This is a genomic window from Pseudomonas sp. JAI120 (genome assembly GCF_014207255.1).
Lineage (GTDB): Bacteria > Pseudomonadota > Gammaproteobacteria > Pseudomonadales > Pseudomonadaceae > Aquipseudomonas.
This window is the reverse complement of sequence record NZ_JACHCZ010000001.1, coordinates 816,987-874,657: the sequence shown is the minus strand read 5'-3', so window position 1 is coordinate 874,657 and position 57,671 is coordinate 816,987. Positions and strand designations below refer to the sequence as shown.

The window sequence follows — 57,671 nt, the reverse complement described above, 5'->3', positions numbered from 1 at the left end:
CTGACACGCATCATCCAGCAGATCCAGCCCGACGAAATCTACAACCTCGGCGCCCAATCCCACGTGGCGGTGAGCTTCGATTCGCCGGAATACACTGCCGATGTGGATGCCCTGGGTGCCTTGCGCATCCTTGAGGCGATCCGCCTGCTGGGCCTGGAAAAGAAGACCCGTTTCTACCAGGCCTCGACCTCCGAGCTGTACGGGCTGGTGCAGGAAACCCCGCAGAAGGAAACCACGCCGTTCTACCCGCGTTCGCCCTATGCGGTGGCCAAGCTATACGCCTACTGGATCACCGTGAACTTCCGCGAAGCCTATGGGCTGTATGCGTGCAACGGCATCCTGTTCAACCACGAGTCGCCGCGTCGCGGTGAAACCTTCGTGACGCGCAAGATCACCCGTGCCCTGAGCAACATCGCCCTGGGCCTGGAACAGTGCCTGTACATGGGCAACATGGATGCACTGCGCGACTGGGGCCACGCCAAGGACTACGTGCGCATGCAGTGGATGATGCTGCAACAGGAACACCCCGAGGATTTTGTGATCGCCACTGGTGTGCAGTATTCGGTGCGCGACTTTATTCGCTGGTCGGCGGCGGAACTGGGGCTGCATTTGCGCTTTGTCGGCGAGGGCGTGGAAGAGGTGGCGGTGGTCGAGCAGATCGACGGCGACCTGGCGCCGGGCATCCTGGTGGGCGATGTGATTGTGCGCGTCGACCCGCGTTACTTCCGCCCGGCGGAAGTCGAGACGCTGTTGGGCGACCCGGCCAAGGCCAAGCGCCTGCTCGGCTGGGTGCCGGAAATCAGCGCCCAGGAAATGTGCGCCGAGATGGTCCGCGAAGACCTCAAGATCGCCCAGCGCCACGCCTTGTTGCGCTCCCATGGTCACGATGCACCGATTGCCGTGGAGAACTGAACATGGCTCGTGACTTTGATGCGCGGATTTTTGTGGCCGGCCATCGCGGCATGGTCGGCTCGGCCATCGTGCGGCGCCTGTGGGCCTTGGGCTACACGCAGTTGCTCACCGCCGGCCGTGATGAGCTGGACCTGCTCGACCCGGCGGCAGTGCAGGCGTACTTCGCCAGTCACCGTGTGGACCAGGTGTACCTGGCGGCCGCCAAGGTCGGCGGGATTCACGCCAACGCGACGTACCCGGCCGATTTCATCTACCAGAACCTGATGATCCAGGCCAACGTGATCCACGCCGCCCACAGCCATGGCGTGGAGAAGCTGCTGTTCCTGGGCTCGTCATGCATCTACCCGGTGCATGCACCGCAACCGATGATCGAAGCGGTGTTGTTGGACGGCGCGCTGGAACCCACCAACGAACCCTACGCGGTGGCCAAGATCGCCGGGATCAAGCTGTGCGAAAGCTACAACCGCCAGCATGGCCGCGATTACCGCAGCGTGATGCCGACCAACCTGTACGGGCCGGGCGACAACTACCATCCGCAGAACAGCCATGTGATCGCCGCCTTGCTGCGGCGCTTCCATGAAGCGACCCAGCGCGGCGATGAGGAAGTAGTGATCTGGGGCAGTGGCAAGCCGAGGCGCGAGTTCCTGCATGTGGATGATATGGCGGCAGCCAGTGTGCATGTGATGGAGCTTAGCCAGGAACGCTACCGCGAGCAGACCCTGCCGATGCGTTCGCATTTGAACGTCGGCACGGGGGTGGATTGCACCATCGCCGAACTGGCCCAGGCGCTGGTGCGGGTCACCGGCTTCAAGGGGCAGTTGCGCTTTGACGCCAGCAAGCCCGACGGCGCGCCGCGCAAGCTGCTGGATGTGAGCCGGATCAACGCCCTCGGCTGGGAAGCCTATGTGCCGCTGGAGGAGGGCCTGCGCGACGCCTACAACGCCTACCTCGCGGCCCTTGAACAGCCTCGGGGCCACTGATGAAGATCCTCCTGTACGGCATCAACTACAGCCCGGAGCTCACCGGCATCGGCAAGTACAGCGGTGAACAGGCACGCTGGCTGGCGGGCCAGGGGCATGACGTGCGGGTGGTGACGGCGCCGCCGTATTACCCGCAGTGGCAGGTGGGCGATGGGTATTCACCATGGCGCTTTCGCACCGAGCAGGATGAGGGTGTGACGGTGATTCGTTGCCCACTGTATGTGCCACGCCAGCCCACGGCGTTGACGCGCTTGCTGCACCTGATGAGCTTTTCCGCCAGTTCGTTTCTGGCGGTCATGGGGCAGTTGCGCTGGAAACCGGACCTGGTGATCCTGGTAGTGCCGACCCTGTTTTGTGCGCCCCAGGCACTGTTGTTGGCCAAGCTCAGTGGCGCGCGCTCGGTGCTGCACATCCAGGACTACGAGGTGGACGCGATGTTCGGCCTCGGCATTGGTGGCGGCTCCGTTATGCGTCGCCTGGCGTTTGAGCTTGAACGCTGGCTGTTGCGGCGCTTTGACCGGGTCTCGACGATTTCCAGCGGCATGCTCGACAAGGCTCGGGGCAAAGGCGTGAGCAGCAAGCGCCTGCTGTTCTTTCCCAATTGGTCGGAAACCGCCCGCTTTCGCCAGGTGCCTCGCAGCTGCGGGCTGCTGCAACGCCTGGGTGTGGCGCCGGGCCAAAAGGTGCTGTTGTACTCCGGCAATATCGGTGAGAAGCAGGGCCTGGAACTGATCCTCGACGCCGCCCAGGCCTATGCCGATCGCCCGGAGCTGGTGTTCCTGATCGTCGGCCAGGGCACCGGCAAGGCACGCTTGCTCGAGCGTGTACAGCGCGATGGCCTGCACAATGTGCTGTTTGCGCCGTTGCAGCCCTACGAGGATTTGCCGGCGCTGCTGGCCTCGGCCGATGTGCACCTGGTGATCCAGAAGCGCGGGGTGGCGGACGCAGTGCTGCCTTCCAAGTTGACCAATATCCTGGCGGTGGGCGGCCACGCCATCATCACCGCCGACCCCGACACCACCCTCGGGCGCCTGTGCGAGGAACACCCCGGCATTGCGGTGTTGACTGAACCGGAATCCGTCGCGGCGTTGAACACAGGGATCGAGCGGGCACTGGCATTGCCCGCGCGCAACGAGGTGGCGCTGAACTACGCCAAGGAGTTCCTCGACAAGGAACGCATTCTGCAACGCTTTCTGGCACAGGTCTGATGGGTATGTGGCTTGATTTACCGACCTTCAATACGGTCGTGGCGTCGACGCCGCTGGTGGCGATCGACCTGGTGGTGAGAAATACCCGTGGCGAGGTCCTGCTGGGCTTGCGCGTCAATCGGCCGGCGTACGGCTTCTGGTTCGTGCCCGGCGGGCGTATCCAGAAAAACGAAAACCTCGACAGCGCATTCCGGCGCATCACCCACGACGAACTGGGGCACACCTTCGAGCGCGCCGAGGCGCGGCTGCGGGGGGTGTTCGAGCACTTCTACGACGACAGCGTGTTTGCCAACGCCGGGGCCGGGCCGGACACCCATTATGTGGTGCTCAGCTATTGCCTGGACCTGGCGCAAGGCCAGACCCTGCAGCCGCCCACGGAGCAACACCAGCATTACCGCTGGTGGTCCGAGGATGAACTGCGCATCAGCCTGCGGGTGCATGAACACACTCGCGCCTATTTCTGACTCTCTCTCCCGAGGACGCTCTCATGTTGTTACCCGTGATCATGGCAGGCGGTTCGGGGTCGCGCCTGTGGCCGCTTTCGCGGCAACTGAACCCTAAGCAGTTCCTGCGCTTGACCGACGCGCACCTGTCGATGCTGCAGCAGACCATCACGCGGCTGGAAGGCGCCAACGTCGCGCTGCCGCAGTTGATCTGCAATGAACAGCACCGCTTCCTGGTGGCCGAGCAGTTGCGCCAGTTGGGCATGGAGCAGGCCAGCATCCTGTTGGAGCCGGTGGGGCGCAACACGGCGCCGGCCATCGCGCTGGCGGCGTGCAAGGCGCTTGCCGAGCAACAGGACCCGATCCTGCTGGTGCTGGCGGCGGACCATTTGATTGAAGACATCCCTGCGTTTCATGCCAGCCTGGAAGTGGCGTTGCCGCTGGCCCGTGACGGCAAGCTGGTGACTTTCGGTATCACGCCCACCAGCGCCCATACCGGCTACGGCTATATCGAACAAGGCGCGGCGGCGGGCGAGGGCGGTTATCGGGTCAAGCGCTTTGTCGAGAAACCCGACGCCGCCACCGCTGCGGCGTATGTGGCCAGCGGTGCGTATTACTGGAACAGCGGCATGTTCATGTTCCGCGCCAGCCGTTACCTGGAGGAACTGGAACGCTTCCAGCCGGCCATCCTCGAGGCCTGTCGCGTGGCCCTGGAAGGGGGCAGCCAGGATCAACCCTTCACCCGCGTGCATGCCGCGACCTTTGCCGCTTGCCCGGACGATTCCATCGATTACGCGGTGATGGAAAACACTCATGACGCGGTGATGGTGCCGTTGCAGGCCGGCTGGAGTGATATCGGCTCGTGGTCGGCGTTGTGGGAGGCCAGCGAAAAAGATGCCAGCGGCAATGTGATACGCGGCGATGGGCTGAGCCTGGACACCCGTGACACGTACGTTCACGCCGACAGTCGGCTGGTGGCCACGGTGGGGGTGCAGGACCTGATCATTGTCGAGACGAAGGATGCGGTGCTGGTGGCCCATAAGGACCAGGTGCAGCAGGTCAAGGGCATCGTCGACCTGCTCAAGCAGGCCGGGCGCCATGAGCATCTCAACCACCGCGAGGTGTATCGGCCATGGGGCATGTACGACTCGGTGGATAACGGCCAGCGCTATCAGGTCAAGCGCATCACGGTGAAGCCGGGGGCCAAGTTGTCGGTGCAGATGCACCACCACCGCGCCGAGCACTGGATTGTGGTCAGCGGTACGGCGCGGGTCACCAATGGCGAACAGACTTACCTGGTGTCGGAAAACCAGTCGACCTATATCCCCATCGGCCAGGTGCACGCCCTGGAAAACCCGGGGGTGATTCCGTTGGAGTTGATCGAGGTGCAGTCGGGCTCTTATTTGGGCGAGGACGATATTGTGCGCTTTGAAGATAAGTACGGCAGGGTCTGAGGTTTTCCGACAATTAATAACATTTAAAATAACGTTGATAGCCCTGATGCATTGAACGCCGGGCACTTCATCGGAAAAACGTTATTTTCAATTGGTACGCTTGGAAGTTGTCCGTCTGGTGTGCTGTTTAGTTGAGTGGCACTATCGGTTTGCCTGCTCACTGAAGATAAGGAGTCTGATATGAGAAAAGCACTGGCTGTTATGGTACTCAGTGTATTGAGTACTGCTGCATCGGCCGTCGAGTTGCCCTTGGGGCTGGATACAACGGTGGCGGGGACTGTGACGGTAGGGCAAACCCTGCTGGTCGGCAGCGCCCTTATCGCCGGTGTTGCCGCTGTTTCCAGCAGTGGCGGCAGCTCCAATGGCGGCACCACCACGGGTACCACCGGTACAACCGGTACAACCGGTACCGGCAACTAGTAGTCAATCTTCCGCTTTTAAGACCGCTTGGAATCCCCGCCCAAGTGGTCTTTTTTTCTTGTCGTTTATCGCGAGTGTCCTAGCACTATGATGCGTATTTTTTCTATGGCGGCTGTGGCCGCTGCATTGTTGCAAGGCTGCATGTTTTCACCGGGTCAATATATGGACACGGCGGCCATGACCCAGGAGGGCGATGCGCAAAATAGTCGGGTGGATTTAATTCCCATCACCCCGAAGTTATTGGCCATGGACGCAGCGACTCGCGTGCCTTATTCCATACCGGCGGAACTCTTGAGTTATAAACCCGGCCCGTACCTGATTGGCGCTAATGATGCGCTGTATATCACCGTATGGGACCACCCTGAACTGACCGCACCCTCGGGGCCGCAGCAGCAGATCGATGCCAACGGTCGACTGGTCAGCCCCGAAGGCAATCTGTTCTACCCCTATGTGGGCGAAGTGGTTGCCAAGGGCCGATCCATTGAAGCGTTGCGCAGTGAAATCACCGACAAGCTGCGTCAGTACATCGACAGCCCCCAGGTGGATATCAGCGTGTTGCGTTTCGCCAGCCAGAAAGTGGTGATCACCGGTGCAGTGATCAAGGCCGGGCCTGTGCCGATCACCACCATCGCAATGAACCTGACCGAGGCGCTCGGTGCCGCCGGAATCGATCCCATTAATGCCGACCTGTCGAACCTCACGCTCACCCGTGGCGGCAAGCGCTACACCCTCGACCTCGATACGCTCAACCTCGAGCCATCGCGGTTGAACGACATCTACCTCAAAGACGGCGACCAGCTGTACCTGGCCTACAACGACCGCAAGCGCATCTACGTGATGGGCGAGGTGATGCAGCCGCGCGCACTGAGTTTCAAGACCCGCAGCATGAACCTCTCCGACGTGCTGGGTTCGGTGGGCGGGGTTAACCAGAACACCTCCAACGCCGATGCCATCTACGTGATTCGTGGTGCGCAGAACATCGATGTGGAGCCGGCCAAGGTGTTCCAGCTGGAAGCCGGATCCCCGTCGGCCATGGCCCTGGCCACGCGCTTTGATGTGCAACCCCAGGATGTGGTGTTTGTCGGCCCCGCGAATATCACGCGCTGGAACCGCTTTATCAGCCAACTGGTGCCGTCCGCGTCGATCATCGGCATTGGTGCATCCACCCAGAACAACCTGAGCGAAGCCAGCAGCCGATAGGGTGGTACCTGCGTGAACAGTCTGAAAATCGGTACGTACGCGGGGTTGGCGTGGCTGTTGGCTGGCTGTAATCCGCTGATGACGGCCTCACTCGATACCTTCAAGGCAGCCGTGGGCGGGCCTGCACCGTTGCAGTTGAGCCAAGCACAGGTGGATGCGGTGCCGTTTCCCCAGATCAAGGTCACCACGGTGTCCAGTGAAGGGGTGATGGCGCTGATTCGCCAGCGCGGCGACTTGCAATTCTGGGTGGCCTCCGGCAAGCAGGTGTTGCTGGTGCGCGATGGCCTGGTGGTGCGCACGGTCGGTCTGGGTGCCGACCTGGATGGCACGCGCTGGCAGGGCCAGTCGCCGTTCCAGCAAGGGCTGCACCACGTGCCGGATGGCTATCGCAGCACGCGCCAGATCGACTTGGTCGGTGGCTATCGCCTGGGCGTGGTGGTCACCAGTCACATGAGGCGCAAAGGCATCGAGACCGTCGAGATTCTCGATAAACCCTATGCCTTGCTGCGCGTAGACGAAGACATCGAGTCCGAGGCGCTGGGCTTTCAGGCACGCAACCGTTACTGGGTCGATCCCGAAAACGGCTTTGTCGTGCAGAGCGAGCAGCACCTCACGCCCGCCCTGACCCTGACCATTACCCAACTGCAACCCACCCGCAAGGATGCCCGATGACTGGCCGACGATTAGGCGCGCTGCTGTTGTTGTGGGGATGCGCCAGTGCGTGCCACGCCGCAATGACGGTCAGCGGCCAGGTGCGCAATCCCGGCGCGATCACGCTGCACCCCGAGACCCGCTTGCTGGATGTGATCGGTGCGGCGCAACCGGATGCCCAGGGCTATTGGCTGGGCGCGGCGTGGCTGCACCAGCCGTTGCTGGAGCGCCAGGCACGGCTCAAGGCCGGTGTGCTGTTTGACCTGGACACGTTGCGCCGTGCGGCATTGGCGGCCGGGCGCGAAAGCCGGGCCCAGGTGGCGGTGCGCTTGTATGAGCAGGTGCAGGCGTTGCCGGTGACCGGCCGCCAGGTGGCGGTGCTGGACCCGGTGGCGGTGGAGGTGGGGTTTGCGCCGAACCCGCTGGTCAGCGACGGCGACCGCCTGGTTTATCCGCCACGGCCTGACAGCGTGCGTGTGTTCGGCGCCGTCGCCGGCGTCTGCACTCTGGCGTTCCAGCCACTGCAGCCGGCCCGCGATTACCTGCGCAGCTGCCCGTCATCGGCGCAGGCGGATGCCGATTACCTGTGGCTGATCCAGCCCGACGGCCGCATCACGCGCCTGGGCATTGCCCCCTGGAACCGCGAGGAGGGTGATCCGCCGGCGCCGGGCAGCACATTGCTGGTGCCTATCCGCAGTGATGACCTGGACCCGCCCACCCCCGACCTGAACCCGCAATTGGCCGAGTTTCTTGCCACTCAACCCCTGGCCGAGGTCACGCCTTGAAATTATGTATTGCAGCTGTGCTGCTGGTGCCCTGTGGCGTCGCGCACGGCGATCCCCGTTACACCCAAAGCGATTTTGGCGGCGTCGGGCTGCTGCAAACCCCTACCGCGCGCATGGCGCCCACTGGCGAACTCAGCGTGAATGCCAATCGCACCGAACCTTACAGTCGATATAGTTTTTCCGCGCAGCCCCTGGACTGGCTCGAAGGCACCTTTCGCTACACCGCGATTACCAACCGCCCGTATGGCGCCGAGTCGTTCAGCGGCGGCCAGAGTTACAAGGACAAGGCGGTCGATGCCAAGGTGCGCCTGTATCAGGAAAGCCATTGGCTGCCGGAGGTGGCGCTGGGGTTCATGGACCTGGGCGGCACCGGGCTGTTTTCCAGCGAGTACCTGGTGGCTAACAAACGCTATGGCGATCTGGATTTCAGTGCCGGCATCGCCTGGGGCTACCTGGGCAGTCGCGGTGATTTGGACAACCCGCTGGGCGCGCTGGATGATCGCTTCAAGGAGCGACCCAGCGCCGAGGGCTCCGGCAATTTTTCCAACGGTTATTTTCGCGGCCGGCCTTCCTTGTTCGGCGGTGTCGCCTACCAGACACCCTGGGCGCCACTGAGCCTCAAGCTCGAGGTGGAAGGTAACGACTACAAGAACGAGCCTCGGGACAACAGCTTTCGCCAGGACTCGCCGATCAACCTGGGCCTGGTCTACAAGGTGGCCGACGCCATCGACGTGAGTGCCGCCTGGGAGCGTGGCAACACCGCCATGTTCGGCATCACCCTGCACACCAATTTCGTCAGCCGCAAGGCACCGGTAAAAACCTACGACCCGCCGGCCCCCAAGCTGCCTGCCAAAGCACCGACCACGCCGATGGACCAAGTGGATTGGGCGGCCGTATCCCAGCGTCTGCACGATAATGCCGGCTACAACGTGCAGCGCATTACCCAGCGCGGGCCGGAACTGTTGGTGTACGGCGAACAGCAGCGCTACTTCTACAGCGCCAAGGCGGTGGGCCGCGCCAGTCGGATTCTGGATAACAGCGTGAATGACCAGATCGATTGGTTCACCCTGGTGAGCGAGCGCTACGCCATGCTGATCGAAGAAACCAGTGTGCCGCGCGAGACCTTTCGCGAGGTGGTCAACCACCGCGAGGACCTGCAGGACCTGCATCGCCAGGTCGAAGTCAATCGCGCCAGCAACCGTAGCCAGACAGTGCTCTACACCCAGACGCCCAAACCCTTCACCTACGGTGTGGGGCTGGGCTACAAGCAGAACGTCGGTGGGCCGGATGGCTTGCTCTACCAGGTGTCCGCCGACCTCGACGCCGAGTATCGTTTCACCCGCAATACTTGGTGGAGCGGCCTGCTCAGCGTCAACCTGCTGAACAACTACGACGGGTTTACCTACGATGCCCCCAGTGGTTTGCCGCGGGTACGAACTGACCTGCGCCGGTACATGACCACGTCCGATGTGACCCTGCCGACCTTTCAGCTCAACCATGCGGTGCAGTTGGACCAGGACCTCTACGGCATGGTCTACGGTGGCTTGCTTGAATCGATGTATGCCGGTGTCGGCAGTGAAGTGCTGTACCGCCCGATGGGCCAACGCTGGGCATTGGGTGCCGACCTGAACTACGTGCGCCAGCGCGGTTTCGAGCAGGATTTCAGCTTGCGCGATTACCGCACCGTCACCGGACATATCACCGGCTATACCGATCTGCCGTTCAACATTCAGGGCGCCTTGAGTGTCGGCCGCTACCTGGCCAGGGACTGGGGCGCGACCCTGGACCTGTCGCGCCAATTCACCAATGGCGTGCGCATAGGGGCATGGGTCACCCGGACCACCGCGTCGACAGAGCAATATGGCGAAGGCAGCTTCGACAAGGGCCTCTACCTGTCCATTCCCTTCGATGAGTTGATGAGCCTGTCGACCATGCGCCGCGCCAACCTGGTATGGGCGCCGCTGACCCGCGACGGCGGCGCACGCTTGAACCGCGCCTACTCACTGCATTCGATGACCGATGGGCGCGACAGTGAGCTGTTCTACAAGAACATCGACAAAATCACCGAATAGATGCACCCCTGTAGATACTGTCTTATCCAACACCGCGCAAATCCGTAGCAGCTTTCGAGCCCCCGGCGAGGCTGCGTTTGCGGCCTGCCAGGCACACCGCTGACGCAGCCTCGCTTGCGCTCGGCAGCTGCTACCCGTAGGGGATCAGTAGATGTCCTTGGACAGCAGCGTAAATGGCGTCTTCAACAGGATCTTGATGTCCAGCCACAGCGACCAGGTGTTGATGTAGCGCAGGTCGATGTCGACGCGCTGTTGCATCTTCTCCAGGGTCTCGGTCTCGCCCCGGCAGCCATTGACCTGAGCCAGGCCGGTGATGCCGGGTTTGATTCGATGGCGGGCCATGTAGGCGCGGATTTTTCCCGAGTAGTAATCGTTGTGTGCAATCGCATGGGGGCGCGGGCCGACCAGTGCCATGTGCCCTTGCAGCACGTTGAACAGCTGCGGCAATTCATCGATGGAGGTACGTCGGATAAACCGGCCCACCGGCGTAATGCGCGAATCGTTGCGACTGGCCTGGCGTACCTCATGGTCGTCATGCACACGCATGGAGCGGAATTTCCACACCTTGATCACCTCACCATTCCAGCCGTGGCGGTCCTGTTTGAAGATCACCGGGCCGGGGGAGGTGAGCTTGATCAGCAGGGCGACCAGCAACAGCAGTGGGCTCAGCGCGATGATAGCCAGCAGCGCCAGGCTCTTGTCCAGCAGCGACTTGCTCAGCGCAGCGGTGGGGCGGCTGGTCAGCGGGCTTTCGTTGAGGTAGATCGCCGGCAGCCCATCCACTTCGGCCACGCAATGGTTGAGCAGCAGCATGTTATTGAGGTCGGGCACCCAGATCACATCCACGCTGATCTCCAGCAGGTTGAGGTACAACGCCTCAATGTGGGTGGCGTCCTGCAATGAATGGGTGATGTAGAGCCGGCGGATGCCGTGTTGCCGGATCAATTGGGGTAATTGCTGCAGCTCGCCGAGTATCTGCGCTTGCGCATCTTCGGCCGCCTCGGCACGGCCGCCGACCAGACCTACCAGGGGCGAGCGTTTTTGCCGCGAGAGGGTTCTGGCCAGGTCCACGGCAAGCTTGCCGGTGCCCACGATCAATGACTTTTGGCGCTCGTGAAGTTGGCGGTGGTAATACCGGGACAGGCTGTGCAGCGGTATGTAACACAGTGCCAATAACGGGTAACTGACCGCTGCCCAGAGTAATAAAATTTCTACAGGGAACAGGGCGTTGGCATTACACGCTACACCCACGGCAAACAATATGCCCATGGTTAACAGCCAGCCCATGAACAAGCGTCCAAGGCCTACGGCATAATCATCTTTCTTGCTGTAGACACCGCACAAGGTATACGCCGGGAGAGAGGCTAATATCGTAAAGGCGGCCAGGACGCGGTAGTAATACTCCAGTTGGCCAGTCTTTAAGATGACCAGCGTGAATAACAGCGCAACAACTAAGCTCGATGCGAGTGTCCATTGCCCCCAGAACGTCAACCCCCTAGGGGTGAGGTTGCGATGCATTCTAGTGTTATTAAGCATAGTTCTGCTCCCGGTGATGAGCGCGCACGTGGTGGCAGGTGTTTAGGATTAACTGTTATAAACAACAGGCACGCGCAAGCGCGTGCCTGTTGATAGTAATGAACGGCATGGGGCAGTGGCTGACGACTTATAACAAGGTCAGAAGGGGGCAGGCGAATTGTATGTTATAAAAGGGCAGGTAGAAGCGTGTGGTAATAGGCAGGGTGCGTGCTAAGTGCTGGATTGTTTTTATTGTTTAACGGCGTGGCTGACTAAGCTCAAGCGGCTTTTTGATTTTTTGCGTCAGGCAATAACCACGGTTTCTTACCGCACGAAACAGGCGTTCACCGTCATTAACCCGCTTGAACTTTTCCTGCAGGCGACTCAGGCACATTTCCAATCCGCGGTATAAGTCAGGTTCACGACCTATATTGCGGATCAACTCTTCTTTGCTGACCACGCGTTCTTCATGGTGCAGCATCTTTTTAATCAACGCCGATTCAATAGTGGTCAATGAAATGCGCAGACCACCTTTGACCAGTGCTCGGTCATGTTGAGTGAGCAGCCAGAAATCCTGTGGATACAGTGGCGTTCGTCCGGCGCTGGTCTCCTGAGTACGCGTAGGGTTATTCGGCGCGCTGTCAGGGGCCTTGGTGGTTGGCATTCTGGATTCTTGCCGCTTGGCGTTAAACGATTGCGAGGGCAAGCTGAGGGTGTGGGTAATAATGTAGGTATTAAAGCGCGAGGTGATCCGTGTTTGAGAAAACGCCAGGTTTGTATCGGCGGGGTCCGTCGCCTCCGGGGCGTTTACGTCGTAATGGAAGAACTCTGCGTTGGGCGTGAAGTCCTGCAGTGCGATAGACGCAAGTGTTGGAGCGAAAGTGTGTTTCTTGAAAGAGCTCATAGGGGCCACCCATATCAGGAAGATGCAGTTGTTAGTTGTTAAAGGCAGTCAGCAGGGGAGTAATAGCCGCCCTGAAAGTATTCGAACGGCAAGTTTTTAGCCAGCACGGCGCTGTCGGAAAATTCCACCTGGTCGGCGATAAAGCGCACTCTGCTTGCACTCATCAGCTCCAGCATGCGGTCGTAGAGCCGGTCGAACAGATCCGAGCGGGTATTGAGGCTGAGCCGCAGGGCGGAATCCGGAAACGGCATCTTTATATAGTCGTAGAGCTCAAGGCCGATCAGCAGGTCCGCCGGCTTTGTATCGAGTCTGTAATTGTTATAGGCCAACGTGATACCGCTCTGGTCTTTCAACTTATACAACTGGCGCACCATCGCCCGGCGTTCCACCGGACCGGGCAGGGCGTCCAGGGGGTTGTCGAGACTGAGGGTGAAAGGTTGTTTGTGGTATTCCAATGCCCGCGTGACCTGAATGATCGCCTTGAGGATGTCGTCGTTCATCAGGGCCGATTGCCCCATGCGCAAAAGCGTATGACCCGTCGCCGGACTGACCGCCTTAAGCGTTGTGCGCGGTGGGTGGATATAGCGCAAGGCCTTAGTGCAGGCACTTTCAAGTTGTTCGAGGTCTACGCCACCCGTTACGCTGATTTCACTGCCCCACCAGGCATGACTGCGGTCAACGACAGCTTGCCTGATGATCTTGACAGGGGGGGTATGTAGGGAGGGCTCTTTTTCACTCTTCACGGCTCAACCCCTCCTGAGTGGGGTGGAAATGGCTGGCGCAAATAAGGCCCCGACTGAGTTTGTAACCATAACCGCGAATGTTTTGGATGATGTTTTCACCATAGTGCGCCTTGATCTTACTGCGCAAACGGCTGATGGACTTTTCCAGTGCGCGGGAGTCGTAGTACTTGGTATTAAGCCCCATGACACCGGCGATCTCATTATGGCTGAGCAGTCGGTTCTGAATAAGTGCTTCCAGTACTTTCATTTCGACGAAGGATATTTCCAGCTTTTTCCCATCGCCATACAGGCACATGCGATCTTGGTCGAGCACCAGGTCGCACTGATTGAGTCGAGCGCTCTCACTGAGAAAGGCATCAAACAAATTCAATTTTTTTTCAGGGGAAGTTTCGACCACCTTGATGCAGTAGTCGGCGCCGGCCAGGTAGTATTTTGTTTTGCTGAGGGTCGACGCAAAGGTGACGACGACGAATATCGTGCAGTCAGGGTTTTCAGTTCGCGCCTTTCTTATTATGTCCAGGCTTAGATTGCTGGCGGAGGGTGTATCAATTTCTATAATGATGGCACGGTAATGTACGTGGCTTTCCTGGGGGTCAATTAGTTGTCCGTAGCAACGTGTATCGACTTTTAAATTATTCGCTACAGTGCGAACTAAAAGCTCCCGAAAGTCCTCCGATTTCGATTGAGTCCGTGCAATGGCGAGGACGTTGGAAAAATGCATAACCTACTCCCTTTTCCGGCATGCAAGGCCGTCAGTTCAATCACTGCTAGCGTTTAGATACTAATCGAATTGATTACGCTAAAACGTGACAAATTTTAACATTTGCCACTTGTTTTTTACGTTCGCAGGGGGGAATAGGGGGATGTTCCACAGAGCTCGTACGGACTTACACATATGCTAGTGCAAACTCTTAATGCTCGATAAGTATTTTGGTTCCAACGATTTTTTTGACGGGCGCAGGTTTAAGCGTTGCCTGCTCAGGCCGGAAAAACGCCCGGCAGGGCGACCCGAAGGTTGGCGGATGCGCCTCGGCTTTGCACGGCACCAGAAACTCCATGACCACCTTTACCGACGGCGAACGGCGCATGTGGGGGCACACCGTGAGCCAAATATCACGCACAGGACCCTCGACGGCAGTGGGTGGCCAGGTCGCTTGCGGCAAACGCGATCTCACGGCCGCCGCGCAGTGGGTGCATCTGTTTTTGACGCGCCCCCGGTTGGCCGACCATATGGCCGACGGCGTGACCGTACAACAGCGTGCCAACGCGGTGTTTGCGGCGATGCTCGAAGGTACGTTGACGGTGGCTATCGAAGGGCATTACACCTTGGAAACGCTGCAGCAGGTGCATGAGCGCATCGAAGCGCGGCAACAGATCGGCAAGGCTGTGGTGTGGGTGGATCGCGAGCTGCATTAATCGAAGACGAAAAAAAACCGGCTGATCAGGCCGGTTTGGGGTGCCCCGCGAACAGTGCGGGATTAAGCGTGGTTGTCCAGCAGGCGGTCGGCACCGCCTTCGGCCAGGCCATGTTCCTGCAGGCGATCAGCGCCACCTTCGGCAACGCGGTTGCCTTGCAGGCGGTCGGCACCATCTTCGGCAACGCGGTTGCCTTGCAGGCGGTCGGCGCCATCTTCGGCAACGCGGTTGCCTTGCAGGCGGTCGGCACCACCTTCAACAATACCGCGTTGCTGCAAGCGATCAGCACCACCTTCGGCAACACGACGCTCCAGCAGGCGATCCGAGCCACCTTCGGCAACACGACGCTCCAGCAGGCGATCCGAGCCACCTTCAGCAACACGATTTTCGATCAGGCGATCCGCGCCGCCTTCAGCAACAACAGGGTGGGCAAATGCGTTTGCAGCGAGTACCGAGAAAGCGAGGCTAAGCAAGATTTGGCGTTTCATGATGGTGTGCTCCGAGTGTTTTAGTTGGGTGTTGCCTGGTATGGGTTTGATGTTACGCGTTGCATTTTTTAAGAGAACTTCATTGGGCTGATGGTGACTATCGATGCCAGCGATGGCCCGTTTCAAAGGGCCATCGCCGTGCTCGTCACGGCATCTGCGGCAATTCCTGGGGACGCAGGTCGAACACCAGCACCTCGGCATCCTGGCCCTGGCTCAGGCGGATTTGCCGCTCATCGCGCACTCGGGCACCGTCGCCTTCCTGCAAGCGCTGGCCATTGATGTCCACGCTGCCCCGAGCTACATGGATGTACACGTGGCGATCCGGTGGCAGGTCGAGGGTCGCGGCTTCGTCGCCGTTGAACAGCCCGGCGTACACCCTGGCGTCCTGGCGCACGGTCAGGGAGCCGTCGGTGCCGTCCGGCGAGATGATCAGTTGCAGGCGCCCTTGTTTCTGCGCCGCGCTGAAGTGCTCCTGTTGATAGCGCGGCTCGGCACCGGCCACGGCGGGTACGATCCAGATTTGCAGGAAGTGCACGCCGCGGGTCTGGCTGTGGTTGAACTCGCTGTGGGCCACGCCGCTGCCGGCGCTCATCAGTTGCACATCGCCGGGGCGGATCACCGAGCCGGTGCCCAGGGTGTCCTTGTGTTCCAGGGCGCCTTCAAGCACATAGGAGAAAATCTCCATGTCGCGGTGCGGGTGCTGGCCGAAGCCTTTGCCGGCCGCGACGCGGTCGTCGTTGATCACCAGCAGGTCGGAAAAACCCTGTTCATTGGGGTTCCAATAGTTGGCGAACGAGAAGGTATGGAACGACTTCAACCAACCGTGATTGGCGGCGCCGCGTTCGGAAGCTTTGCGAAGGGTCAGCATGGTCTTGTCCTCAAGTGAGCGCGGGCTGCGAGATGCAGGGCGCTTGCGTTGAGAAGAAGATTACTGGTAACTGAGATATTCATTAAGAAGCTGGAATCTGAATAACTGTCCCCTATATGTTGACAATAAAAAGGCGTGTCATAATATCCGCCGCTTTCTTCCCTCGATGGATTCTTCCCGTATGAAAACCGTGGCCATGGCGCTGTTCCCGGACTTCCTCCTGCTGGACATGGCCGGGCCGCTCGAAGTGTTTTCCATTGCCAACCGCTACCTGTCGGCGGCGGAGCATTACCAGATTCTCACCCTGGGTACCGAGCCCGGTCCCTTGCGCGCCTCCAATGGGGTGATGGTCCAGACTGACCTGCTGCTGGACCAGGACCAGGCGGCTTATGACCTGCTGCTGGTGCCCGGCGGCCCGGGTGCCTACAACGAATGCCACCCGTCGCTGCTGCCCTGGCTCAAGGCGGCGGCGCCACGGGCGCGGCGCTTCGGCTCGATCTGCACCGGAGCCTTTGTGCTGGGCCACGCCGGGCTGCTCGACGAACGCCGCGTGACCACCCACTGGCACTACACCGAGCGCCTGATCAAGGCCTTCCCCAAGGCCATCGTCGAGACGGATCGCATCTACCTGCAGGATGGGCGGTTGATTACCTCGGGCGGGGTCACCGCCGGTATCGATCTGGCGCTGTCGATCGTCGCCCAGGACCATGGCAAGCAAGTGGCGGTGGATGTGGCCAAGGTGCTGCTGGTGGTGATGAAACGCCAGGGCGGCCAGGCCCAGTTCAGTCCGATGACGGCGTCCGTGGCGCCCCAGGAAACCGCGATCACCCGCGTGCAGAACCATGTGCTCGCCCATCTGGACCAGCCCTTCACCATCGAGTCCATGGCCGAACTGGCTGGCATGAGCCCACGCCACTTTGCCCGGTTGTTCGCCAAGGACGTGCAGATGACGCCCATGGCCTTCCTGCAGGGCGCGCGCATCGACCGCGCCCGGCAACTGCTGGAAACCACCGACCTGCCGCTCAAGACCGTGGCGTTCCATGCAGGCTTCGGCAGCGTGCGGCACATGCGCTTTCTATTCAGTGAAAAACTCGGCTTGAACCCTACCCAATACCGCCAACAGTTCAGTTAACGACGGGATGTCCGTCTCGCGCACCCGATTGTCCGTATCGCTCCCTGTGCCAGCATTGCCCTGTTACAGGTAGCTGGCAAGATAACGTCGAGCCCATGGAAAAGGATGCGCGGATGCCCAAGACCGGGCGTTTCAGCGCGATTGCAGACATGAATGAGCCTCAGGCGATTGACGCGGATGGCACGGTGCGCTTCGGCACCTATGCGTTTCACCGGCAGCAGCGGTTGGTGAGCAAGGCGGGTTGGCCGGTGCCGTTGGGCGGTCGGGCGTTGGATGTCCTTGCGGTGCTGCTGGAGTCGCCAGGGCAATTCATCAGCAAGGCTACCTTGATCGAGCGGGTCTGGCCGTGCAGCGTGGTGGAAGAGAGCAATCTGCGGGTGCACATCGCCGCACTGCGCCGTGCCCTTGACGGGCAACGCTTCATTATTAACGACCCCCAGCGCGGCTACTGTTTCGCCGCATCCCTACATGGCCCGGCCGCAGCGGTGCTGCGCCGGCATAACCTCGCAACCCGGCTCAGCCCGCTGATCGGTCGCGATGAACTGCTGGGCGTGCTGGTGCGGCGTTTGTCCGGGCAGCGCCTGATGACCCTCACCGGTTGCGCCGGCGTGGGCAAGAGCGTCTTGGCCCAGGCCCTGGCCGAGCGTGTATTGCCGCGCTACCGCGACGGTGTGTGGTGGGTCGACTTGGCCACTGTGGAGACGCCGCTGATGATGCTGCGCCACCTGGTCACGGCCCTGCACCTGGAGCCCGCCGGCAGTGCCACTGAGTTGTGTCGCCAACTGGTCTCCCGGCATTTGCTGCTGGTGCTCGACGGCGCCGATCTGCTGCTCGGCGCCTGTCGACATCTTTTGCGGGTGCTGCGCGAAACCGCGCCCCAGGTCAGCGTGCTGGTCAGCAGTCGCGAAGCGTTGCAGGCCCCAGGCGAATGGGTGCTGCGCGTGCCCCCATTGGCCGTGCCGGCGCCGTCGGCGGTGGGCAGTATTGAACAGGCGATGGCGTTTCCCGCCGTGCAACTGTTCGTCGCACGAGCGTGTGCCGGTCAACAGGGCTTTGTGTTGCGCCAACAGGACCTGGCGCCGTTGCGGGACATCTGCCGGCGCCTCGACGGTATTCCCCTGGCCCTTGAACTGGCGGCCGCCCAGGTGGACGCGCTGGGCGTACGTGGTTTACAGGCGCAGTTGCACAGTGGATTGCAGGTACTGGCCCGGGGCCGCCGCACGGCGGTGGAGCGCCACCAATCCCTGGCCGCCGCCCTGGACTGGACCTACGAGCGCCTGAGCCTGCCGGAGCGCTGGCTGTTCCTGCAATTGAGCCTGTTCAAGATGGCCGTGACCGCGCCCACCCTGAATCAGCTGGTCGCCGGCACAGAGCTGGAACACGCCGACTTGTCGTATTTGCTCACGCGCCTGGTCGGTACCTCGCTGTTGAGCCTCGAACCCGGTCCGGGTTATCCGCGCTATCGCCTGCTCAACAGCGTGCGCAGCTATGGCCTGGCACTCCTGCGCAACCCGCAGCAGGTTGCGCGTTTGCAGCAGGGTTATGGGCATTACCTGGGGACGTTTTCAGGCCGGCCGTTTGTCCTGCAGCTCGTCGAGCAGGCAGCGTACGCGGACTAGGTCCTGGGTGGCGAAGCCTTCGGTAAATCGCGCGTAGACCGAACCCAGCAGGTCGCGGGCTGCCTGCACACGACCCTGCTTTTGCCACAGCCGTGCCAAGGAGTCTGCACAGCGCAGCTCCCAGGCCAGCGCGCGTTGCTGGTGTGCCAGGCCCAGGGCTTCGAGCAGCAGCGCCTCAGCCCCGTGGATGTCGGGCATGGACTCGGCGCGCACGCGCAGGATTTCCGCGCTGCACCAGCCGGCCGCACCGCACCGGGCGCGTTCGAACAAGGCGTCATCCACTGCCCGGGCGTTGAAGGTCACCAGGATGTCTTCGACCAGCCCCAATCCCTGTCTATCGTCGATCTGCGCCGTGCCTTCGTAGCACTGCGCCCAGGTGTGGAACAACTGCACCGAATGCTTTTGCGCCTGCTGCAGTAGCAGGTCCAACTGGTCGCGGGCTGCGACGGAGTCACCGTTGTAGTGGGCGATGACCACCCCGGCCAGGGCCAGGGTGTAGCAAATCGACGTGCCGTGATTGATCTGCAATGCCAGCGCCAGTGCCTGGCTTGCGGTGCGCCACGCGCGGTCGGGGAAACCGCGCAGCCACAGGATGCGTGCGAGGATGGTCAACGAGGCCACGCTCTGGTCGTATTGCACGCCAAAGCCGTGGGTAAACCGGTTGAGATGGCCGCTCTGGGCCATGCGCTGGATCACCTGTTCGGCATTCTGCTGCGCCAGCGCCTGGTGGCCGGCGAAGTGCTGCGCCAGCACCCTCAGGCGTTGGGCGCTGAGGGCCAGCAACGGCTCGGCCTGAGGCCCCAACCGGTCGAAATGCAGGCTTTGCTCCAGGGCCTCGCGGTAGTTGCCTCCGCACAGGCTGACCGTCATTTGCCCCGACACCGCGCGCAGTTGGCCGACCAGGTTGCTGTCGGCTTCGGCCAGGCGCCGTGCATGGGCAAAGGCTTCGATGGTCTGCGGCGTACCGCCCAGGGTGTGATAGGAAAAACTGCCGAAGGCCAACTGCAGGGCCATGTTCAAGTGCGGGCTCGGCGTGCTCGATTGCCCCAGCCGCGCCAGGGCCTTGCTCACGTACAGGCCGTGTTCGCGCAGCAGCGACAGCTCCTGCCACAACGGCATGGCGCTGACGGTGAGACGAATGCCCAGCAGGTGGACGCCCTGGTCGCCCAGGCCCCAGTCGAGGGCGGCACGAATGTCTTCGCGCAGCGGGGCATAGCGGTCGATCCAGGTTTGGGTGGCCGTCTGTTCCCAATCGTCCTGCGCCTGGTTCATCAGGACCAGGCAACGGTTGGCGTGGCGTTCACGCGTGGCGTCGAGTTCATTGGCGACGCTGAGTTTTTCCAGGGCGTAGGTGCGGGTGATGTCCAGCAGGCGATAGATCACCTCGTCATCCCCAGCCTCCACATTGAGCAAGGATTTCGCCACCAGTTGGGTGATCGAACCCAGTACCGCGGCCGGCGCAACCTGTTGCCCGGCGATCACCGCTGCGGCACTGGCCAGGCTGAAGCCACCCCGGAACACCGCGAGGCGACGCAGGCAGATTTGCTCGCAGCCGGTGAGCAGTTCAAAGCTCCAGTCCAGGGTGGCGCGCAAGGTTTGATGGCGGGGCAGGGCGCTGCGCCGGCCACGGGTGAGCAGGCGGAAGTTGTCTTCCATTTGCACCAGCAGGCCGGGTAGGCCGAAGCGCTCGATCTGCGCGGCCACCAACTCGATTGCCAGGGGGATGCCGTCCAGGCGTTGGCAGATGTCGATAGCCAGGGGCAGTTCGGCTTCGCTCAGTTCGAAGCTGTCCTGATGGGACATGGCCCGCTCGATCAGCAGTTGCAGGGCCGGATAGCCCAGGGCCTGGGCGCGGTTGCCGGTGGCGGGCGGGCAGGCCAGGGGCTCCAGGCGTTGCACCGACTCGCCCTCGGCGCGCAATGCCTCGCGGCTGGTGGTGAGGATGTGCAATTTGGGCGCGTGGCGCAGCAGGGTCTCGCTGATCAGCGCGATGTCGTCCAGCAGGTGTTCGCAGTTGTCGATCACCAGCAGCAATTGGTGCTCCTGCAGACGGCGGGCAAACACAGCCAGCGGTTCGTGCTCAGTGTGGGTGAGGTCGAGCAGCGCGGCGAGATTGGGCAGGATCATCGACGGTGCACTGAGAGGCGCCAGGTCCAACAGGCGAATACCGTCGCGGTAATGTCCGATCAACAATTCCGCCACGCGCAAGGCGACGGTGGTCTTGCCGATGCCGCCGGCGCCGGTCAGGGTGATAAAGCGTTGCTCGGGCAGCTGCTGCACCAGGCTGTCGATCAGGGCCTGGCGGCCGAGCATGCGCGTGCGTCGCAGCGGCAGGTTGTGGCCCGGGCGTTGGTGCGCGCCTTCGGTCGGTAGGCTCATCGGCTCGATGCTCAGTGGTGCTACAAAACTGTAGCCGCGCTGGGCCACCGTGACGATATAGCGCTGCCCGGCCTGGCCGTCGCCCAGGGCCTTGCGCAGCGCTGCCATATGCACCCGCAGGTTGCCGTCTTCCACCACGCTTTTGGGCCAGACCCGGGCGATCAGTTCCTGCTTGCTCACCACAGTGCCGGCCTGCTCCAACAGGATCAGCAGGATGTCCATTGCCCGCCGGCCCAAGCGCAACGGGCGACCGGCCTCCAGCACCAGGCGCTGGCGCGGGTGGATACGGTAAGGACCGAAATGCACGGCCTGGTCGCGTGGGGCACTCATGGGTGGCCATGCTCTGGGAAAAGTAAGCGGCCAGCATATTCCAGGTGCATGCAGACCACTAGGCAGCGATCTCTTGAGGCTTGTGACGCAGTTGGTGATTTCGCCAGGTCATCGGGTTGACGCCCTCGCTGCGCGTGAACATATGGCAGAAATGCGCCTGGTCGCAAAACCCGCACTCCAGGCTGATTTGCGTGAGGCTCAAGGAGGAACCGGTGATCAGTTCCTTGGCCCGCTGGATGCGCTGCTGGCGTATCCATTCCTGGGGCGACAGCCCGGTGGTGCACTTGAATGCGCGGGAAAAATGGCTGCGCGACAGGGCGCAGGCTTGGGCCAGGTCGGCGATCGCCAGGCTTTCGCCGAGGTTGGCGAGGATCAATTGCTTGGCGATCCGCTCGCGCCGGGGGCACAGGCCGCCGGTAGCGGATAAGCGAGGAGCACAGTACGCAGGTCGGGCCATGACGAATATCCGCAGTCGATGGGAGCGTTCCCGGTGAATGGATGCAGTGTAGACCGGCTCATTTTTGGCGCCGCACCGTCTGGCTGGCGAGTTAATCGTTGTTAATTTCGCCAGGTTCGGTCACGAAAAAGACAGCACAGGCATGCAATCCAGGCAGTGTTTTGCCTGCTTAGCTGGCAGCCTGCTAACCGTTTGGATACCGCCATGAACCGCAACGACCTGCGCCGCGTCGATATGAACCTGTTGGTGATTTTCGAAGCGCTGATGTTCGAGAAGAACCTGACCCGGGTCGCCGAAAAGCTCTTCATGGGCCAACCGGCGGTGAGCGCGGCCTTGGGGCGGCTGCGAGATTTGTTCGACGACCCGTTGCTGCTGCGCAACGGCCGGGGCATGGAGCCCACGCCACGCGCCGTGGCGATACTCAAGGAGCTGCAACCGGCCATGGACACCATTTCAGGCGCAGTCAGCCGCGCCAAGGACTTCGACCCCTCCACCAGCTGTGCGGTGTTCCGCATCGGCCTGTCCGACGACGCCGAGTTCGGCCTGTTCCCGCCGTTGCTCAGCCAACTGCGTGAAGAAGCCCCGGGCATCATCGTGGTGGTACGCCGCGCCAATTACCTGCTGATGTCCGCATTACTGGCCAGTGGCGAGATTTCGGTAGGCGTGAGCTACACCACCGAACTGCCGGCGAATGCCAAGCGCAAGAAACTGCGGGACATTCCCTGCAAGGTACTGCGCGGTGATGACGGCGTTGAACCGCTGACCCTCGACGACTATTGCGCGCGGCCCCATGCGATGGTGTCGTTCTCGGGAGACTTGAGCGGCAATATCGACCTGGACCTGGCGCGTATCGGCCGTGCCCGCCGGGTGGTGCTGGCGGTGCCGCAATTCAGTGGCTTGCGGGCGTTGCTGGCCGGTACACAGATTATTGCAACGGTGCCGGACTATGCGGCGTGTGCGTTGACCGAGGGCACGGCGCTGCGGGCAGAGGATCCGCCGTTTGCGATTGATGCGGCGGAGTTGTCGATGGTGTGGAGTGGGGTGCATGACAATGACCCGGCGGAGCGGTGGTTGAGGGGCAGGATTGCGCAGCATATGGCGGGAGGGGGGTGAGCTTGGCGGCTTCTGGGCCGACCGGAGTTGTGAGCCTGGTGTACTCGGTTAAATGTGCATACCCCCCCAACCCCGACTACCGGTCCTTGTAAGAAATTTCCCAAAAGAGTACAAATGTACTCCATGACAACCCTGACCCCCCGCCGCACCGCCATCCTGACCTTCATCCGCGACCGTATCGCGCAGCAAGGCCAACCCCCCAGCCTCGCCGAGATCGCCGAGGCGTTCGGCTTTGCCTCTCGCAGCGTCGCGCGTAAACACGTTGTGGCCCTGACCGAGGCCGGCTTCATCGAGGTCAATCCCAACCAGGCGCGTGGTATCCGTTTGCTCAACCAGCCCATGCGCCCGGAGTGGCTGGATGTCCCGGTGCTCGGCCGAGTGGCAGCAGGCCTGCCCATCGGCGCGGATGCCGAAGTGCACAGCCGCCTGCAACTCGACCCCGCTACTTTCGCGAAAACCCCGGATTACCTGTTGCGGGTGCAAGGTGATTCGATGATCGAAGACGGCATCCTCGACGGCGACCTGGTGGGCGTCCGCCGCAGTGCCGAAGCCGTGAACGGGCAGATTGTGGTGGCGCGCCTGGACGGCGAAGTCACCATCAAGCGTTTCGAACGCAGTGGCGAACGTGTGCGCCTGCTGCCGCGTAACCCCGCATATGAACCTATCGTGGTAGGCCCCGACCAGGACCTGGCCATCGAAGGGGTATTCTGCGGCCTGGTGAGGCAAGGCTGATGGGCGCCGTGATTGCACTGGACACGCTGTTCAATGGCGGTCGCGTCTGGAAAGGCCGGCCTGCCGCGCCCCCGGCCAGCGTACACCCCACGGGGCTGGCGGCGCTGGATGCGGTGCTGCCCACGGGCGGCTGGCCGGAGTCGGCCTTGAGCGAAATCCTCATGGCCAAGGAAGGCGTGGGCGAACTGCAACTGGTGCTGCCGACCCTCGCGCGATTATCGGCGGCGGGGGAGCGCATTGTGCTGGTGGCGCCGCCCTACACCCCGTACCCCCACGCCTGGCAGAACGCCGGGGTGGATTTGCGCCAGCTGTCGGTGGTCCAGGCCGAGGCGCGCGATGTGTTGTGGGCGGTGGAGCAGTGCCTGCGCTCCGGCAGTTGCGGCGCGGTGCTGTGCTGGCCGCGCAAGGCGGATGACCGCGCCTTGCGTCGCTTGCAGGTGGCCGCGGAAACCGGGCAGACCCTGGCGTTTGCCTGGCGCGCCTTGAGTGAAGCGATCAACGCTTCACCCGCCGCCCTGCGCCTGGCCGTCGAGGCCAAACCTGCCCAGGTGCGGGTGCTCAAGTGCCGGGGCGGTTTGGCTCACCCGGCGCCGATTGCACTGGCGGGGCACTGAGGTTGCCATGCGCTGGGTGTGTATTGTCTTCCCGCAATTGGCGCTGGACGGGGTGCAGCGCCTGCACCCCGAGCCCGACCAACCCCTGGCGCTGCTGGCCGGCACGCCGCAGCGGCGCGTGCTGCAAACCGTCAATGACGCCGCCCGCGCAGTGGGCCTGCGTCCCGGTCAATCGCTGACGGCCGCCCATGCCCTGGCCAAGACCTTTGCCAGCGCCGAATACGACCCCGTGCAAATCGAACGCTGGCAGCAATTCCTGGCGGCCTGGGCCTACCGCTTCAGCTCCCAGGTCAGCGTGTATTACCCGCGCGCCTTGTTGTTCGAGATCGAATCGAGCCTGGGCCTGTTCGGGCCTTGGCCACAGTTCGAGGCACGCTTGCGCCAGGAACTGACCGAGCTGGGCTTTCGTCACCGTATCGTCGCCGCGCCCAACCCGGCGGCGGCGCGGGTGCTGGCCAATCTCTACGATGGCTTGGCCGTGGCCGATGAGGATGGGTTGCTCCAGGCCCTGGCGCCATTGCCCATCGACCGCGCCGGCTTCGACCCGCAAGCGGCCACCGCGTTGTCGCGCATGGGCCTGCGTACCCTGGCCCAGGTACAGGCGTTGCCCCGGCACACCCTGGCGCGGCGCTTTGACGCCGGCCTGCTCAAGCACTTGGATGCGTTGACCGGGCAACGACCATTGGCCCTGGCGTTCTATCAGCCGCCGGACCAGTTCGATGTGCGCATCGAGTTGAATTTCGATGTGCAATCCCACCAGGCCTTGTTATTCCCCCTGCGGCGTTTGACCGGCGACCTCTCGGCCTTCCTCTGCGGTCGCGACAGTGGCGTGCAACGCTTCGACCTGCATCTGGAGCATGCCCAGGCGCCGGACAGCGTGATCACGGTCGGCCTGCTCAGCGCCGAGCGCGAACCGGCGATGCTGTTCGAACTGGCCCGTGGTCGCCTGGAGCAGGTACAGGTCACTTCACCGGTGCGCGGCTTTCGCCTGGTGGCCCAGGACCTGCCGGTGTTCGTGCCGCAACGCCAGGACCTGTTCGACGATCGCCCGCAACAGACCTTGCCGTGGGAGCAACTGCGCGAACGCCTGCGGGCCCGCCTGGGGGATGAGGCGGTGCAAGGCCTGCGCTTCCATGCCGACCATCGCCCCGAATGCGCCTGGCAAATGGCGGCGGATAAAAGCCCGTGCGTCACCTTGAACAAGGTCCAGCGTCCCGGCTGGCTGCTTAACGAACCGACCTTGCTGGCCGAGCAGGGCGTGCAGATCCTCATGGGGCCGGAGCGCATCGAATCCGGCTGGTGGGACGGCGCCGATATTCGCCGCGACTACTACCTGATCCGTACCCGCGCCGGCCAGCAAGGCTGGGCCTATCGCAGTGTGGGGCAAAGCGATGGGCTGTGGCTGCAAGGCTGGTTTGCATGAGTCCCCATAGGCTGCAACCGGCTCTCTGTAGGAGGCGGTGGACATGAGTTACGCCGAGCTGCATTGCCTGTCCAATTTCAGCTTCCAACGCGGTGCCTCCAGCGCGCTGGAGTTGTTCGAACGGGCCAAACGCCAGGGCTACAGCGCCCTGGCGATCACCGATGAATGCACTTTGTCGGGCATTGTGCGGGCCTGGCAGGCATCGAAGGCGGTGGGCTTGCCGCTGATTATCGGCAGCGAAGTGCGCATCGAGAACGGCCCGAAACTGGTGCTGCTGGTGCAGGACCTCAGCGGCTACCAGGCCCTGTGCCGCCTGATTACCCTGGCCCGCCGCCGCGCTGAAAAGGGCCGTTATCGCCTGCTGCAAGAGGACTTCGAACGCCCCCTCAACGGCCTCCTGGCGCTATGGATTGCCGAAGACAGCGACACCCAGGCCTCCATCCAGTGGCTGCGCCGTACCTTCGCCGAACGCCTGTGGCTGGCGGTGCACCTGCACTGCGGCCAGGACGATGCGCGGCATCTGGAGCAACGCCTGCAACTGGCCGCCAGCCTGCATATCCCGGCGGTGGCCTGCGGCGATGTGCATATGCATGCGCGCGGCCGCCGCGCCCTGCAAGACACCATGACCGCGATCCGCCATCACGTGCCGGTGGCTGAAGCCGGCACGCGACTGCACCCCAATGGCGAGCGCCACCTGCGCAGCATCGAGGCGCTGGACGCGCTGTACCCGCAAGCCTTGCTCGACGAGACCCTTAACATCGCGCGCCGTTGCACCTTCGACCTTGGCCAGTTGCGCTATCACTACCCGCGCGAGCTGGTGCCCGAAGGCCATGACGCCAAATCCTGGCTGCGCGCCGTCACCGAAGAAGGCATCGCCCAGCGCTGGCCGCAAGGGGTCGACGCCAAGACCTTGCAGCAGATCAACAACGAACTGGAACTGATCAGCGAGCTGGGCTACGAAAGCTACTTTCTCACCGTGCACGACATCGTGCGCTTCGCGCGCAGCCGTTCGATCCTGTGCCAGGGACGCGGCTCGGCGGCCAACTCGGCGGTGTGTTTTGCCTTGGGGATCACCGAGATCAACCCGAGCCTGATGAACATGCTGTTCGAGCGTTTCCTGTCGCGCGAGCGCAACGAGCCGCCGGACATCGACGTCGACTTCGAACACGAACGCCGCGAAGAAGTGCTGCAATACGTGTTCCAGCGCTATGGCCGCACGCGCGCGGCGCTGACGGCGGTGGTCAGCAGTTACCACGCGGCCGGTGCGGTGCGCGATGTGGCCAAGGCCCTGGGCTTGCCGCCGGACCAGATCAACGCGCTGGCCGAATGCTGCGGCCGCTGGAGTGACGATGCGCCGCCCCTGGAACGCTTGCGTGAGGGCGGCTTCGACCCGGACAGCCCGATCCTGCGCCGCGTACTGACGCTCACCCAGCAACTGATCGGTTTTCCCCGGCACCTGTCCCAGCACCCCGGTGGCTTCGTGATTTCCGAGTACCCGCTGGACACCCTGGTACCGGTGGAGAACGCCGCCATGGCCGAGCGCACCATCATCCAGTGGGACAAGGACGACCTCGATGCGGTCGGCCTGCTCAAGGTGGATATCCTCGCCCTGGGCATGCTCAGCGCGATCCGCCGCTGTTTCGATCTGCTGCGTCGCCATCGCCATCTGGACTTTTCCCTGGCGACGATCCCCAAGGAAGACCCGGCCACCTACGCGATGATCAGCAAGGCCGACACCATTGGCGTGTTCCAGATCGAGTCGCGGGCGCAGATGTCGATGTTGCCCAGGTTACGGCCGCAAAAATTCTACGACCTGGTGATCGAGGTGGCCATCGTGCGCCCCGGGCCGATCCAGGGCGGCATGGTGCATCCCTATCTGCGCCGGCGTAACAAAGAGGAACCCACCACCTATCCGTCGCCGGAGCTCGAGGCGGTGCTCAAGCGCACCCTGGGCATCCCGTTGTTCCAGGAGCAAGTGATGCAGATCGCCATGGTCGCCGCCGACTACAGCCCCGGCGAGGCCGACCAGTTGCGCCGTTCCATGGCCGCCTGGAAACGTCACGGTGGCCTGGAACCGCATCAAGCACGCCTGCGCACCGGCATGTTGAAAAACGGCTACACCGAGGCTTTTGCCGCGCAGATATTCGAGCAGATCAAGGGCTTTGGCAGCTATGGTTTCCCCGAGTCCCACGCCGCCAGTTTCGCCTTGCTGACCTACGCCAGTTGCTGGCTCAAGTGCCATGAGCCGGCGGCCTTCGCCTGTGCGCTGATCAACAGCTGGCCCATGGGTTTCTATAGCCCGGACCAGATCCTGCAGGATGCGCGGCGCCATGGTTTGCAGATCCGTCCGGTGGATGTGCAGGCCAGCGACTGGGATTGCAGCCTGGAACCCATCGACGGCCAGCAACCGGCGATTCGCATGGGCTTGCGCATGATCTCGGGGTTTCGCGAAGAGGATGGGCGGCGTATCGAAGCTGCACGTCAGCGCCGGGCGTTCAGCGACATTGCCGACCTGGACCAGCGCGCCGACCTGGAGGCGCGTGCCCAGGCGTTGCTGGCGGATGCCGGGGCTTTGCGCGCGCTGGCCGGCAATCGGCATACGGCGCGCTGGGCCGTGGCTGGGGTGCATAAGCAGCTAGGGTTATTTGCTGGCCTTCCCAGCCCCGATGAAGCACGGGTGGAACTGCCAACACCGACGGTGGGCGAGGACCTGCATGCCGATTACGCCCTGCTCGGCACCACACTTGGCCCGCATCCGTTGGCGCTGTTGCGCGCCGAGCTGCGTAAACGGCGCTGCCGCAGCTCGAACGAACTGATGGCGGTGGAACATGGCCGCACTGTCAGCGTTGCCGGGCTGGTGACCGGTCGCCAGCGTCCCGGCACTGCCAGTGGCGTGACCTTTGTCACCCTCGAAGATGAATTCGGCAACCTCAACGTGGTGGTCTGGCGCGACCTGGCCGAACGTCAGCGCCAGGTCTTGGTGGGTTCGCGCCTGCTCAAGGTGGACGGACGCTGGGAGGCGGTGGGTGAGGTGCGACACCTGATCGCCGGGCGCCTGACCGACCTGACGCCGCTGCTGGAAGGCATCACGGTGCGCAGCCGGGATTTTCACTGAGGCCGGTAGCGCTTGCGGTGATTAACCCCTAATTTATACAAAATGAAACCATCGACCCTTGATGCGCTCAAAAAATTGCGACTGTCCTTTCTCTGCGCAGAGCCGAACGATGCAATTCTTATCCAATCCCCACGGCTGTGAAGGTTGGGCCGGCGAAATGGCCCAGCGAATTCGCGCATTTGACTGGTCAAGCACCGACCTGGGACCGCTTGACCGCTGGTCCACCAGCCTCGCCTGTACCGTGCAGATGATGCTGGCGTCCCCCGTGCCCATGGTGATGCTGTGGGGCCGGGCCGGGTACATGATCTACAACGACAGCTATTCGGTGTTCGCCGGTGGCCGCCATCCGTATTTGCTCGGCTCGCCGGTGGAGCTGGGTTGGCCGGAAGTGGCCGACTTCAACCGCCATGTGGTGGACACCTGCCTGGCCGGCGGCACCTTGTCGTTCAACAACAAGGACCTGGTGCTCCTGCGCAACGGCCAGCCGGAAACGGTGTGGCTGGATCTCTACTACAGCCCCGTCCCTGGCGACGACCAGCAACCGGCCGGCGTGCTGGCGATTGTGGTGGAGACCACCGCCCATGTGCATTCCGAACGCTTGCGCCAGGAGCTGACCCATAACCTGGAGCAGCGCGTGGCCGCTGAAGTCCAGGCGCGTTCCGCCGCCGAAGACCAACTGCGCCAGGCGCAAAAGCTCGAGGCCATCGGCGGCCTGACCGGTGGCGTGGCCCATGACTTCAATAACCTGCTGCAAGTGATCGCCGGCAACCTGCATTTACTGGCCCGCCATGAACCGGAGAATGCCCAGGTACAGCGGCGCGTCACGGCGGCCATCGCGGCGGTGGAGCGTGGCGCCAAACTGTCGTCGCAACTGTTGGCCTTTGCCCGTCGCCAACCGTTGTCACCGGCCGTGTATAACCCGCAGCGCATCTATGCCGGGCTGGGCGAGTTGCTGCAACGCGCACTCGGCGAAACCATTCATATCGATGTGCAGTTGCCGCAGGACTCCTGGTGCATCAACGTCGACCGCAACCAGCTGGAAAATGCGTTGCTCAACCTGGCGATCAATGCCCGCGATGCCATGAAAGGCGAGGGCGTGATTCGCATCACCGGCGAAAACATCATCCTCAACCCCAGGGATTGCATCGGCAAAAGCATCAAGCCGGGCGAGTATGTGCGCCTGGCCGTCACGGACATTGGCGTGGGCATGCCGGCGACGATCCTGGCGCGGGTGTTCGAGCCGTTTTTCACCACCAAGCGCAACGGCCACGGCACCGGTCTTGGCTTGAGCATGGTGTTTGGTTTTGTTCGCCAGAGCGGTGGGCATGTGGACGTGTGGAGCGAGGAGGGCAAGGGCACCGTGGTGCAAATGTACTTCCCGCGCAGCCTGGGCGAAGAAGTCCAGGAGACTCACCCTGAACCCATGCCGCACGACGTGGGCCAGGAAACCATTCTGGTGGTCGAGGACAACGAGGACGTACGGGTGACCGTGGTGGATCTGCTCGAACAAGCGGGCTACACCGTGCTGACCGCCGAGGACGGCGACCGCGCAATGCAAGCCTTGCAGGACGGGGCGCGGCCCGACCTGATCTTCACCGACGTGGTGATGCCCGGCCGGGTCAAAAGCACCGACCTGGCCGAGTGGGCCCGTGCCCAGTCGCCGCCGGTGGCGGTGCTGTTCACCTCGGGGCACACGCGGGACATTCTCTCCAGCAATCACCTGCTCAGCGCTGACATCCACCTGCTGAGCAAACCCTACAGCCCCGAGGCCCTGACGCAACGGCTGCGCAGCGTGCTCACCGCCAGACAAGGTTGTTCATGACTTCACAGCGTACCCTCCCCCCGATCACTGCCCAGCACCTTGGATTTGTACGGGTGCGCGGCGCCCGCGAACACAACCTGAAGAACGTCGACGTGGATATTCCCAGGGATGCCCTGGTGGTATTTACCGGCGTCTCGGGCTCGGGCAAGTCGTCCCTGGCGTTTTCCACGGTGTATGCCGAAGCCCAGCGCCGCTATTTCGAATCGGTGGCGCCCTATGCGCGACGGCTGATCGATCAGGTCGGCGTGCCCGATGTGGACAGTATCGAAGGACTGCCCCCCGCCGTGGCTTTGCAACAGCAGCGCGGTACGCCGAGTGCGCGTTCCTCGGTGGGCAGTGTCACCACCTTGTCGAGCCTGATCCGCATGTTGTATTCGCGTGCCGGCAGCTACCCGCCGGGACAGGCGATGCTGTACGCCGAGGACTTTTCGCCGAACCTGCCCCAGGGCGCGTGCCCGCAGTGCCATGGCCTGGGGCGCGTGTATGAAGTGACCGAGGCGCTGATGGTGCCCGATCCGTCCCTGACCATCCGCCAGCGCGCAGTGGCGTCCTGGCCCTTGGCCTGGCAGGGCCAGAACCTGCGTGACATCCTCGTGACCCTGGGCTATGACGTGGATGTTCCGTGGCGCGACCTGCCGAAAAAGCAGCGCGACTGGATCCTGTTCACCGAAGAAACCCCGACCGTGCCGGTGTATGCCGGCTTCACCCCCGAGCAGACCCGCGAAGCGCTGAAACGCAAACTGGAGCCGAGCTACCAGGGCACCTTCAGCGGTGCGCGGCGCTACATCCTGCACACCTTCAGCCACACGCAAAGCGCCCTGATGAAGAAGCGTGTCTCGCAGTTCATGCAAGGCAGCGCCTGCCCGTTGTGCGATGGCAAGCGGTTGACCAAGGCGGCGCTGTCGGTGAAGTTTGCCGGGGTGGACATTGGTGAGTTGTCGCAACTGTCATTGACGCAATTGGCCGCGTTGTTGCGGCCGGTGGCGGCGGGGCAGGACAAGATGAAGCTGTCGGTGGAAAAACGCCTCGCGGCCCAGCGCATCGCCGAGGATCTGCTGGAGCGGGTCAGTACCTTGATCGAGTTGGGGTTGGGCTATCTGTCCCTGGAGCGCAGCACGCCGACCCTGTCGTCCGGGGAGTTGCAGCGCTTGCGGTTGGCCACGCAATTGGGCTCGCAGTTGTTCGGGGTGATCTATGTGCTGGATGAGCCTTCGGCAGGCCTGCACCCGGCGGATGGCGAAGCGTTGTTCACCGCGCTTGAACGCTTGAAAGCGGCGGGCAATTCGTTGTTTGTGGTCGAGCATGACCTGGAAACCATGCGCCGCGCCGACTGGCTGATCGATGTGGGCCCGGCCGCTGGTGAACATGGCGGGCAAGTGCTCTATAGCGGGCCGCCTGCCGGCCTGGCGGACGTCGAAGCCTCGCAGACCCGGGAATATCTGTTTGCCGACAAGCGCCCTGCGAGTCAGGCGCGCCGTGAACCCACCGGCTGGCTGAGCCTGGAAGGCGTCACGCGCAATAATCTCAAGGACCTGAGCGTGGATTTCCCGCTGGGCTGCTTTACGTCGGTCACCGGTATTTCCGGCTCGGGCAAGTCCAGCCTGGTCAGCCAGGCGCTGCTGGAGTTGGTCGGCAGCGGCCTCGGCAGCCGGGTGGACAGCGACGAAGAACCGAGCCTGGAAGACGACGCCCCGCAAACCAGCGGCGGACGCATCGGTGCCGGCTTGGAGCATATCCGTCGCCTGGTGCAGGTGGACCAGAAACCCATCGGCCGCACCCCGCGTTCCAACCTGGCGACCTACACCGGTTTGTTCGACAACGTACGCAAGTTGTTCGCCGCGACGCCTGCGGCGAAGAAGCGCGATTACGACGCCGGGCAGTTCTCCTTTAACGTCGCCAAGGGCCGTTGCCCGAACTGCGAGGGCGAGGGTTTTGTCAGCGTTGAATTGCTGTTCATGCCCAGCGTGTACGCCCCGTGCCCGACCTGCCACGGCGCGCGCTACAACCCCGAAACCCTGGCCGTCAAATGGCAAGGCTTGAACATCGCCCAGGTGCTGGGGCTGACCGTGGAACAAGCGGTGGAGGTGTTTGCCGAGCAGCCGGGGGTACTGCGCTCGCTGCAAGTGCTGCGGGATATCGGCCTGGGTTACCTGCGCCTGGGGCAGCCGGCGACGGAACTGTCCGGCGGCGAAGCGCAGCGGATCAAACTGGCCACCGAGCTGCAACGCAACGCCCGCGGCGCGACGTTGTACGTATTGGACGAACCCACCACCGGGCTGCACCCACGGGATGTCGACCGCTTGCTCAGCCAGCTCAATCATCTGGTGGAGGCGGGGCATACGGTGGTCGTGGTGGAACATGAAATGCGCGTGGTGGCCCAGAGTGATTGGGTGATCGACATCGGGCCGGGGGCAGGGGATTTGGGCGGCAAGGTGGTTGCCAGTGGAACGCCGCAGAAGGTGGCCAAAAACAAAACCAGCCGCACCGCACCGTTCCTGGCTCGAGAGCTTATCTAACCGGCGGTGTGGTCCAAATGTGGGAGGAGGCAAGTCGAATCGTCGCACCGCCCCTCCCGCATTTTGCTCAGCGTTGGGTCAGTTGGATCTGTGCCTTGGCCTGCTTCACCACGTTCTCGACCGTAAACCCGAACTTCTCCTGCAACTTCGCCAGCGGCGCCGACGCGCCGAAGCTGTTCATCACCACCTTGGCGCCGGTCTGGCCGACGTAGCGGTCCCAGCCCAGTGGCCCGGCCTGTTCCACCACCACCCGTGCCTTCACTGCCGGCGGCAAGACACTGTCGCGGTAGGCCTGGTCCTGGTCTTCGAACAGTTCCCAGCTGGGCATTGAAACCACCTGCGCGGCGATCCCTTCGCTTTTCAACTGCTCATACGCTGCAACCGCCAGGCTGACTTCACTGCCCGTCGCCAACAGAATCACTTTAGGATCATCAGCCCCCGCCAACACATACGCGCCCTTGGCCGCACCCGACGCCGCCGCATACTGCGTACGATCCAGCGTCGGCAGCGGCTGGCGGGACAGCACCACGCAACTTGGCCGGTGGGTTTGCGCCAGTGCGACCTTCCACAGTTCCAGGGTTTCATTCGCGTCGCCGGGGCGCAGGGTCAGCAACCCCGGCGTGGCCCGCAGTTGGGTCAGGTGTTCGATGGGCTGGTGGGTTGGCCCATCTTCGCCCACGCCAATCGAGTCATGGGTGAAGACGAACACCACCGGCAACTCCATGATCGCGGCCAGGCGGATCGGCGGCTTCATGTAGTCGCTGAACACCAGGAACGTCGAGGTGTACGGCCGCAGGTAGGACAGCGCCATGCCATTGGCAATCGCGCCCATGGCGTGTTCGCGGATGCCGAAGTGCAGGTTGCGCCCGCTGTAGTCGTCGGCACTGAAGCGCCCGGCACCGTCGAAGGTGAGGTTGGTCTTGGTCGACGGCGACAAATCCGCCGAGCCGCCGAGCAACCAGGGGACGTGCTGGGCAAACGCATTCAGCACTTCGCCACCGGCGGCGCGGCTGGCGACGCCCTTGGTGTCGGTGTCGAAGCGGGGCAGGTCATCCTGCCAGTGCTCCGGCATTTCGCCGGCACGCATGCGGCGCAACTCGTCGGCCAATGCCGGCTCGGCTTGCTCAAGCTGCGCCAGGTGCTGGTTCCATGCTTCATAGAGCGGCCGGCTGCGCTCCAGCAGCGCATCACGCAACACACTGCGGGCTTCGTCCGGTACCAGGAAACTGGAGTCTTCGGGCCAGCCATACGCGGCCTTGGTCAGGCGAATTTCATCGTCGCCCAACGGCTCGCCATGGGCGGCGGCGGTGTTGTGTTTGTGCGGCGAGCCATAGCCGATCACGCTGTCGACCACGATCAGGGTCGGCGCGCCGGTGTTGCGCTTGAAGGTGTTCAGCGCCTCGCCCAAGGCCTGCAGATCATTGGCATCGGTGACGTGTAAGGTGTGCCAGCCATAGGCCTGGAAGCGCTTGATCACGTCCTCGCTGAAGGCCAACTCGGTGTGGCCTTCGATGCTGATGGTGTTGTTGTCGTAGATCCAGCACAGGTTATCCAGCTTCAAGTGCCCGGCCATCGACGCCGCTTCGCTGCTGATGCCCTCCATCATGTCGCCGTCACCGCACAGGGTGTAGACGTTGTAGTCGAACAGCACGCGGCCGTCGCGGTTGAAGCGCTTGCCCAGCCAACGCTCGGCCATGGCCATGCCGACGCTGTTGGCGCAGCCCTGGCCCAGCGGCCCGGTGGTGGTTTCCACGCCGGTGGTCATGCGGTACTCGGGGTGCCCGGGGGTCTTGGAACTCATCTGCCGGAACTGCTTGATGTCGTCCAGGCTGATCGCCGGTTGCCCCGAGCGTTTGCCATGGGCATCGATCTCGACCACGCCGGCCAGGTGCAGCAGCGAATACAACAGCATTGACGCATGTCCCACCGACAACACAAAGCGATCACGGTTGGGCCAGTCGGGATGCTCGGGGTGGTAACGCAGGAAGCGACTCCACAGCGTATAGCCCACCGGCGCCAGGCCCATAGGCGTGCCGGGGTGGCCGGAGTTGGCCTTCTGCACGGCGTCCATGGCCAGGGTGCGCAGGGTGTTGATGCATTGGGTGTCGACAGCAGTGGCAGCGTGAGTCATGAAACCGTTCTCCCTCGGGTGGCGATCTACAGTGGAGGGCAGGGTGTGGTAAAGGTTTGATCCCATTGCCTGCGCCGCGACGAACGGGGATGGATTGAGCCTAAACATGACAAGACCGGTTGGAATGGGCTAGCTTCAAGGGTGTAGGCCATTGATCAACTTGCGGAGGTACGCCATGCCAGTGAAACACGACCTGTATCAGGATTTGGGGTTGAGCAAGGAAGCCGTTCACGAACGCAGGGCGAGCGACAAACGCCTGGACTCGCTGCTCACTCAATACGACGCTGCCGACGGGGAGGTGTTGAAGGCGGAATCGGCCAAAGCCAGCGATGAGGATGTGGAGAAGCTGAAAAAGAAACGGCTGTTGGTCAAAGACGAGATCGTGGGGCGATTGGGTTAAATGAAAATCTGACCCACCGGTAGGAGCGAGATTGCTCGCGAAGAACGTCAACGATTACGCAGCTCTTCTGATTTAACGCGGCGTTCTCAAGTTTTTCGCGAGCAAGCTCGCTCCTACAAAAAGCACAGCGTATTTATTCAGAATTGCCTTAGGGGCATCATTCACGCCACTGTCTATGATGCCGCTCGCCCACCCGGCTCAGGGGACTGTTGCGGCGCAAGGATTGCGCCGGTGAGCCGGGTGGCACTTGCTGTTTTTACGCCAGCAGTGTCCGGGTGCATTCATCCATCGAACGCTGCTGCGTCTCGCCATACAACTTCAATTCATCAATCGTCTTGCGCCCCAGGGCCTTCTCGAACTCGGCCTGGTTCGAATTGACCGCGTAGTGACTCTGCGCCGCGTCCCCCAGGTTCGACTGGAAAATCCCCGCCGCACTCACCGGCAGGAAATCCTCATACACCAACGGTTCGACATCCACATGGCCGGCGGCGACCAGTGCCTCCAGCGTGCGCGGTTGATCGGCCTGGCCGCGGGCTGCCAGGCCTTTTTCCGTGGCGAAGTAGCGGAAGTAGGCGAGGCCCTGTTCACGCATTTGCGCGTGGGTATCCGGGAAGGCCTGGAAGTGCTGCTCCATCAATTGCATGTAGCGCGCGGCATTGCCCTCGTTGGGGAACGCGCCCAGTTCGTCCCGCGCGGCATTCAGCAGTTGGTCGTACAGTGCGCGGCCTTTGGGCGTCAGCGCCACGCCACGCTGTTCGATTTCACCGAAGCGCGCGCTATGGCTGCCCTGGGCATCGGTGAAAGCGATGGGTTCGTCGAGGGCCTTGAAGCTGGTCTGGCGCAACAGGATCGGGCAGTGGCGGCGGGGTGGGCCTTCGATCACGGCCTTGGGGGTGATGCCCTTGCCGGGCATGGCGGCCTGGACCTGATCGATGTCCAGGGTGCGCGGGGTCAGATGGTTGATGTGCGGGCCCTTGAAGGCCACCACGTCGGCGATCAGGCGGTGCTGGTCGCTGAGTTGCTGGTACTGCGCGGCGGTCACGGTCGCGGTGTGGTGCCAGCGGAAGGTTTCCAGGGCCTGGCGCACAAACTCATCGGCATCCTCAGCAGTGAGGCCGCCGTCTTTCTCCGATTGCTCGATCAGCGCCAGGGCGCGGGGGGTGAAGATCGAGCGCTTGGCCAGGGCGGTTTCGGCAAACGCACGCAGCTCGGGATTTTCGATCAGCTCCAGGCGCAGCAGCGAGGTGAACACGCGAAACGGGCTGGTTTGCAGCGCGCTTTCATGCACGGCGCGGAAGGCGGTGGAGTGCACCGGTACGCCGGCGGGGGTCAGGTCGTAGTAGCCCACCGGCTGCATGCCCATCACCGCGAACAGGCGGCTGATGATCGCCAGTTCCGCCGCAGTGCCCAGGCGGATGGCGCCATGGCGTTCCATGTCCAGGCGCTGGATCTCGCCGGTGCGTTGCAGCTGGTGCGCCAGGCCCGGTTCGGTGTCGAGTACGTGGGTGTTGGTCTCGGCGACCAGCTCCATCAGCGCGCCATACAGGGGAACTTCATCTCGGTACATGTCGGACATGGCCTTGGAAAAGCCCTTGCGGATCTCGTCGGGGCTGACATGTGCGGTGGTGTGCATAGAAAAATTCCTGATGGCGATGGAGATGGGTGGAGATGGGCGCGGCCTGTGCCTGGATTTTGTTGGGCTGTGGGCGGGCGTGCAAACGAAGAATCCTCTGGACTTCATTCTGCAAATGAATGAAATGACGTGAATATGACAAAAAACGGCGGCAGAGAAATTTCATTTTCCAGGCACTTTTCTAAAGAAAGCTTCACGAGGTCCGCCCGGGCCAGCATGAAAGAATCGTCACGTTTGCAGAGCCCACGATGGGTTTGCACGCCAAGCACGATAAAAAAACATTCAGGGGCCGCAGTTAATGAAAATTTCTACACTGGCGTTGTCGATCACGGCCGCCGTTCTTGCGCAACAGGCTTACGCTGATGACTTCGGGCTCGGCTCGCTGGGCACGGGCAATGGCCACAGCGGCTTTCTCGAAGACAGCCATGCGTCCGTCAGTTCGCGGACCATGTACTACAGCGCGGATAACCGCTCGGGGACCAACAACGACTTGCGCGAAGCGGCAACCGCGCTGCGTTTCGACTACAAATCCGGTTTCACCCAAGGCACCGTTGGCCTGGGTTTTGACGTGATGGCCTTCGGCGCCCTGCGCCTGGACGGTGGCGATGGTCACGCCGCAGGCCCTGGCCTGGCGGGTAACGGCAACAGCTTCTTCCCGACCAGGAACAACGGCACCGAGCCGGCGGATGCCTTCGGTCGCGCGGCCGGCAACGTGAAGTTCCGCATTTCCCAGACCGAGTTGCATGTCGGGGGTGGTTTGGCGCCGGTGCTGCCGATCCTGGTCTCCAACGACAGCCGCGTGGCGCCGCAAACCTTTGACGGCGGCATCCTTACCTCCAGCGATATTCCCAACGTCACCTTCACCGGCGGCGAGCTGAACCGCGTCGAAGGCCGTGCCTCCAGCAACTCCACGGGCTTGAGCGTGGCTGGCGGTACGCGCGACAGCGACAGCTTCAAATTCGGTGGGGTGGACTACAAGCCGTTTGGTTCGTCCGACAACGCCATCGCGAAAAACCTGACGTTGCAGTACTACTACGCCCAGTTGCAGGACTTCTACAAACAGAACTACTTCGGCCTGGCCCACGTGCTGCCGCTGGGCAACGACCAGTCGTTCAAGACCGACCTGCGTTACTTCGACAGCAGCAGCGACGGCAGGAATGGCCAGAGTGGCTACCAGTTCAACAACAACGGCGGCTACGCCAAGCATGCGAACGAAGTGGACAACAAAACCTACAGTGCCGCGTTCACCTACCAACTGGGCGGCAGCAGCTTGATGCTCGGCCACATTGGCGTGGGTGACGATGGCGGCTTTGTGTGGGTCAACCAGGGCAGCCTTGCCGATCCGCACGCCCAAGGAGCCGGCGGCAGCGACTTCTACCTGTTCACCGACGCGGTGGTGGGCCAGTTCTCCCGGGCGGGCGAGCAGGTCAACTTCGGGCAGTACTCGTATGACTTCAAGGCCTACGTGCCGGGCCTGAAAGCGTCCGTGGCCTACCTGGACGGTTCGGATATCAAGTCGAAGGTCGCCGGTGGCCCTGACCAGAAAGAAAACGAAACCGACTTCCGTCTGGACTACGTGGTGCAGGCGGGTCCTCTGAAAGGCTTCGGTACCACCTTGCGTACCGGTACCTATCACGGCAAAAACACCGGCACCGCCGACCAGGACCAGACCCGCCTGATCTTCAACTACACGTACGCCATCTTCTAAGTCTTCATGTGCACCCGGGCGTCATTGGGCTCTACACTGCTCCGCACCTGGTAGGCGATGGAGGACCCGATGACGGCCACACCCGACACCCGAATACTGGACACGATTGAAGGCCAACGCCTGGCGACGCAGGATGCCGAGCGTTGGCGCGAGTGGGGCCCCTACCTGAGCGAACGCCAATGGGGCACGGTGCGCGAAGACTACAGCGCCGACGGCGACGCCTGGGCTTACTTCCCTCATGAGCATGCGCGCAGCCGCGCCTATCGATGGGGCGAGGATGGCCTGGCCGGTTTCAGCGACAAAGCGCAACGCTGGTGCCTGGGCCTGGCCCTGTGGAACGAGCGCGACGCGATCCTCAAGGAGCGCCTGTTCGGCCTGAATAACGCCGAGGGCAACCACGGTGAAGACGTCAAGGAGCTGTACTTTTTCGTCGACGGTGTGCCCAGCCATGCCTACATGCGCATGCTCTACAAATACCCCCATGCCGCCTTTCCCTACGCCGACCTGATCGCCGAGAACGCCCGTCGCGGGCTGGGCGATGCCGAGTACGAGATCCTCGATACCGGCGTGTTCGAAGACAACCGCTACTGCGATATCAGCGTCGAATACGCCAAGCACCAGCCTGACGATATTTTCATGCGCGTCACCGTGCACAACCGTTCGCAGCAGCCGACGCGCCTGCAGGTGTTGCCGCAGGTGTGGGCGCGCAATGACTGGAGCTGGACCTTCGATGCGCCCAAGCCGCAGTTGAGGCTGGAGGGCGAACACGTGCTGGCCCGTCATCATGAACTGCCCGATCGGCAGCTCAGCGCCTGGGGCCAGGACGGCCTGGAATGGCTGTTCTGTGAGAACGAAAGCAACTTCCCGTTGCTCGACGGGCAACCGGCGCCGGGGCCGTTCAAGGACGGGATCAACGGTTACGTGGTCGAAGGGCTGGACGCTGCGATTCGTCGCGACACCGGTACCAAGGTTGCCGCGCGCTTTATCCTTGAGCTGGCGGGGCTGCAAAGCAAAAGTCTTTACCTGCGCTTTGCGCCCGTTGATGCGCCCGAGGTCAGCGCGCGCAAACTGTTTGAACAGCGTCGCCAGGAAACCGATGACTTCTACGCCGCCTTGCAGCAAGGCATCGCCGATGACGACGCGCGCAATGTGCAGCGCCAGGCCCTGGCCGGCTTGCTGTGGTCCAAGCAGCTGTATTATTTCGATGTGAACCAGTGGCTCGACGGCGACCCGGCCCAGCCCGCGCCACCGCCCGAGCGCCTGCATATCCGCAATACCCATTGGCGGCACCTGTCCAACTTCGACATCCTCTCCATGCCCGACACCTGGGAATACCCGTGGTACGCCTCCTGGGACCAGGGTTTCCAGGCGGTGGCGTTTGCACTGATGGATCCTGGGTATGCCAAGCAACAGTTGTTATTGCTGGTGAAGGACCGCTTCATGCACCCCAACGGCCAACTGCCGGCCTACGAGTGGCGTTTCGACGACGCCAACCCACCGGTGCATGCCTGGGCCAGCTGGCGCGTGTATCAGCAGGACAAGGCGCTGACCGGTGTGGGCGATCTGGATTTCCTTGAGCGGATCTTTCACAAGCTGCTGCTGAATTTTTCCTGGTGGGTCAACCGCAAGGACGCCGAAGGCCGCAACCTGTTCCAGGGCGGTTTCCTGGGGCTGGACAATATCGCCTTGTTCGACCGTTCGGCCGACTTGCCGCCGGGTTATCAGCTCGATCAGGCCGACGGCACCGCCTGGGTGGCGGCGTATGCGCTGGACTTGATGCGCATCGGCCTGGAGCTGGCCAAGCGCAATGTCGTGTACGTCGATATTGCGGTGAAGTTTTTCGAGCACTTCCTGTACATCGCCGGCGCCATTAACCGTGTCGACGACAGCGCCGAAGGCCTGTGGGACGAGCAGGACCTGTTCTTCTATGACGTACTGCACCGTCCCGACGGCCAGAACGAGCCGGTGCGCCTGCGCTCCATCGTCGGCCTGATGCCGTTGTTTGCCGTGCTGGTGCTGGAACAGCGCGAACACGAAGGGCTGGCGGGGTTGCGTAAACGGCTGTTGGGTTTCATGCATCACCGGCCGGACCTGGCCAAGCTGGTGTCGCGCTGGAACGAACCGGGGCAGGGCAATCGCCTGTTACTCGCGCTGTTGCGTGGCGAGCGCACCAAGGATCTGCTGCGGCGCATGCTCGATGATGACGAGTTTCTCTCGGCCTTTGGCGTGCGTTCCCTGTCCAAGGCGTTCGCCGAGCAGCCACTGGCGCTGAAGATGAATGGCGACACCCTGTGCGCCCGTTACCAGCCGGGGGAATCCGACTCGCGCTTGTACGGCGGCAACTCCAACTGGCGCGGGCCATTGTGGATGCCGGTGAACTACATGCTGATTGAATCGCTGCGCGAATTTCACCGCTATTACGCGGACAACTTTTCGGTGGAATACCCGACGGGCAGTGGGTATCTGGCATCGCTGGAGGAAGTGGCCGACAGCCTCAGCCAGCGGTTGACCCGCTTGTTTCTCCGGGATGAAAACGGTTCACGACCGTCGATGGCGGGGTATGCGCAGTTGGAAGCGGACCCGGCCAGTCGTGACCTGGTGTTGTTCCATGAATATTTCCATGGCGAGACGGGGCGGGGGTTGGGGGCTTCGCACCAGACCGGATGGAGTGCGTTGGTGGCGTTGCTGCTACAGCCCAAATGTGGGAGGGGGCGTGCCCCCGATAGCGGTGAATCAGTCAACTGATGAAGCGACTGACAAACCGCCATCGGGGGCAAGACCCCTCCCACAGGGATTCAGGGTTGCCCGTGAATCAGGAAGGGAACAGTTCGCTCAGCTTCATGGCCAGCATCATGTCGCCTTCGGTGCGCAGCTTGCCGCCCATGAAGGCCTGCATGCCGTCAGTGGAGCCGTCGACGATGCCTTCCAGGGTCTCGCTGTCCATGACCAGAGTCACCTGGGCGTCCGGGTTTTCGCCTTCTTGCAGTTCGCAGGTCTTGTCTTTGACCACCAGGGAAAAGTTCTTGGTGTCGTCGATACGGAAACCGAACACCAGGTCCAAGCCTTCAGCAGCGCTTGGGTTGAATTTGGCTTTCATTGCTTCTACAGCTTTGGCTACGTCAGTCATGGTTTCGATCCTTTTATGGTGAGTCCAGTGACCTTGGGGTCACGGTTGGCCGCACTTCATCGGAAGGTGATGAGTTGCGGCGCCTTCAACAGTTGCAAGTGGGTGTGACTGTTGAAGGAAGCCAGTGCCACCTCGCGACCGCGGAATTTCAGCTGGTTGAGCGAGGTGTTAACAATTTGCCAGTTCAGTTCGAAGGCCTGGGCGGCAGGCATCCGGGTAATCAGGTGGAGCAGGGCGGTGATGGTGCCGCCGGACGTGAACACGGCGATCTTCTGCGTGTTGTCTGCCGCTTCAAGAATGCGTTGCAGGCCACCCTGGACGCGCTCCACGAAGCCCAGCCAGCTTTCCAGCTCTGGCGTGTCATAGGTGCCGGCCAGCCAGCGCTCGATGATCAGGGCGAAGATGCGTTGGAACTCGCTGCGGTTTTGCGCGGCGTTGCGCAGGATGTCCAGGGCTTCGGGTTCGGTGGTGAGCAGGTCTGGGAGCAGGGCGCGGATGATCGCGTCGGCGTCGAATTCGTTGAATGCACTGTCGGTTTCCAATGCAGGAACAGGCAGGCCGAGGGTGTTGTATTGATCGAAGGCGGCAGTGGCCGTGTGTTGCTGGCGACGCAGGTCGCCGGCTATGCAGCGGTCGAACACCAGGCCCATATCCGCCAGGTGGCGGCCGAGCACTTGCGCTTGTTCCACGCCGACGGGCGACAGCACGTCATAGTCGTCTGCACCGAAGGAGGCCTGGCCATGTCGAATCAAATAGATGCTGCCCACGTCCGTTTTCCCGGTACGTTGAAAGTCTGGCGAGGTTATGAGGATGCCAGGGAGCTGTCAATGAAAAAACATACGCTTGTTTTAAAACCTCGTTAGAGCGCGCATCTGCTGGCGGTTTGAGCACTGGCCGCCCGGCGATCCCGTCGGTATGCTTGGCCAATCCGCGCCTGGCGCCGTGCATTTTTAAGGAGACACATGGATTTTTTGGCTGAATATGCGAGCTTTCTGGCGAAGACCGTCACCCTGGTGGTCGCTATTCTGGTGGTCTTGATCAGCTTCGCGGCACTGCGCAGTAAAGGTCGCCGCAAAGCCGCCGGCCAACTGCAGGTCAGCAAGCTCAATGACTTCTATAAAGGCCTGCGCGAGCGCCTTGAGTCGAGCTTGCTCGACAAAGAGCAACTCAAGGCCCTGCGCAAGTCCGAAAGCAAAGCCGAAAAGAAGAACAGCAAGAAGAAACCCGAGGTCAAACCACGGGTGTTCGTGCTGGATTTCGACGGCGACATCAAGGCCTCGGCCACCGAGAGCCTGCGCCATGAAATCACCGCACTGCTGAGCCTGGCCACGCCCAAGGACGAAGTGGTGCTGCGCCTGGAAAGCGGCGGTGGCATGGTGCACAGCTACGGCCTGGCATCGTCGCAACTGGCGCGTATCCGCCAGGCTGGCGTACCGTTGACCGTGTGCATCGACAAGGTCGCGGCCAGCGGCGGCTACATGATGGCGTGCATCGGCGAGAAGATCATCAGCGCACCGTTTGCCATCCTCGGCTCCATAGGCGTGGTGGCGCAGTTGCCCAACGTCAACCGCCTGCTGAAAAAGCACGACATCGACTTTGAAGTGCTGACCGCCGGCGAGTACAAACGCACCCTCACGGTCTTTGGCGAAAACACCGAGAAGGGCCGCGAGAAGTTCCAGGAAGACCTGGACATCACCCATCAGCTGTTCAAGAACTTCGTCTCGCGTTATCGCCCACAGCTGGCGATTGACGACGTAGCGACCGGAGAAGTGTGGCTGGGTGTTGCCGCGCTGGATAAGCAACTGGTCGACGAACTGCAAACCAGCGACGAATACCTGGCCACCAAGGCCAAGACCGCCGAGGTGTTCCACCTGCACTATGCCGAGCGTAAAAGCCTGCAGGAACGGGTGGGCCTGGCGGCCAGCGGTTCGGTGGACCGCGTGCTGCTGACCTGGTGGAGCCGCCTGACCCAGCAACGGTTCTGGTAAGCCTCTTTGGGGTATAGGTAATACCTGTGGGAGGGGGCTTGCCCCCGATGGCGGTGGGTCAGTCACAGTTGCATTTACTGACACACCCTCATCGGGGGCAAGCCCCTTCCCACATTAGTTCGGTGTGGGAAGGGGCTTGCGCATCAGCCTCCCCACCACCAGCGCTCCGAGCAATCCCAATAACCCTGCCACCCACAACACCCTGCTGAACCCGTCCACAAACGCCTGCTGCGCCAGCGGTTGCACCACAGCCCGTGCGGGATCCGGCAATAAGCCCATTGCCGCCGGCATATCCCCAGCCACTACCCGTGAAGCAATGCCCGCCACCTGCGCCTGCCATTGCGGGTCGATACTTGCGCGCAACAATTGCTCGCTGTGGCTGCTCAGCAGTGCCCCATACACACCAATCGCCAGCATGATCGCGCTGAAACGCATGGTGGTGCTCATGCCCGAGGCCATCCCTGCGCGGTCCCGTGGCACGCAGGCCATGATGTTTTTCTGCGTATCGCCGTTGAGTAAGCCCGCACCGGCCCCCGTGACCGCAATAGCCAATGCAAAGGGCAGGTAACCACCGATATTTACGGCCCAGGCGCTCAAAAGGTTGCCGCCGCCTACGAGGGCCAAGCCGGTTGCCATCATCGTTGCCGGCGCGAAGCGAGCCGACAGGCGTGCGCCGATTCGGGGGCATACCAGCATGGTCAAGGCGAACGGCAGCATGCCCAGGCCCGAGATAATCGCGGAGAAGCCCAGGCCGTTCTGCAGATAGAACGGCAGTAACGTCATCATCACTTGGGCGCAGCCGGCATAGGCAAACATCCCGAGCAAGGCGCCGATAAAGCGCGGGTGGCGAAACAGTTGCAGGTCCACCATGGGCCGCTGCTGCACACGTTCGACCCCTATAAATACACCCAGCAACACCGCACCGCCGATCAGGCGCACATAGGTCAGCGGGTTATCCCAGCCGATGCGGTTGGCCTCGATCAGGCCCCAGATCAAGCACAACAGGCTCGCGCTGAAGGCCAGGCTGCCCCACGGGTCGAGGCGGGCGGATTGGGTATCGCGGGATTCCGGAATCGCGCGCAGTACCAAGGCCATCAGCGCCAGGCCCACGGGCAGGTTGAGGTAGAAAATCCAGCGCCAACCCAGGTACTCGGTGATCAACCCGCCCAGGGTCGGCGCGGCCGTCATCGCCACGCCCATGCAGGCACCCCAGAATGCCCAGGCTTTGGCCCGCTCCACTTCATCGTGGAAGGTGTGGCCAATGGAGGCCAGGGCTGACGTGAGCAATAACGCTGCGCCGACGCCCTTTATCGCGCGGGCGATATCCAGCCACAACGCACTCGGCGGCGCCCCGCAGCCGAGGGAGGCGAGGATAAAAATACTCAGGCCCCAGACCAGGGATTTCTTGCGCCCGAACCGGTCGGCAACGCTCCCGGCCGGCAGCAACAAGGCGGCAAACGCCAGCATATAGGCGCTGACCACCCATTCGATATCGGCAAAGTTAGCCCCCAGGTCGCGAGCGATGCTCGGCAGCGTCACGGCGACGATATTGGTGTCGAGCACGATCAGCGAGCAAACGCCGGACGCGGTCAGCAACGTCAGGCGTGGGCTGACCCGGCTCATGATTGAATTACCTTGCAGGCAATAGGAGGAATACGGTTGACGCACATCGCAAAGGCTCTCTAGTGTTGAAGTGCTTCGAGCTTATCCCCGGCTGCTGCTGACATTGTTAGCCCGTGTGGAGCACTTCATTACCTTTGAGCTAATCCTGTTATGGACATCCGCCATTTTCGCTACTTCCTGGCCGTGGCCAGGCAGCGCAACTTCACCCGCGCCGCCGAGCAGTTGGGGATCGCGCCGCCGACCCTGAGCCGGCAGATCCAGGACATGGAAACCAGCCTGGGCACTCGCCTGTTTATCCGCCGGCAACGCGAAGTCAGCCTCACCGAAGCCGGCGCGGCCTTGCTGATCGAGGCCGAAGCTACCGTGCGCCAGTTCGAATTCGCCCAACGTCATGCCCAGCGCGCCGGGCGTGGCGAGATCGGCCATATCGAATTGGGTTATGTGGCCTCGGCGGTGTACTCCGGGCTGTTGCAACGGCAGATGCAGGGGTTCAGCCAGGCGTTTCCTGACGTGAGCGTGACTGTGCGCGAATGCGCCATGGCCACGTTGCCTAGCGCGGTGGCGGATGGGCGCTACGACATCGGCTACATCCGCTCGCCGATGACCTTGCCCGAGGGCCTGGAGGCGGTGCGCCTGGACAGCGAAGGTTTTGTCTTGGCGCTGCCCCAGGATTCCTGGTTGTTGGGGCTCGCGGCCATTGGCTGCGAACACCTGCAAAACGAGACATTTATTTTGCCGGAGCAAATCAGCGGCACCTTGCATGTCGCCGCGCAAGGCGGTTATGCCCCGCGCCTGGGGCCACAGCCGGGCGGGCTGGTCGCGGTGGTGGCGCTGGTGTCGATGGGGCAGGGCGTGGCGGTAGTGCCCGCGTCAATGGTCGGGCATGTGCAGTTGCCGGGCGTGGTGTACCGCAGCATTCAGGGCAGCGATGCATCGTCGTGGTTGTCGCTGATTCACCGGCGCTTCGAGAAAGCGCCGGCGGTGGCGCGGTATATCCAGCAGGTCAAGCAATCAGGCGTGGCTGCACCGAGTCCGCCAGGCGCGTAAGGATCAGGCAGCACGACACCGCCCCCGCATCCAGCACGCCCAGTGAGCGCTCGCCCAGGCGACTGGCGCGGCCGATCTTCGCCACCAGGTCCTTGGTGGAGTCGCGTCCCTGGGAGGCGGCGGTTTTCATCGCGTCCAGTGCATCGTTGAACGACGCCCCCGAGGCGTGCGCGCGTTCAAACGCTTCCACCGCCGGGATCAACGTATCCATCAGGCACTTGTCGCCCACACCCGCTTCGGTAATGTCCTGCAACGAGGTCAAGCCGCCCCGCAGCAGGTGGGCGAAGGTGGCCGCGTCGATGTCGTCACGGCCGCGCACTTCGTCGGCCATGCCGATAAACAGACTGCCATACAGCGGCCCCATTGAGCCGCCGATGCCTTCCATCAGGCTCAGGGTCAGTTCATCCAGGGCCTCGGCGAGGGTCAGTTGGCGGCCTTCGATAGTGCGCCCGCAATGGGCAAAGCCCTTGGCCATGTTGATGCCATGGTCGCCGTCGCCAATCGCGCCGTCGACTTCGCTGAGGTATTCACGGTTGGCCACGATCACGCTGACCAGGTCGGTGACGATGGCGCTGCCGTCGTGGCTGGAAAAATGTTGGCTCATGGTTCAGTCCGCCTGGGTCATGCCGATGGAGCGGCAGGGTTGGTCGATCAGGGATTTGAGCTCCGCGTCGAGGCCGAGCAGGGTCAGGGTCACGCCCATCATTTCCAGAGAGGTGAAGTAGTTGCCGACGTAGCAACGGTGAATCTTCAAGCCCTTGGCGTTGAGTTGGCGTTCCACCTCGGCGTAGAAAATATACAGCTCCATCACCGGCGTGGCGCCGAGACCGGAGACCAGCACCACCACGCTGTCGTCCTGGCTGAAGTCGCGGTCGGCGAGGATCGGCGCGAGCATGCGCTCGGCCATGGCGGCGGCGGATTCGATCGGGACAACCTCAATGCCCGGTTCGCCGTGATGGCCGATGCCCAATTCCATCTGGCCGTCGGCGATCTGGAAGTTCGGCTTGCCTACGGCGGCAATAGTGCAGGGCGTGAGGCCGATGCCAATCGAGCGGCAGTGGTCGACGGTTTTCTGCGCGACGCGAATCACGCCGTCCAGGTCGTAGTGCTGGGCGGCCGCGGCACCGCCGATCTTCCACATGAAGATTTCCCCGGCCACGCCACGGCGCTTGGCGATCTCGGCCTTGGGAGCGGAAGCCACGTCGTCGTTGGCGACCACGGTGCGGATGCGCATGTCTTTGCTGGCGGCCATTTTCATCGCCAGCTTCACATTCATATTATCGCCGGCATAGTTGCCGTACAGGCAGGCCACGCCGGCGCCCTGGTCGGCGGCGCGGAAGGCGTCGAAAAAGCTCTTGGCGGTGGGCGAGGAAAACACTTCGCCGACGGCCACGGCATCGACCAGGCCGGGGCCGACATAGCCGAGAAACGCCGGCTCATGGCCGGAACCTCCGCCCGTGACAATGCCGACTCGGCCTGGCCCGGAAGGCCTGGTCTTGACGATCACCCGTGGGTTGCTTTCGTATTGGCGCAGTTCGGGGTGCGCGACCAGGATGCCGCGCAGCATGTCCTCGACCACTTGGTCCGGATCGTTGATGACTCGATTCATAACGCGGGTTCCTGTGTTCTTTTTGTAGGCGCGAGCTTGCTCGCGAAAAACGTGAAGACACCGCGTTTACTCAGAAGCCCCGCGTTATCGTTGTCGACCTTCGCGAGCAAGCTCGGCTCCTACAGTAAAAGCGGTTGTGTGTTCCTAGGGTTCGAGTACAACCTTGAGCGACTTGTCGCCACGCTCCATCACCGCAAACGCTTCCTTGAAGTCCGCCAGGGCGAACTTGTGAGTCACCACATCACGCATATCAATCTTGCGGTTGCCGATAAAGTCGATGGCCCTCGGGTACATGTAGGGCCCCAGGTGCGAGCCGAGGATGTCCAGTTCCTTGCGGTCGCCGATGATCGACCAGTCCACCGTCGCCTCGTCGTTGAATACGCTGAACTCCACGAAGCGCCCCAGCTTGCGCAGCATCGCCAGGCCCTGGTTCACCGCCTTGTGGTGCCCCGTCGCTTCGATATAGATGTCGCAGCCGTAGCCGTCGGTGATCGCGCGGATGTTGGCCATGACGTCCACTTCGGCCGGGTTCCACACTTCGTCGGCGCCCATGCGCAGGGCGAGGGCGGCGCGTTCGGGTTTCATGTCGAGCACGATGAGTTTTTTCGGGTTGCGCAAACGCACGGCACCGATGATGCCCAGGCCCAGGGTGCCGGCGCCGGCGACCACCACGACGTCGTCATGGTCGACGTTGGCTCGCTCCGCTGCATGCAGTGAGCAGGCCAGGGGTTCGATCAGGATCGCTTCGTCGGGGGCGATGGATTCCGGCACTGTGTGAATGATGCCTTCCTTGGTGAAGATCATGTACTGGGCCATGGCGCCCTGCACATTGTTCTGGAAGCCATACAGGTCGTGTTTCTGGCACATCCAGTACTGGCCGTGGTTGCAGAAGCGGCAGCCCCAGCACGGCACGATCTGCTCCGAGATCACCCGGTCACCGACCTTCACGCCGCGCTTTTCCGCGCCGGGCCCCAGGGCAACCACACGACAGACGAACTCATGGCCGGGGATCATCGGCGGCTTGACGTAGCGCGGTTGCTCGGCATCGCCCCAGAACGACGGTGCGCCGCGATAGGTCTTGATGTCGCCCATGCAAATGCCGCACAACTCGACCTTGGTGAGGATTTCATCGGGGCCGGGCGTGGGCACGTCGACGGTTTCCAGGCGATAGTCTTCCGGGCCGTGGCAGACCACGGCCTGCATGGTTTTCGGGATGACCGGGGAAAGTTGTTCGGGTGTGCGTTGGGTGACGGTGGACATGACAAAACCTCACGACAGATAAATGAATTACTGAATGCTGTAGCCACCGTCGATCACCATGTTGGCGCCGGTGATCATCTGCGCGGCATCGCTGAGCAGGTACAGCGCCAGCCCGGCGATTTCCTCCGGCTGCGCAAAGCGGCCCGCCGGGATCTGCAATTTGGCCCGCTCGCCGACTTCACCGGCCCAGGCCTTCTTGCCCAGCGCGGTCTCGACGATGGTGGGGGAGATGGCATTGACGTTGATGTGCGGCGCCCATTCCATGGCCAGCACCTTGGTCATGCCGACAATGGCCGCCTTGCTCGCGCAGTAGGCGACGTGGCGGTCGAGGCCGATCACCGCGGCCTGGGAGGCGAGGTTGACGATGCGCCCGCTGCCCTGGGCCAGCATGTGCCGCGCGCAGGCCTGGGCCACGAAAAAGCTGGCCTTGAGGTTGATGTCCAGGGTGGTGTCCCAGGCGCTTTCGCTGACATCTACGGCCTTGTCCAGCAGGGCCACGCCGGCGCTGTTGATCAGGTAGTCCAGGCGTTGGAAGTGTTCGAAGACCTGATCGATGGTGTGTTGCACCTGGTTGATCTGGCTGAGGTCGACGGTAATGCCCAGATGCCCGGCACCCAGGCTTGCTGCCACTTCAACCACCGCCGGGTCGCGGTCGAGCAAGGCCACGCGGGCGCCGCGCTGCACCAGCAGGCTGGCGCAGGCCAGGCCGATACCGGCGGCACCACCGGTGATCACCGCGCAACGGCCGCTGAGGTCGAAGGCTTGGTTCCAGAATCCAGGCATTTACATGACTCCATTTTCGAAAACAGTGAAGATCTCGGGTGGGAGGGGGCTTGCCCTCTCCCACACTTGACTGTATTTCAAGCCAATGATTACTTACCGCCACTGACCTGTTTGTACAGCGCATCGGCGTTGGCGTTAGTCACTGGCACCCACGGCAGGATGTAGGTCTTGGCCGTGCCATCACCCCATTTCACGTCCTTGGCATAGCGCTCCCAGATCACCGACTGCGGCGTGTAGTCCTTGCCGGCCAGTGCGCGCAGGGCCACGTCCAGCGCACCTTGGGACTGAGCCTGGGCGTCCTGGAGGAAGGTGGTGACTTCGTCTTTTTTCGCCGCCTGGATCGCGTCCGGCATGCCGTCAATGGAAGTGACAGGCACATCCTTGGACGTCAGGCCGTGGGATTTGAGGGCCTGCACGGCGCCGAGGGCCATGTCGTCGTTCTGTGCGATCACGCCGTTGATGCCTTTGGGGTGGGCGTTCAGCCAGTCTTCGGTCAGCGCCAGGGCCTGAGCGCGGTCCCAGTTGGCGGTCTTCTTCTCGATGATCTTGATGTCCGGGTGCTTGCCCAGCACTTCCAGTTCGCCTTTTTCGCGGTCGATCTGCGCCGACTGGCCAATCGGGCCCTGGATGATCACCACATTGCCCTTGCCGTTGAGCTTGTCGACCATGGCCTGGGCCTGCAGGCGGCCGCCTTCGACGTCATCGTTACCGACGTAGGGCACCGAGGCGTCGGCGACTTTGGTGTTGGAGGCGATCACTACCACGTCGTTGCTCATGGCTTGCTTGACCGTGCCGACGCCGGCCTTGGTGTCGATCGGCACGAACAGGATCGCGTCGTAGCGCTGAGTCACCATGTTTTCGATCTGGTTGTTCTGGGTCAGGGCGTCGTAGTTGCCATCGAACACCGTCAACTGCACGGTGCCGTCCTTGACCGCCGGGTGTTCCTTAAGCTCGCGAACCCAGTTCTGCATGAACTGGCCCTTGAGGCCGTAGACGGCCGCGCCGACTTTGTAGGTCTTGCCATCGGCAGCCATTGCGATACTGCCGGCGAGCAGGGAGAGAGCCGCCGCGGCGGCCAGGGTGGTACCAAGTTTCATGGGGGGAACTCCGGTTATTGTTTTAGTGGTCGTTCTCTAGCGTTTTTTCTTGCGCCACACGTCGATCAGTACTGCAAACACGATGATCAGGCCCTTGGCGACCTGCTGGTAATAGGAGGACACGCCGAGCAGGTTCAGGCCGTTGTTGATCACGCCGATCAACAGCGCGCCGAACAGCGTGCCGACAATGCTGCCGGTGCCGCCCGACAGGCTGGTGCCGCCGATGACCACGGCGGCAATCGCGTCCAGCTCATAGGACACCCCGGCCTGGGGCAGGGCGGAGGTGGTGCGTGCCGACAACACCACGCCCGCCAGCCCGGCGAGCAGGCCGGACACCACGTACACCGAAAACATCACCTTGCGCACGCCGATCCCGGAGGTGCGCGCGCTTTTTTCATTGCCGCCCACCGCGTACACGTAGCGACCGTAGGTGGTGTAGCGCAGCACCATCCAGAAGATCAGCGCGACCACGGCGAAGATGATGATCGGCACGCCAATCGGGCCGATCTTGCCGATGCCCAGGGCCAGGTAGGCGTCGGGCAGGTCGGTGATCGGGCTGCCGTCGTTGAGGATGAAGGTCATGCCGCGCGCAATGCTGAGCATGCCGAGGGTGGCCACGAACGGTGGGATCGACAGGTTGGCGACCATAAAGCCGTTGACCACGCCGAGCATCGCCCCGGCAAACATCCCCGCACTCACCGCCGCCAGCAGCCCGTAGCCCTGGGTCGCGACCATGGCGCTGCACAACCCGGCAAAGGCCAGGATCGAGCCGACGGAGAGGTCGATGCCCTTGGTCAGGATCACGTAGGTCATGCCCACCGCGAGGATGCCGTTGATGGAGGTCTGGCGCAGGATGTCCATCCAGTTGCGCCAGGTCATGAAGTACTCGCTGGAAAACGCCATCACCACGCACAGCAGGATAAACACCAGCGGCAGGCCGAAACGGTCGAGGGACAGGCGCAGGCGGTTGCGTGGCGCTGTTGTGATAGGGGCGGCAATGGTTTTGGCATTCATGAGGCAAGACTCAACAAGGCTTCCTGGGAAAGGGCGGTGTCGGTGCTGATGGTCACCAGGCGGCCGCCCTTGAATACGGCGATGCGATCACTCAGGTGCAACAGTTCCGGGGCTTCGGATGACACCACGATGGCCGCGCCACCGGCGCGCACGAATTGATCCAGCAGGTGGTAGATCTCCTGCTTGGCGCCCTCATCGATCCCCCGGGTCGGCTCATCGCAGAGCAGGCATACCGGTTCGGTCGACAGGCATTTGGCGAGCACCACTTTCTGTTGGTTGCCGCCGCTCATGGACGCCACCGGCAGTTCCAGTGAGGCGGTTTTGATCTGCAGGCGCCTAACCATGTCCTGGGCCAGCTGGGTTTCCTTGCGCGCATTGATCAGCGACCAGCTCGACAGGCGCTTGTAGGCCGACAGCGCAATGTTGGAAAGAATGCTGCTGGTCAGCACCAGGCCGCTGTCCTTGCGGTCTTCGGTGACCAGCGACATGCCGGCATTGATGCTCTCCTTGGGCTGGCCGATGGGCATGGGCTTGCCTTGCAGGGTGACGCTGCCGGAGTCCGCCTCGGTCAGGCCATAGATGCAGTTGAGGAATTCACTGCGGCCCGAGCCCATCAGGCCGTAAATACCGAGGATTTCACCCTGGCGCAGTTGCAGGCTGATGTCGTGGAACTCGCCGGCGCGGCTGAGGCTGTCGACTTGCAGGCAGGTGTCGGCGGCGCATTCACGGCCGACCTTGTGGTCGATGCGGGTCAGTTCCTGGCCGACGATGCCGCGCACCAGATGGTCGCGGTCGATATCGGCCATGCGTCCGCTTTCCACAAAGGCACCGTCGCGGAAGATGCTGTAGTCGTCGGCGATCTGCGCCAGTTCGCTCAAGCGGTGCGACACATACACAATGCCGGCGCCGCGCGCGGTGAGACGGCGGATCGCCTTGAACAGGGTTTCGGCTTCGCGCTCGCCAATGGCCGAGGTGGGCTCGTCCATGATCATCACCTGGCAGTCATGGCTGAACGCCTTGGCGATTTCCACCAATTGGATCTGCGCCACGCTAAGGCGGTGCATGGGGCTGGTGGCGTCGACCTCGAATTCCAGGCTTTCCAGCAGCTCGCGGGTGCGGCGGTTCAAGGCCTTGTTGTCGACGATGCAACCGGCGCGGCGCGGTTCGCGGCCCAGCCAGATGTTTTCGGCGACGGTCATGTAGGGGATCGGTTCCAGTTCCTGGGTGATCATCGCGATGCCCGCCGCGAGGGCTTCGCTGGGGCGGTTGAACTGTACGGGGGTGCCGTTGAGCAGAATGCTGCCGGCATCACGCGGGGTAATGCCCATCAGGATGCTCAGGAAAGTCGACTTGCCTGCGCCATTGCCGCCGCACAGGGCGTGGACGCTGCCGGCCCGCAGAGAGAGGCGCCCGTCACGCAGGGCAGGGATCCCGGCGTAAGCCTTGGCGACGTGTTCAGCCTGGAGCAGTAATGGCGTGGCCATCGGCGTGTCCTCGTGCTGTGAATTCTTATTAGGTCGCACAGTCATGTTTCGCTGTGATCATATGTGTATCAAATGAAATTCTGATCAGTCAATCTCTTTCATGTAAATGGTGTGATTCTGATCTTTTACGCCAATTAGCCTTTTTTAGACGGCTTTGACTGGCTGGTCAGTTAAATCATGCTTGACAGGAAGGGGGTAAAGCCCGCGAAATGAATGAGAGAAATTTCACTGAGTGATCAATTGATCAGTCGTAAGCACGACCTCGGCAGCGGAGCCAGACGCCATGAACACACCTTTCCCGGTGGCTATCGGATGCGATGAAGCGGGTTTTGAGCTCAAGGAGCTTTTAAAGCGCCATATCGAGGCGCTGGGCTATCCGGTGACCGACTTCGGCACCCATTCCACCGCGCCGGTGTTGTACCCGGACATCGCCCTGGCCGTGGCCACCGCCATCAACGCCGGGCAGCAGCGCCTGGGCGTGCTGGTGTGCGGCACGGGGATTGGCATGGCGATTTCGGCCAACAAGGTGCTGGGGATCCGTGCGGCCCAGGCCCATGACACTTACTCGGCAGAGCGGGCGCGCAAGAGTAACGATGCGCAGATCCTGTCGATCGGCGCGCGGGTGATCGGCGCCGAACTGGCGAAAAGCATCGTCAAGTCGTTCCTGGAGTCGGAGTTCGAGGCGGCCCGTTCCGGGGCCAAGGTCGAGCGCATCAATGCGATCGAGCGCGATGGGCATCAATAGTGGACGTAGCAGGGCAAGAGTCGGGAGAATGCGCCTTTGACGCCGAAACGGAAGCCCGTCCCCATGAGTGACAGTACCCAGCGCATGGCCAGCGATATTGATCAGATGACTGAAGTGGCGATGCTCTATTACCTCGAGAACGTCACTCAGGAAGCCATCGCCAAGCGCTTCGACCTGTCGCGGGCAAAAGTCAGCCGATTGCTCAAGCGCGCGCGGGATGAAGGCATTGTCGAGGTGCGCGTTTTGCAGCATCCGGCGATGAATAACGAGCTGGAACAGGCGCTGGTGGCGCGCTTCAAGCTGGATCGCGCGTTGATCGCAGTCGATCACAGTGATCCCGATACCCAGCGCTCGGCCGTCGCCAGCCTGGTGGCCAACTACCTGAACAAGACCTTGAGCGACGGCATGATCGTCGCCGTCGGCATGGGCCGCAATGTCGGTGCCGTGGCCGATAACGTGTTCCTGCCGGTGACGCGCAACTGCACATTTGTCTGCGCCATTGGCGGTTCGCTCAAGGCCGGCGAATACATGAACCCCGATCACATCTGCCGGCGCCTGGCCCTGCGTTTTGGCGGCGAGAGTGAAAGCCTGTACGCCCCGGCCCTGGTGGCCAACCCGGAGCTGCGCGGGGTGTTGATCAATAACGATACGGTGCGCTCCACTCTCGACCGCGCGCGGCGGGCAGACATGGCGCTGATCGGCATCGGTGACATGAGCGAAAACAGCAACATGGTGCGCATGGGCTGGTTCTCGCCCCAGGAGATTGCCCAGGCGCGCCTATCCGGCACCGTGGGCGACATGATGGGCTATGACTTCATCGATATTCACGGCCAGCCAGCGGTCAACGCGATTCAGGGGCGGGTGATCGGGTTGACGGTGCAGGAGTTGTTTCGCATCCCGGACGTGGTGGCGATTGCCAGTGAGAACACCAAGGCGGCGGCGACGTTGGGGGCGTTGCGGTCGGGGGTGATCAATACCCTCGCAACCACCGTCACTAATGCCCACACCATCCTCGCGCTGGACGATGCAACCCGTAAGACCTGACACGCCAGTGCTCAAGTGTGGGGGGGGGCAAGCCTCCTCCCACATGATTTTGTGTGGGGTTCGAAGACAGGTTTTGTAATACTTTTGCGTTGTGGGACATTTGTGTTTCGACTGTACGATTCAAGTCCTTTTGTTATTTCAGGACGTGCATGAACATCCTCTTGGAGCCTCCCGGTCGTCTTTCCCCAAGACATTTGCTGCCGCTGTTCCCGCTGAAACATCCCGTATTCCGACTGCTAGCCTTGTCCCGATCCACCGATCGTGCGTTGCCGTGTCCGGCATTCTGAAACCTGTAAAGAGACTTATATAAATGGAATGGTTAGCGGATCCAACGGCCTGGCTCGGCCTGTTGACCTTGATTGTGCTGGAACTGGTGCTGGGCATCGACAACCTGGTGTTTATTGCGATCCTGGCGGACAAGCTGCCACCGGAGCAGCGTGACCGTGCGCGGTTGATCGGTTTGTCCCTGGCGCTGCTGATGCGCCTGGGCCTCCTGGCGAGTATTTCCTGGTTGGTGACCCTCACCCAGCCGCTGTTCGAGGTGTTCGACAAGAGCTTCTCCGGGCGTGACCTGATCATGCTGTTCGGCGGTGTGTTCCTGTTGTTCAAGGCCACCATGGAACTGCACGAACGCCTGGAAGGTCATGTGGCCCAGCGCACCGGCAATGTGGCGTACGCCATGTTCTGGCCGATCGTGGCGCAGATCGTGGTGCTCGACGCGGTGTTCTCCCTGGATGCGGTGATTACTGCCGTGGGCATGGTCGATGAGTTGGCGGTGATGATGATCGCGGTGATCATTTCCATCGGCCTGATGATCGTGGCGAGCAAGCCGCTTACGCGCTTCGTTAACGCCCACCCGACGGTGATCATGCTGTGCCTGGGCTTCCTGATGATGATCGGTTTTGCCCTGACCGCCGAGGGCCTGGGTTTCCATATTCCGAAGGGCTACCTGTACGCGGCGATTGGTTTCTCGATCCTGATCGAAGTGTTCAACCAGATTGCCCGCGCGCGTCGCAAGAAATCTGCGCAGGGTGTGTTGCCGGTGCGTGAGCGGACGGCCCATGCGGTGATGCGCCTGCTCGGCGGCCGCAGCCTGGCGGTGGAAGAGGTGGGCGAAGACGTGGCTGACCTGTTGGGCGAGACGGATGCTGCCCAAGGGCCGCTATTCGACCGACGTGAACGGGTGATGATTAGCGGTGTGCTGCAACTGGCCGAGCGGCCGATTCGCACCTTGATGACGCCTCGGGCCAACGTCGACTTTATCGACCTGGCTGACGATCCTGACACGATTCGCCTGAAGCTGATGCATTCGTCCTATTCGCGCCTGCCGTTGATCCGCAATGGCGCGGTGGATGAGCCGCTGGGCTTCGTGCACAAGAAGGAACTGCTCAAGGAATACCTGGCCGGCAACGAGCCGAACCTGGAGCACCTCGCGCGTCGAGCAATCAACCTGCTGGAGAGCTTTTCGATCCTCAATGCCCTGGAGCAGATGCGCCAGGAGTCGACCCATATCGCCTTCGTGATCAACGAATTCGGTGACTTCATGGGCGTATTGAGCATGACCGACATTCTTGAATCCATCGCCGGTGAATTGCCGGATGCCAGTGAGATCGAAGGGCCGGATATTGTCGAGGAAGGCGCTGGCTTCCGTGCCAATGGCGGCTTGA

General features: G+C 62.3%; 48 protein-coding genes (2 of these 48 cut by a window edge). 28 read left to right on the top strand and 20 right to left on the bottom strand.

Features of this window, described 5'->3' with window-relative positions; all coding sequences use genetic code 11:
- The 10 genes from gmd to HDC32_RS03880 form a co-directional block, all read left to right on the top strand.
- Window positions 1–912, top strand: partial view of a GDP-mannose 4,6-dehydratase gene (gene gmd / locus HDC32_RS03925; RefSeq protein WP_145337482.1) — the 3' portion only. 210 nt of this gene lie to the left of the window's left edge; only the last 912 of its 1,122 coding nucleotides appear in the window; its start codon lies beyond the left edge, outside the window; the stop codon is at window positions 910–912.
- Between the two features lie 2 nt (window positions 913–914).
- A complete protein-coding gene (locus HDC32_RS03920) occupies window positions 915–1,892 on the top strand; it encodes a GDP-L-fucose synthase (protein ID WP_184742606.1) in 978 nt (325 codons plus the stop codon).
- Window positions 1,892–3,100 (top strand): glycosyltransferase WbuB, encoded by a 1,209-nt coding sequence (locus HDC32_RS03915; protein ID WP_184742604.1) that lies wholly within the window; start codon window positions 1,892–1,894, stop codon window positions 3,098–3,100. The genes HDC32_RS03920 and HDC32_RS03915 overlap by 1 nt, the downstream gene beginning before the upstream one ends.
- Before the next feature lie 5 nt (window positions 3,101–3,105).
- Window positions 3,106–3,564, top strand: a complete 459-nt coding sequence (locus tag HDC32_RS03910) for a GDP-mannose mannosyl hydrolase (protein ID WP_145337484.1) — start codon at window positions 3,106–3,108, stop codon at window positions 3,562–3,564.
- A 23-nt stretch (window positions 3,565–3,587) separates the two neighbouring features.
- Window positions 3,588–4,997, top strand: coding sequence for a mannose-1-phosphate guanylyltransferase/mannose-6-phosphate isomerase (locus tag HDC32_RS03905; RefSeq protein ID WP_145337485.1), 1,410 nt, complete (start codon window positions 3,588–3,590; stop codon window positions 4,995–4,997).
- Between the two features lie 180 nt (window positions 4,998–5,177).
- The gene (locus tag HDC32_RS03900) at window positions 5,178–5,417 is read left to right on the top strand and encodes a hypothetical protein (protein ID WP_184742602.1); all 240 of its coding nucleotides are present in this window, start codon (window positions 5,178–5,180) and stop codon (window positions 5,415–5,417) included.
- Window positions 5,418–5,504: 87 nt separating this feature from the next.
- Complete coding sequence (locus tag HDC32_RS03895; protein WP_184742600.1) at window positions 5,505–6,617, top strand: polysaccharide biosynthesis/export family protein; 1,113 nt, start codon at window positions 5,505–5,507, stop codon at window positions 6,615–6,617.
- 12 nt (window positions 6,618–6,629) lie between these two features.
- Window positions 6,630–7,289 (top strand): YjbF family lipoprotein, encoded by a 660-nt coding sequence (locus HDC32_RS03890; RefSeq protein WP_306100597.1) that lies wholly within the window; start codon window positions 6,630–6,632, stop codon window positions 7,287–7,289.
- Window positions 7,286–8,053 (top strand): capsule biosynthesis GfcC family protein, encoded by a 768-nt coding sequence (locus HDC32_RS03885; protein WP_184742598.1) that lies wholly within the window; start codon window positions 7,286–7,288, stop codon window positions 8,051–8,053. Before HDC32_RS03890 ends, HDC32_RS03885 begins: the two co-directional genes overlap by 4 nt.
- A complete protein-coding gene (locus HDC32_RS03880) occupies window positions 8,050–10,125 on the top strand; it encodes a YjbH domain-containing protein (RefSeq protein WP_184742596.1) in 2,076 nt (691 codons plus the stop codon). Before HDC32_RS03885 ends, HDC32_RS03880 begins: the two co-directional genes overlap by 4 nt.
- Before the next feature lie 144 nt (window positions 10,126–10,269).
- On the opposite strand, the gene HDC32_RS03875 is transcribed toward HDC32_RS03880, so the two are convergent.
- The 4 genes from HDC32_RS03875 to HDC32_RS03860 form a co-directional block, all read right to left on the bottom strand.
- Window positions 10,270–11,661 carry an undecaprenyl-phosphate glucose phosphotransferase gene (locus HDC32_RS03875; protein WP_260403574.1) on the bottom strand — a complete coding sequence of 464 codons (1,392 nt, stop codon included), beginning with the start codon at window positions 11,659–11,661 and terminating at the stop codon, window positions 10,270–10,272.
- A gap of 235 nt (window positions 11,662–11,896) precedes the next feature.
- On the bottom strand, window positions 11,897–12,544 hold the full coding sequence (locus HDC32_RS03870) for a winged helix-turn-helix domain-containing protein (RefSeq protein ID WP_145337491.1): 648 nt from the start codon (window positions 12,542–12,544) through the stop codon (window positions 11,897–11,899).
- 38 nt (window positions 12,545–12,582) lie between these two features.
- Window positions 12,583–13,287, bottom strand: coding sequence for a hypothetical protein (locus HDC32_RS03865; RefSeq protein ID WP_260403573.1), 705 nt, complete (start codon window positions 13,285–13,287; stop codon window positions 12,583–12,585).
- Window positions 13,277–14,008, bottom strand: coding sequence for a winged helix-turn-helix domain-containing protein (locus HDC32_RS03860; RefSeq protein WP_184742594.1), 732 nt, complete (start codon window positions 14,006–14,008; stop codon window positions 13,277–13,279). The genes HDC32_RS03865 and HDC32_RS03860 overlap by 11 nt, the downstream gene beginning before the upstream one ends.
- 335 nt (window positions 14,009–14,343) lie before the next feature.
- Between HDC32_RS03860 and HDC32_RS32405 the strand changes: the two genes are divergently transcribed.
- On the top strand, window positions 14,344–14,703 hold the full coding sequence (locus tag HDC32_RS32405) for a zinc-binding dehydrogenase (RefSeq protein ID WP_259242751.1): 360 nt from the start codon (window positions 14,344–14,346) through the stop codon (window positions 14,701–14,703).
- 62 nt (window positions 14,704–14,765) lie between these two features.
- Here the strand turns inward: HDC32_RS32405 and HDC32_RS03850 are convergent, their stop codons facing one another.
- Together HDC32_RS03850 and HDC32_RS03845 are read right to left on the bottom strand one after the other, a co-directional pair.
- A complete protein-coding gene (locus HDC32_RS03850; RefSeq protein ID WP_184742592.1) occupies window positions 14,766–15,191 on the bottom strand; it encodes a phage infection protein in 426 nt (141 codons plus the stop codon).
- Between the two features lie 145 nt (window positions 15,192–15,336).
- The gene (locus HDC32_RS03845) at window positions 15,337–16,059 is read right to left on the bottom strand and encodes a pirin family protein (protein ID WP_145337494.1); all 723 of its coding nucleotides are present in this window, start codon (window positions 16,057–16,059) and stop codon (window positions 15,337–15,339) included.
- A 181-nt stretch (window positions 16,060–16,240) separates the two neighbouring features.
- Between HDC32_RS03845 and HDC32_RS03840 the strand changes: the two genes are divergently transcribed.
- On the top strand, window positions 16,241–17,191 hold the full coding sequence (locus HDC32_RS03840; protein ID WP_184742590.1) for a GlxA family transcriptional regulator: 951 nt from the start codon (window positions 16,241–16,243) through the stop codon (window positions 17,189–17,191).
- Window positions 17,192–17,286: 95 nt separating this feature from the next.
- Window positions 17,287–18,810 (top strand): winged helix-turn-helix domain-containing protein, encoded by a 1,524-nt coding sequence (locus HDC32_RS03835; RefSeq protein WP_184742589.1) that lies wholly within the window; start codon window positions 17,287–17,289, stop codon window positions 18,808–18,810.
- Here the strand turns inward: HDC32_RS03835 and HDC32_RS03830 are convergent.
- Window positions 18,757–21,519 (bottom strand): winged helix-turn-helix domain-containing protein, encoded by a 2,763-nt coding sequence (locus HDC32_RS03830; protein ID WP_184742586.1) that lies wholly within the window; start codon window positions 21,517–21,519, stop codon window positions 18,757–18,759. The genes HDC32_RS03835 and HDC32_RS03830 overlap by 54 nt on opposite strands.
- Before the next feature lie 58 nt (window positions 21,520–21,577).
- Window positions 21,578–21,976 carry a helix-turn-helix domain-containing protein gene (locus HDC32_RS03825; protein ID WP_090403294.1) on the bottom strand — a complete coding sequence of 133 codons (399 nt, stop codon included), beginning with the start codon at window positions 21,974–21,976 and terminating at the stop codon, window positions 21,578–21,580.
- A gap of 204 nt (window positions 21,977–22,180) precedes the next feature.
- On the opposite strand from HDC32_RS03825, the gene HDC32_RS03820 reads away from it, so the two are divergent.
- The 7 genes from HDC32_RS03820 (at window position 22,181) to uvrA (ending at window position 33,311) form a co-directional block, all read left to right on the top strand.
- Window positions 22,181–23,089, top strand: a complete 909-nt coding sequence (locus HDC32_RS03820) for a LysR family transcriptional regulator (protein WP_131699267.1) — start codon at window positions 22,181–22,183, stop codon at window positions 23,087–23,089.
- Between the two features lie 114 nt (window positions 23,090–23,203).
- Complete coding sequence (gene lexA, locus HDC32_RS03815) at window positions 23,204–23,821, top strand: transcriptional repressor LexA (RefSeq protein WP_131699268.1); 618 nt, start codon at window positions 23,204–23,206, stop codon at window positions 23,819–23,821.
- Entirely contained in the window at window positions 23,821–24,435 is a 615-nt protein-coding gene (gene imuA, locus HDC32_RS03810) for a translesion DNA synthesis-associated protein ImuA (protein WP_145337499.1), read from the top strand. The genes lexA and imuA overlap by 1 nt, the downstream gene beginning before the upstream one ends.
- Before the next feature lie 7 nt (window positions 24,436–24,442).
- Window positions 24,443–25,858 (top strand): DNA polymerase Y family protein, encoded by a 1,416-nt coding sequence (locus HDC32_RS03805; RefSeq protein ID WP_184742584.1) that lies wholly within the window; start codon window positions 24,443–24,445, stop codon window positions 25,856–25,858.
- A gap of 43 nt (window positions 25,859–25,901) precedes the next feature.
- The gene (locus HDC32_RS03800) at window positions 25,902–28,973 is read left to right on the top strand and encodes an error-prone DNA polymerase (RefSeq protein WP_184742582.1); all 3,072 of its coding nucleotides are present in this window, start codon (window positions 25,902–25,904) and stop codon (window positions 28,971–28,973) included.
- 109 nt (window positions 28,974–29,082) lie between these two features.
- The gene (locus tag HDC32_RS03795; protein ID WP_167655795.1) at window positions 29,083–30,795 is read left to right on the top strand and encodes an ATP-binding protein; all 1,713 of its coding nucleotides are present in this window, start codon (window positions 29,083–29,085) and stop codon (window positions 30,793–30,795) included.
- A complete protein-coding gene (uvrA, locus tag HDC32_RS03790; RefSeq protein WP_184742580.1) occupies window positions 30,792–33,311 on the top strand; it encodes an excinuclease ABC subunit UvrA in 2,520 nt (839 codons plus the stop codon). The genes HDC32_RS03795 and uvrA overlap by 4 nt, the downstream gene beginning before the upstream one ends.
- Before the next feature lie 67 nt (window positions 33,312–33,378).
- On the opposite strand, the gene tkt is transcribed toward uvrA, so the two are convergent.
- Window positions 33,379–35,442, bottom strand: coding sequence for a transketolase (tkt, locus tag HDC32_RS03785; protein ID WP_184742578.1), 2,064 nt, complete (start codon window positions 35,440–35,442; stop codon window positions 33,379–33,381).
- Window positions 35,443–35,617: 175 nt separating this feature from the next.
- Here tkt and HDC32_RS03780 point away from each other — a divergent pair, with 175 nt between their 5' ends.
- Window positions 35,618–35,842, top strand: a complete 225-nt coding sequence (locus tag HDC32_RS03780; RefSeq protein ID WP_053128262.1) for a DUF465 domain-containing protein — start codon at window positions 35,618–35,620, stop codon at window positions 35,840–35,842.
- Window positions 35,843–36,098: 256 nt separating this feature from the next.
- Here the strand turns inward: HDC32_RS03780 and HDC32_RS03775 are convergent, their stop codons facing one another.
- Window positions 36,099–37,475: a VOC family protein gene (locus tag HDC32_RS03775; RefSeq protein ID WP_184742576.1), complete on the bottom strand. Its 1,377-nt coding sequence runs from the start codon at window positions 37,473–37,475 to the stop codon at window positions 36,099–36,101.
- Window positions 37,476–37,773: 298 nt separating this feature from the next.
- Here HDC32_RS03775 and HDC32_RS03770 point away from each other — a divergent pair, with 298 nt between their 5' ends.
- Together HDC32_RS03770 and HDC32_RS03765 are read left to right on the top strand one after the other, a co-directional pair.
- Window positions 37,774–39,183, top strand: coding sequence for an OprD family outer membrane porin (locus HDC32_RS03770; RefSeq protein WP_184742574.1), 1,410 nt, complete (start codon window positions 37,774–37,776; stop codon window positions 39,181–39,183).
- Window positions 39,184–39,252: 69 nt separating this feature from the next.
- The gene (locus HDC32_RS03765; protein ID WP_184742571.1) at window positions 39,253–41,928 is read left to right on the top strand and encodes an MGH1-like glycoside hydrolase domain-containing protein; all 2,676 of its coding nucleotides are present in this window, start codon (window positions 39,253–39,255) and stop codon (window positions 41,926–41,928) included.
- Window positions 41,929–41,995: 67 nt separating this feature from the next.
- Here HDC32_RS03765 and HDC32_RS03760 read toward each other — a convergent pair whose 3' ends face one another.
- Window positions 41,996–42,310: an SCP2 sterol-binding domain-containing protein gene (locus HDC32_RS03760; protein ID WP_005788868.1), complete on the bottom strand. Its 315-nt coding sequence runs from the start codon at window positions 42,308–42,310 to the stop codon at window positions 41,996–41,998.
- Between the two features lie 56 nt (window positions 42,311–42,366).
- On the bottom strand, window positions 42,367–43,077 hold the full coding sequence (locus HDC32_RS03755; protein WP_145337505.1) for a histidine phosphatase family protein: 711 nt from the start codon (window positions 43,075–43,077) through the stop codon (window positions 42,367–42,369).
- Between the two features lie 195 nt (window positions 43,078–43,272).
- Between HDC32_RS03755 and sohB the strand changes: the two genes are divergently transcribed.
- Window positions 43,273–44,298 (top strand): protease SohB, encoded by a 1,026-nt coding sequence (sohB, locus tag HDC32_RS03750; RefSeq protein ID WP_131699279.1) that lies wholly within the window; start codon window positions 43,273–43,275, stop codon window positions 44,296–44,298.
- A 114-nt stretch (window positions 44,299–44,412) separates the two neighbouring features.
- On the opposite strand, the gene HDC32_RS03745 is transcribed toward sohB, so the two are convergent.
- The gene (locus HDC32_RS03745) at window positions 44,413–45,921 is read right to left on the bottom strand and encodes an MFS transporter (protein WP_184742569.1); all 1,509 of its coding nucleotides are present in this window, start codon (window positions 45,919–45,921) and stop codon (window positions 44,413–44,415) included.
- 150 nt (window positions 45,922–46,071) lie between these two features.
- On the opposite strand from HDC32_RS03745, the gene HDC32_RS03740 reads away from it, so the two are divergent.
- The gene (locus tag HDC32_RS03740) at window positions 46,072–46,968 is read left to right on the top strand and encodes a LysR family transcriptional regulator (RefSeq protein WP_184742568.1); all 897 of its coding nucleotides are present in this window, start codon (window positions 46,072–46,074) and stop codon (window positions 46,966–46,968) included.
- Here HDC32_RS03740 and dhaL read toward each other — a convergent pair.
- The 7 genes from dhaL to HDC32_RS03705 all read right to left on the bottom strand — a co-directional run bounded on the left by dhaL (window position 46,925) and on the right by HDC32_RS03705 (window position 54,215).
- Window positions 46,925–47,572, bottom strand: coding sequence for a dihydroxyacetone kinase subunit DhaL (gene dhaL / locus HDC32_RS03735; RefSeq protein WP_184742566.1), 648 nt, complete (start codon window positions 47,570–47,572; stop codon window positions 46,925–46,927). The genes HDC32_RS03740 and dhaL overlap by 44 nt on opposite strands.
- Before the next feature lie 3 nt (window positions 47,573–47,575).
- Window positions 47,576–48,577, bottom strand: coding sequence for a dihydroxyacetone kinase subunit DhaK (locus tag HDC32_RS03730; protein ID WP_145337509.1), 1,002 nt, complete (start codon window positions 48,575–48,577; stop codon window positions 47,576–47,578).
- Between the two features lie 144 nt (window positions 48,578–48,721).
- Complete coding sequence (locus tag HDC32_RS03725) at window positions 48,722–49,837, bottom strand: alcohol dehydrogenase catalytic domain-containing protein (RefSeq protein WP_184742564.1); 1,116 nt, start codon at window positions 49,835–49,837, stop codon at window positions 48,722–48,724.
- 27 nt (window positions 49,838–49,864) lie between these two features.
- The gene (locus tag HDC32_RS03720; RefSeq protein WP_184742562.1) at window positions 49,865–50,620 is read right to left on the bottom strand and encodes an SDR family oxidoreductase; all 756 of its coding nucleotides are present in this window, start codon (window positions 50,618–50,620) and stop codon (window positions 49,865–49,867) included.
- A gap of 89 nt (window positions 50,621–50,709) precedes the next feature.
- A complete protein-coding gene (locus tag HDC32_RS03715) occupies window positions 50,710–51,717 on the bottom strand; it encodes a substrate-binding domain-containing protein (protein WP_131699286.1) in 1,008 nt (335 codons plus the stop codon).
- 36 nt (window positions 51,718–51,753) lie between these two features.
- On the bottom strand, window positions 51,754–52,731 hold the full coding sequence (locus HDC32_RS03710; protein ID WP_027608638.1) for an ABC transporter permease: 978 nt from the start codon (window positions 52,729–52,731) through the stop codon (window positions 51,754–51,756).
- Window positions 52,728–54,215: a sugar ABC transporter ATP-binding protein gene (locus HDC32_RS03705; RefSeq protein WP_184742560.1), complete on the bottom strand. Its 1,488-nt coding sequence runs from the start codon at window positions 54,213–54,215 to the stop codon at window positions 52,728–52,730. The genes HDC32_RS03710 and HDC32_RS03705 overlap by 4 nt, the downstream gene beginning before the upstream one ends.
- Window positions 54,216–54,498: 283 nt before the next feature.
- Between HDC32_RS03705 and rpiB the strand changes: the two genes are divergently transcribed.
- The 3 genes from rpiB to HDC32_RS03690 form a co-directional block, all read left to right on the top strand.
- On the top strand, window positions 54,499–54,960 hold the full coding sequence (gene rpiB / locus HDC32_RS03700) for a ribose 5-phosphate isomerase B (protein WP_016969738.1): 462 nt from the start codon (window positions 54,499–54,501) through the stop codon (window positions 54,958–54,960).
- Between the two features lie 63 nt (window positions 54,961–55,023).
- Window positions 55,024–56,004, top strand: coding sequence for a sugar-binding transcriptional regulator (locus HDC32_RS03695; protein ID WP_027608636.1), 981 nt, complete (start codon window positions 55,024–55,026; stop codon window positions 56,002–56,004).
- Window positions 56,005–56,314: 310 nt separating this feature from the next.
- Window positions 56,315–57,671 carry the 5' portion of a TerC family protein gene (locus HDC32_RS03690; RefSeq protein ID WP_131699288.1) on the top strand. It continues 212 nt past the right edge of the window, so only the first 1,357 of its 1,569 coding nucleotides appear in the window; its start codon is at window positions 56,315–56,317; its stop codon lies off the right edge, out of view.

What these genes read in the sequence shown, in the direction of transcription:
- HDC32_RS03820 (WP_131699267.1), top strand. Translation starts at nt 22,181, where the DNA reads ATGAACCGCAACGACCTGCGCCGCGTCGATATGAACCTGTTGGTGATT.
- HDC32_RS03720 (WP_184742562.1), bottom strand. Translation starts at nt 50,620, where the DNA reads ATGCCTGGATTCTGGAACCAAGCCTTCGACCTCAGCGGCCGTTGCGCG.
- HDC32_RS03725 (WP_184742564.1), bottom strand. Translation starts at nt 49,837, where the DNA reads ATGTCCACCGTCACCCAACGCACACCCGAACAACTTTCCCCGGTCATC.
- HDC32_RS32405 (WP_259242751.1), top strand. Translation starts at nt 14,344, where the DNA reads ATGACCACCTTTACCGACGGCGAACGGCGCATGTGGGGGCACACCGTG.
- HDC32_RS03840 (WP_184742590.1), top strand. Translation starts at nt 16,241, where the DNA reads ATGAAAACCGTGGCCATGGCGCTGTTCCCGGACTTCCTCCTGCTGGAC.
- HDC32_RS03740 (WP_184742568.1), top strand. Translation starts at nt 46,072, where the DNA reads ATGGACATCCGCCATTTTCGCTACTTCCTGGCCGTGGCCAGGCAGCGC.
- HDC32_RS03705 (WP_184742560.1), bottom strand. Translation starts at nt 54,215, where the DNA reads ATGGCCACGCCATTACTGCTCCAGGCTGAACACGTCGCCAAGGCTTAC.
- rpiB (WP_016969738.1), top strand. Translation starts at nt 54,499, where the DNA reads ATGAACACACCTTTCCCGGTGGCTATCGGATGCGATGAAGCGGGTTTT.
- HDC32_RS03805 (WP_184742584.1), top strand. Translation starts at nt 24,443, where the DNA reads ATGCGCTGGGTGTGTATTGTCTTCCCGCAATTGGCGCTGGACGGGGTG.
- imuA (WP_145337499.1), top strand. Translation starts at nt 23,821, where the DNA reads ATGGGCGCCGTGATTGCACTGGACACGCTGTTCAATGGCGGTCGCGTC.
- HDC32_RS03825 (WP_090403294.1), bottom strand. Translation starts at nt 21,976, where the DNA reads ATGGCCCGACCTGCGTACTGTGCTCCTCGCTTATCCGCTACCGGCGGC.
- HDC32_RS03780 (WP_053128262.1), top strand. Translation starts at nt 35,618, where the DNA reads ATGCCAGTGAAACACGACCTGTATCAGGATTTGGGGTTGAGCAAGGAA.
- HDC32_RS03795 (WP_167655795.1), top strand. Translation starts at nt 29,083, where the DNA reads ATGCAATTCTTATCCAATCCCCACGGCTGTGAAGGTTGGGCCGGCGAA.
- HDC32_RS03770 (WP_184742574.1), top strand. Translation starts at nt 37,774, where the DNA reads ATGAAAATTTCTACACTGGCGTTGTCGATCACGGCCGCCGTTCTTGCG.
- HDC32_RS03905 (WP_145337485.1), top strand. Translation starts at nt 3,588, where the DNA reads ATGTTGTTACCCGTGATCATGGCAGGCGGTTCGGGGTCGCGCCTGTGG.
- lexA (WP_131699268.1), top strand. Translation starts at nt 23,204, where the DNA reads ATGTACTCCATGACAACCCTGACCCCCCGCCGCACCGCCATCCTGACC.
- HDC32_RS03830 (WP_184742586.1), bottom strand. Translation starts at nt 21,519, where the DNA reads ATGAGTGCCCCACGCGACCAGGCCGTGCATTTCGGTCCTTACCGTATC.
- HDC32_RS03710 (WP_027608638.1), bottom strand. Translation starts at nt 52,731, where the DNA reads ATGAATGCCAAAACCATTGCCGCCCCTATCACAACAGCGCCACGCAAC.
- HDC32_RS03895 (WP_184742600.1), top strand. Translation starts at nt 5,505, where the DNA reads ATGATGCGTATTTTTTCTATGGCGGCTGTGGCCGCTGCATTGTTGCAA.
- HDC32_RS03915 (WP_184742604.1), top strand. Translation starts at nt 1,892, where the DNA reads ATGAAGATCCTCCTGTACGGCATCAACTACAGCCCGGAGCTCACCGGC.
- HDC32_RS03875 (WP_260403574.1), bottom strand. Translation starts at nt 11,661, where the DNA reads ATGCTTAATAACACTAGAATGCATCGCAACCTCACCCCTAGGGGGTTG.
- HDC32_RS03910 (WP_145337484.1), top strand. Translation starts at nt 3,106, where the DNA reads ATGTGGCTTGATTTACCGACCTTCAATACGGTCGTGGCGTCGACGCCG.
- HDC32_RS03800 (WP_184742582.1), top strand. Translation starts at nt 25,902, where the DNA reads ATGAGTTACGCCGAGCTGCATTGCCTGTCCAATTTCAGCTTCCAACGC.
- HDC32_RS03900 (WP_184742602.1), top strand. Translation starts at nt 5,178, where the DNA reads ATGAGAAAAGCACTGGCTGTTATGGTACTCAGTGTATTGAGTACTGCT.
- HDC32_RS03765 (WP_184742571.1), top strand. Translation starts at nt 39,253, where the DNA reads ATGACGGCCACACCCGACACCCGAATACTGGACACGATTGAAGGCCAA.
- sohB (WP_131699279.1), top strand. Translation starts at nt 43,273, where the DNA reads ATGGATTTTTTGGCTGAATATGCGAGCTTTCTGGCGAAGACCGTCACC.
- HDC32_RS03745 (WP_184742569.1), bottom strand. Translation starts at nt 45,921, where the DNA reads ATGAGCCGGGTCAGCCCACGCCTGACGTTGCTGACCGCGTCCGGCGTT.
- HDC32_RS03775 (WP_184742576.1), bottom strand. Translation starts at nt 37,475, where the DNA reads ATGCACACCACCGCACATGTCAGCCCCGACGAGATCCGCAAGGGCTTT.
- HDC32_RS03870 (WP_145337491.1), bottom strand. Translation starts at nt 12,544, where the DNA reads ATGAGCTCTTTCAAGAAACACACTTTCGCTCCAACACTTGCGTCTATC.
- HDC32_RS03730 (WP_145337509.1), bottom strand. Translation starts at nt 48,577, where the DNA reads ATGAATCGAGTCATCAACGATCCGGACCAAGTGGTCGAGGACATGCTG.
- HDC32_RS03850 (WP_184742592.1), bottom strand. Translation starts at nt 15,191, where the DNA reads ATGAAACGCCAAATCTTGCTTAGCCTCGCTTTCTCGGTACTCGCTGCA.
- uvrA (WP_184742580.1), top strand. Translation starts at nt 30,792, where the DNA reads ATGACTTCACAGCGTACCCTCCCCCCGATCACTGCCCAGCACCTTGGA.
- HDC32_RS03885 (WP_184742598.1), top strand. Translation starts at nt 7,286, where the DNA reads ATGACTGGCCGACGATTAGGCGCGCTGCTGTTGTTGTGGGGATGCGCC.
- tkt (WP_184742578.1), bottom strand. Translation starts at nt 35,442, where the DNA reads ATGACTCACGCTGCCACTGCTGTCGACACCCAATGCATCAACACCCTG.
- HDC32_RS03845 (WP_145337494.1), bottom strand. Translation starts at nt 16,059, where the DNA reads ATGCTGACCCTTCGCAAAGCTTCCGAACGCGGCGCCGCCAATCACGGT.
- HDC32_RS03695 (WP_027608636.1), top strand. Translation starts at nt 55,024, where the DNA reads ATGAGTGACAGTACCCAGCGCATGGCCAGCGATATTGATCAGATGACT.
- HDC32_RS03860 (WP_184742594.1), bottom strand. Translation starts at nt 14,008, where the DNA reads ATGCATTTTTCCAACGTCCTCGCCATTGCACGGACTCAATCGAAATCG.
- HDC32_RS03760 (WP_005788868.1), bottom strand. Translation starts at nt 42,310, where the DNA reads ATGACTGACGTAGCCAAAGCTGTAGAAGCAATGAAAGCCAAATTCAAC.
- HDC32_RS03715 (WP_131699286.1), bottom strand. Translation starts at nt 51,717, where the DNA reads ATGAAACTTGGTACCACCCTGGCCGCCGCGGCGGCTCTCTCCCTGCTC.
- dhaL (WP_184742566.1), bottom strand. Translation starts at nt 47,572, where the DNA reads ATGAGCCAACATTTTTCCAGCCACGACGGCAGCGCCATCGTCACCGAC.
- HDC32_RS03835 (WP_184742589.1), top strand. Translation starts at nt 17,287, where the DNA reads ATGGAAAAGGATGCGCGGATGCCCAAGACCGGGCGTTTCAGCGCGATT.
- HDC32_RS03920 (WP_184742606.1), top strand. Translation starts at nt 915, where the DNA reads ATGGCTCGTGACTTTGATGCGCGGATTTTTGTGGCCGGCCATCGCGGC.